This is a genomic window from Rhodanobacter fulvus Jip2 (assembly GCF_000264315.1).
Classification (GTDB): Bacteria; Pseudomonadota; Gammaproteobacteria; order Xanthomonadales; family Rhodanobacteraceae; genus Rhodanobacter; species Rhodanobacter fulvus.
Map to the genome: position 1 here is coordinate 1 of NZ_AJXU01000021.1, position 57,671 is coordinate 57,671.

The 57,671-nt window shown below is 65.6% G+C and carries 44 protein-coding genes and 1 tRNA gene (1 of these 45 running past the window's edge); 14 read left to right on the forward strand and 31 right to left on the reverse strand.

All coding sequences use genetic code 11. The features are described from left to right. Positions 1–99: 99 nt before the first annotated feature. The 10 genes from UU9_RS04060 to UU9_RS04105 all read right to left on the reverse strand — a co-directional run bounded on the left by UU9_RS04060 (position 100) and on the right by UU9_RS04105 (position 9,173). Positions 100–753: a DUF6348 family protein gene (locus tag UU9_RS04060; RefSeq protein ID WP_007080448.1), complete on the reverse strand. Its 654-nt coding sequence runs from the start codon at positions 751–753 to the stop codon at positions 100–102. Between the two features lie 140 nt (positions 754–893). Then, positions 894–1,400 (reverse strand): M48 metallopeptidase family protein, encoded by a 507-nt coding sequence (locus UU9_RS04065; protein WP_007080449.1) that lies wholly within the window; start codon positions 1,398–1,400, stop codon positions 894–896. Positions 1,401–1,427: 27 nt separating this feature from the next. Beyond that, on the reverse strand, positions 1,428–3,659 hold the full coding sequence (locus UU9_RS04070) for a DUF5916 domain-containing protein (RefSeq protein WP_007080450.1): 2,232 nt from the start codon (positions 3,657–3,659) through the stop codon (positions 1,428–1,430). A gap of 148 nt (positions 3,660–3,807) precedes the next feature. Then, positions 3,808–4,131, reverse strand: a complete 324-nt coding sequence (locus tag UU9_RS04075) for a hypothetical protein (protein ID WP_007080451.1) — start codon at positions 4,129–4,131, stop codon at positions 3,808–3,810. A gap of 32 nt (positions 4,132–4,163) precedes the next feature. Next, positions 4,164–5,525, reverse strand: coding sequence for a tryptophan--tRNA ligase (locus UU9_RS04080; RefSeq protein WP_007080452.1), 1,362 nt, complete (start codon positions 5,523–5,525; stop codon positions 4,164–4,166). A 41-nt stretch (positions 5,526–5,566) separates the two neighbouring features. Continuing rightward, on the reverse strand, positions 5,567–6,484 hold the full coding sequence (gene rocF, locus UU9_RS04085; protein WP_007080453.1) for an arginase: 918 nt from the start codon (positions 6,482–6,484) through the stop codon (positions 5,567–5,569). A gap of 111 nt (positions 6,485–6,595) precedes the next feature. Then, positions 6,596–6,671, reverse strand: a tRNA-Thr gene (locus UU9_RS04090). 59 nt (positions 6,672–6,730) lie between these two features. Further along, entirely contained in the window at positions 6,731–7,429 is a 699-nt protein-coding gene (locus tag UU9_RS04095) for an SPOR domain-containing protein (RefSeq protein WP_007080454.1), read from the reverse strand. A gap of 38 nt (positions 7,430–7,467) precedes the next feature. Then, entirely contained in the window at positions 7,468–8,205 is a 738-nt protein-coding gene (locus UU9_RS04100; protein ID WP_007080455.1) for a type III pantothenate kinase, read from the reverse strand. Beyond that, on the reverse strand, positions 8,202–9,173 hold the full coding sequence (locus UU9_RS04105) for a biotin--[acetyl-CoA-carboxylase] ligase (RefSeq protein ID WP_007080456.1): 972 nt from the start codon (positions 9,171–9,173) through the stop codon (positions 8,202–8,204). Before UU9_RS04105 ends, UU9_RS04100 begins: the two co-directional genes overlap by 4 nt. A gap of 205 nt (positions 9,174–9,378) precedes the next feature. Between UU9_RS04105 and UU9_RS04110 the strand changes: the two genes are divergently transcribed. After that, complete coding sequence (locus UU9_RS04110) at positions 9,379–9,696, forward strand: hypothetical protein (protein ID WP_007080457.1); 318 nt, start codon at positions 9,379–9,381, stop codon at positions 9,694–9,696. 16 nt (positions 9,697–9,712) lie between these two features. Here UU9_RS04110 and UU9_RS04115 read toward each other — a convergent pair whose 3' ends face one another. The 4 genes from UU9_RS04115 to dusA form a co-directional block, all read right to left on the reverse strand. Further along, positions 9,713–11,089 (reverse strand): ATP-binding protein, encoded by a 1,377-nt coding sequence (locus UU9_RS04115; RefSeq protein ID WP_007080458.1) that lies wholly within the window; start codon positions 11,087–11,089, stop codon positions 9,713–9,715. Between the two features lie 4 nt (positions 11,090–11,093). Continuing rightward, positions 11,094–11,786: a response regulator transcription factor gene (locus UU9_RS04120; RefSeq protein WP_007080459.1), complete on the reverse strand. Its 693-nt coding sequence runs from the start codon at positions 11,784–11,786 to the stop codon at positions 11,094–11,096. Continuing rightward, the gene (locus UU9_RS04125) at positions 11,786–12,100 is read right to left on the reverse strand and encodes a PepSY domain-containing protein (RefSeq protein WP_007080460.1); all 315 of its coding nucleotides are present in this window, start codon (positions 12,098–12,100) and stop codon (positions 11,786–11,788) included. The genes UU9_RS04120 and UU9_RS04125 overlap by 1 nt, the downstream gene beginning before the upstream one ends. 89 nt (positions 12,101–12,189) lie before the next feature. Next, positions 12,190–13,116, reverse strand: a complete 927-nt coding sequence (dusA, locus tag UU9_RS04130) for a tRNA dihydrouridine(20/20a) synthase DusA (protein ID WP_007080461.1) — start codon at positions 13,114–13,116, stop codon at positions 12,190–12,192. Between the two features lie 375 nt (positions 13,117–13,491). Here dusA and UU9_RS04135 point away from each other — a divergent pair, with 375 nt between their 5' ends. From UU9_RS04135 to UU9_RS04170, 8 genes are all read left to right on the forward strand, one after another. Further along, positions 13,492–14,028 carry an XrtA/PEP-CTERM system exopolysaccharide export protein gene (locus tag UU9_RS04135; protein ID WP_007080462.1) on the forward strand — a complete coding sequence of 179 codons (537 nt, stop codon included), beginning with the start codon at positions 13,492–13,494 and terminating at the stop codon, positions 14,026–14,028. Between the two features lie 27 nt (positions 14,029–14,055). Next, a complete protein-coding gene (locus tag UU9_RS04140; RefSeq protein ID WP_040670244.1) occupies positions 14,056–15,606 on the forward strand; it encodes an XrtA system polysaccharide chain length determinant in 1,551 nt (516 codons plus the stop codon). Beyond that, positions 15,603–16,397 carry a P-loop NTPase family protein gene (locus tag UU9_RS04145; RefSeq protein ID WP_007080464.1) on the forward strand — a complete coding sequence of 265 codons (795 nt, stop codon included), beginning with the start codon at positions 15,603–15,605 and terminating at the stop codon, positions 16,395–16,397. Before UU9_RS04140 ends, UU9_RS04145 begins: the two co-directional genes overlap by 4 nt. Before the next feature lie 158 nt (positions 16,398–16,555). Beyond that, entirely contained in the window at positions 16,556–17,857 is a 1,302-nt protein-coding gene (locus tag UU9_RS04150) for a porin family protein (protein WP_007080465.1), read from the forward strand. Further along, complete coding sequence (locus tag UU9_RS17245; protein WP_007080466.1) at positions 17,854–18,639, forward strand: alpha/beta fold hydrolase; 786 nt, start codon at positions 17,854–17,856, stop codon at positions 18,637–18,639. The genes UU9_RS04150 and UU9_RS17245 overlap by 4 nt, the downstream gene beginning before the upstream one ends. Further along, positions 18,636–19,460 carry an alpha/beta fold hydrolase gene (locus UU9_RS04160; RefSeq protein ID WP_007080467.1) on the forward strand — a complete coding sequence of 275 codons (825 nt, stop codon included), beginning with the start codon at positions 18,636–18,638 and terminating at the stop codon, positions 19,458–19,460. Before UU9_RS17245 ends, UU9_RS04160 begins: the two co-directional genes overlap by 4 nt. An 83-nt stretch (positions 19,461–19,543) precedes the next feature. Beyond that, positions 19,544–21,283, forward strand: a complete 1,740-nt coding sequence (locus UU9_RS04165; RefSeq protein WP_237710208.1) for a hypothetical protein — start codon at positions 19,544–19,546, stop codon at positions 21,281–21,283. Positions 21,284–21,337: 54 nt separating this feature from the next. Further along, a complete protein-coding gene (locus tag UU9_RS04170) occupies positions 21,338–22,438 on the forward strand; it encodes a hypothetical protein (protein WP_007080469.1) in 1,101 nt (366 codons plus the stop codon). A gap of 32 nt (positions 22,439–22,470) precedes the next feature. Here the strand turns inward: UU9_RS04170 and UU9_RS04175 are convergent, their stop codons facing one another. The 17 genes from UU9_RS04175 to UU9_RS04255 all read right to left on the reverse strand — a co-directional run bounded on the left by UU9_RS04175 (position 22,471) and on the right by UU9_RS04255 (position 52,731). Continuing rightward, complete coding sequence (locus UU9_RS04175; protein ID WP_007080470.1) at positions 22,471–23,271, reverse strand: polysaccharide deacetylase family protein; 801 nt, start codon at positions 23,269–23,271, stop codon at positions 22,471–22,473. Continuing rightward, positions 23,268–24,065 carry a formyltransferase family protein gene (locus tag UU9_RS04180; protein ID WP_156804178.1) on the reverse strand — a complete coding sequence of 266 codons (798 nt, stop codon included), beginning with the start codon at positions 24,063–24,065 and terminating at the stop codon, positions 23,268–23,270. Before UU9_RS04180 ends, UU9_RS04175 begins: the two co-directional genes overlap by 4 nt. After that, positions 24,062–25,216 carry a hypothetical protein gene (locus UU9_RS04185; protein WP_237710209.1) on the reverse strand — a complete coding sequence of 385 codons (1,155 nt, stop codon included), beginning with the start codon at positions 25,214–25,216 and terminating at the stop codon, positions 24,062–24,064. Before UU9_RS04185 ends, UU9_RS04180 begins: the two co-directional genes overlap by 4 nt. 11 nt (positions 25,217–25,227) lie before the next feature. Continuing rightward, entirely contained in the window at positions 25,228–26,400 is a 1,173-nt protein-coding gene (locus UU9_RS04190) for a glycosyltransferase family 4 protein (protein ID WP_007080473.1), read from the reverse strand. Beyond that, on the reverse strand, positions 26,397–27,032 hold the full coding sequence (locus UU9_RS04195; protein WP_007080474.1) for a polysaccharide deacetylase family protein: 636 nt from the start codon (positions 27,030–27,032) through the stop codon (positions 26,397–26,399). The genes UU9_RS04190 and UU9_RS04195 overlap by 4 nt, the downstream gene beginning before the upstream one ends. Further along, positions 27,029–28,201 (reverse strand): glycosyltransferase family 4 protein, encoded by a 1,173-nt coding sequence (locus tag UU9_RS04200; RefSeq protein WP_040670225.1) that lies wholly within the window; start codon positions 28,199–28,201, stop codon positions 27,029–27,031. The genes UU9_RS04195 and UU9_RS04200 overlap by 4 nt, the downstream gene beginning before the upstream one ends. 3 nt (positions 28,202–28,204) lie before the next feature. Beyond that, on the reverse strand, positions 28,205–29,314 hold the full coding sequence (locus UU9_RS04205) for a glycosyltransferase (protein WP_007080476.1): 1,110 nt from the start codon (positions 29,312–29,314) through the stop codon (positions 28,205–28,207). Then, the gene (locus UU9_RS04210) at positions 29,311–30,669 is read right to left on the reverse strand and encodes a phenylacetate--CoA ligase family protein (RefSeq protein ID WP_007080477.1); all 1,359 of its coding nucleotides are present in this window, start codon (positions 30,667–30,669) and stop codon (positions 29,311–29,313) included. The genes UU9_RS04205 and UU9_RS04210 overlap by 4 nt, the downstream gene beginning before the upstream one ends. After that, positions 30,669–32,219 carry an oligosaccharide flippase family protein gene (locus UU9_RS04215; RefSeq protein WP_007080478.1) on the reverse strand — a complete coding sequence of 517 codons (1,551 nt, stop codon included), beginning with the start codon at positions 32,217–32,219 and terminating at the stop codon, positions 30,669–30,671. Before UU9_RS04215 ends, UU9_RS04210 begins: the two co-directional genes overlap by 1 nt. Then, the gene (locus UU9_RS04220) at positions 32,216–33,478 is read right to left on the reverse strand and encodes an O-antigen ligase family protein (protein ID WP_007080479.1); all 1,263 of its coding nucleotides are present in this window, start codon (positions 33,476–33,478) and stop codon (positions 32,216–32,218) included. Before UU9_RS04220 ends, UU9_RS04215 begins: the two co-directional genes overlap by 4 nt. Positions 33,479–33,494: 16 nt before the next feature. Then, positions 33,495–34,580 (reverse strand): polysaccharide deacetylase family protein, encoded by a 1,086-nt coding sequence (locus tag UU9_RS04225; RefSeq protein ID WP_050982382.1) that lies wholly within the window; start codon positions 34,578–34,580, stop codon positions 33,495–33,497. Further along, entirely contained in the window at positions 34,577–35,707 is a 1,131-nt protein-coding gene (locus UU9_RS04230; protein WP_007080481.1) for a glycosyltransferase family 2 protein, read from the reverse strand. The genes UU9_RS04225 and UU9_RS04230 overlap by 4 nt, the downstream gene beginning before the upstream one ends. A 30-nt stretch (positions 35,708–35,737) precedes the next feature. Continuing rightward, positions 35,738–40,747 carry a non-ribosomal peptide synthetase gene (locus tag UU9_RS17250; protein ID WP_162098765.1) on the reverse strand — a complete coding sequence of 1,670 codons (5,010 nt, stop codon included), beginning with the start codon at positions 40,745–40,747 and terminating at the stop codon, positions 35,738–35,740. Positions 40,748–41,158: 411 nt separating this feature from the next. Further along, the gene (locus UU9_RS04240) at positions 41,159–48,919 is read right to left on the reverse strand and encodes a hybrid non-ribosomal peptide synthetase/type I polyketide synthase (protein WP_007080483.1); all 7,761 of its coding nucleotides are present in this window, start codon (positions 48,917–48,919) and stop codon (positions 41,159–41,161) included. Further along, entirely contained in the window at positions 48,916–50,796 is a 1,881-nt protein-coding gene (locus UU9_RS04245) for a non-ribosomal peptide synthetase (protein WP_007080484.1), read from the reverse strand. The genes UU9_RS04240 and UU9_RS04245 overlap by 4 nt, the downstream gene beginning before the upstream one ends. Further along, the gene (locus tag UU9_RS04250; protein WP_007080485.1) at positions 50,796–51,737 is read right to left on the reverse strand and encodes a cupin-like domain-containing protein; all 942 of its coding nucleotides are present in this window, start codon (positions 51,735–51,737) and stop codon (positions 50,796–50,798) included. Before UU9_RS04250 ends, UU9_RS04245 begins: the two co-directional genes overlap by 1 nt. Positions 51,738–51,783: 46 nt before the next feature. After that, a complete protein-coding gene (locus UU9_RS04255) occupies positions 51,784–52,731 on the reverse strand; it encodes a cupin-like domain-containing protein (RefSeq protein ID WP_007080486.1) in 948 nt (315 codons plus the stop codon). 260 nt (positions 52,732–52,991) lie between these two features. On the opposite strand from UU9_RS04255, the gene UU9_RS04260 reads away from it, so the two are divergent. From UU9_RS04260 to prmC, 5 genes are all read left to right on the forward strand, one after another. Next, positions 52,992–53,630, forward strand: a complete 639-nt coding sequence (locus UU9_RS04260) for a J domain-containing protein (protein ID WP_156804180.1) — start codon at positions 52,992–52,994, stop codon at positions 53,628–53,630. Between the two features lie 125 nt (positions 53,631–53,755). Then, a complete protein-coding gene (gene asnB, locus UU9_RS04265) occupies positions 53,756–55,738 on the forward strand; it encodes an asparagine synthase (glutamine-hydrolyzing) (RefSeq protein WP_050982381.1) in 1,983 nt (660 codons plus the stop codon). A 21-nt stretch (positions 55,739–55,759) separates the two neighbouring features. Then, positions 55,760–56,029, forward strand: coding sequence for an acyl carrier protein (locus UU9_RS04270; protein ID WP_007080489.1), 270 nt, complete (start codon positions 55,760–55,762; stop codon positions 56,027–56,029). Next, on the forward strand, positions 56,026–57,585 hold the full coding sequence (locus UU9_RS04275; RefSeq protein WP_007080490.1) for a class I adenylate-forming enzyme family protein: 1,560 nt from the start codon (positions 56,026–56,028) through the stop codon (positions 57,583–57,585). The genes UU9_RS04270 and UU9_RS04275 overlap by 4 nt, the downstream gene beginning before the upstream one ends. A gap of 10 nt (positions 57,586–57,595) precedes the next feature. Next, a protein-coding gene (prmC, locus tag UU9_RS04280; RefSeq protein ID WP_007080491.1) for a peptide chain release factor N(5)-glutamine methyltransferase crosses the window boundary here: on the forward strand, positions 57,596–57,671 show its beginning. The gene runs 815 nt beyond the window's last position; the window shows 76 of its 891 coding nt (coding positions 1–76); the start codon lies at positions 57,596–57,598; the stop codon falls past the right edge of the window.

A 57,671-nucleotide genomic window follows, 5' to 3' on the forward strand; every position in this document is an offset into this window, starting at 1 on the left:
CTGTTGTGGGAGCGGCTTCAGCCGCGATGCTCTTGCTGTGGAACTCCAGAGCAAAGGCATCGCGACTGAAGTCGCTCCTAAAGCGGCCAGGCGCTTGCCTCAATAATCGCGCACATCCAGCACGATAAAGCAGCGGGCGGTGTAGGCGCGTTCGCCGTCCGGCCACGCCAGTGCATCCAGCGCCTGCGTGCCGGCAGCCCATGGCTCGTTGTCGAGCAGCGCTTCGCTCTGCCCTGCGCCATCGGGCGCATGCCGGTGCGCCAGCCGCAGCCAGTGCAATTCGGGCGTCAGCGATTCGCGCTTCACCGCCGTTTCGATCGCGGCGGTCACCTCGTCCAGCATCTCGATGTCGGTGATATCGACGCCGCGCAGCGAGAACGGGCCCATGAAGACATCCCAGCTGCGCACACCGATGTCCCACGCGGCGATGCGCATGCGGCGGTCGTCGGTGACGTACCAGCAGGCGGCCAGCAGCGGATGGAAAGCGTCGTGCTCGAACGTGCGCAACGCATCCCGGCAGGCTTCGTCGCCCGTGCCCACGCCGGCAAAGCTTTCCTCGATGCGGCGGTCCTCGCCCAGCACCACGTCCACGTCCAGGCGGCCGGGCTCGCCGCCGGCGCCGTCGTGCCATTCGGCGCGGACGGCGGGGAAATCGTCATCGGTCACCAGCCAGCCGTCCTCGTCGGCGTCCAGTTCCACCCCATGCCGCTCGAACAACTGCCGCAAATATTTTTGTAGCGCCGCACTATCCATCGTCATTCCTGTTCGGTTGGCCCGGATTCCCCCGGCCGTTCTCCCTGAGCGTAGCGCAGCGCAGTCGAAGGGCCGGTCGGCGCGAATGCTGGCCTTCGGCTGCGACCCGCGCTCAGGGAGAACGGCTTCTTTCCGGCTCTTCAGCTTGCGCGCTGATTCGCCAAATCCCGCCATGTCAGATACATGCGCAGGTCGAACTCGCGCTGGTGGTATTCCGGCAGCATGTACTGGCACAACTGGTAGAACGCCTTGTTGTGGTCGTGCTCCTTCAGGTGCGCCAGTTCGTGCACCACAATCATCTGCAGGAATTCCGGCGCCGCGGCCTTGAACAACGCAGCCACGCGGATTTCCTTTTTCGCCTTCAGCTTGCCGCCCTGCACCCGCGAGATCGCCGTGTGCAACCCCAGCGCGCGCTGCACCACGTCCAGCTTGCTGTCGTACAACACCTTGTCGATCGCCGGTGCGTTGCGCAGGTGCTGCTGCTTCAGCGCGGTGGTGTACGCGTACAGCGCCTTGTCGCTCTGCACATCGTGGCGGGCCGGATAACGCCTGGCCAGGTGCTCGCCCAGGCGTTCCTGCGCGATCAGTTCGCGCACCTTGTCCTGCGTCGCGGCGGGGTAGCCCTGGAGATATTTCAGCACGGTCATGCGGGCATTCTCGCATTCGCCGCGGCGCTAGATGTCGAAGCGGTAGCTCAGCTTCACCAGCAGTTGCTCGTCGTCGCGCAGCGAGAACGTGTTGCGGAACACGCCGCCGGTGCTGTGCAGGTCGCCCTGGTCCAGCGCGTAGCCGCCGCGGCCGTAGACCACGTACAGGTACGACAGCGGGGCCAGCTCGTAGCGGTAGCGAAGCTGCAAGCCCAGGTTGCGCACGCTGAAATCCTCCACCGGCTCGTCGGTGGCCACCGCGCGGCCGTTGCCGTCCACGCGATAGGCGTCACGCAGGCGCGCGTCCAGCCCGATCGCCTGCAGCTTCAGGCGCAGCTCCTGGCGGTCGTCGATGCTCCAGTCGAAACCCGCGTTGAGCTGCAGCGTGTGCTGGTCGAAACTGCCGATCAGGTTGTCGTGCTGCCACACCAGCCAGTCGGGCGTGTGCTCGTAGTACGGGCCGGCAAAGACGCTGAACGCGTCGCTGACGAAGTAGGTGGGCGTGAACTCGATGTCGTAGCCCATCCGGCGGTTGCCGCTGAGCCCGCCGCTGACGAACTCTCCCTCCAGCTCGTAGGCCCAATCGCCGTGGCGCGGGCTTGTGCGCTCGAACGCCAGCGCCAGCGACGGCGGCAGGAAGATCGCGCCGTGCCCGCGCGTCAGCAAATCATCCCAGGCGGCCGTGTTGAGGTTGAGCTGCACATCCTCGTTGGCGCCGTTGCGCAGGGTGCTGGAGCGGCTGATGCGCAGCTGGCGGCGCAGGCGCAGGCCATGGTCGTTGTCCAGCGCGTCGATGCGGAAATGCCAGTCGTGCGAGCTGTACGCCGAATCGGGCGCCAGGCCGGTGATGCGCTTGCGCACTTCCCAATGGCCGTAGTTGAAATTGTTGCGCTCCAGGTAGCCGAAGTCGTTGATCTGCAATTGATCGCCGAAGTGCATGCCCAGCCATTGCTGGCGCCAGCCGTTGCCCATTTCGAGGTCGGCCAGCAGCGTGCCGCCGCTGCCGCGCGTGTGCGAACCGCGCTGAAGGATGTCGCTCATCACCGCATTGGTGGCCACGGTGAGCCGCGCCGTGGGCTGCCAGTGGTGATCGACGCCCAGTACGGTCGCCTCGCGATCGAGCCAGGGACGGTCGACCCGGGTCAGCATCGCGCCCAGGCTCTGCACGCCGAAATCATGGGTGACGCGCGCCGCGCCGAAGAAGCGGCCGGCCTCACCCCGCTCGTCCGCCGCCAGCACGCCGTAGCTGGTGCCGCCCACGCTGCCGTTGAGCTTGACCGCCGCGTCGATGTCGGCCGCACCGTGGCCATCGTCGGCCGATGCGCCCACCCGACGCGTGTAGATCAGCTGGCTGTTGTCATCCAGCAGGCTGAAATCGAAGATGCCCTGGTTCTCGGTGAAAAACGGCCGCTTGTCGCTGACATAGGTTTCGGTGGCGCCGAAATTCACCACCAGGTCGTCGCTTTCCACCTGGCCGAAATCCGGGTTCAGCGCGGCGGTGAGCTGGAACTGGCCGCTGGGCTTCCACAGGATGTCGGCGCCCTCCTGGAAGTGGCTGCGCCCGCGCACGTTGTCGTACAGGCCGGAGACGTACGGCGTCACCGCCAGCAGCGACTGGCTGTACGCCGGCACGTCCACACGCTGGAATTCCGACAGGAAGCGCGGCCGCTTGAAGCTGGCCGCCGGCCACGCGTCGCGCTCGCCGCTGGAGCCGGTGACGCGATCGAGATAGATGCCCAGCGTGCGTTTGCCGTCGCGGCTGGCATGCATCGGCGCGATGTACCACGGAATCAGCATCTCCACCGTCCAACCGGCGGCATCCTCGCTGACGGCGTGTTGCCAGGTGCTGTCCCAGTCCTTGCTGAAATTGCTCTCGTTGGTGATCACGGCGTCGTTGATGCCGCCGGTGGAGCTGACCACGAAGTTGTAGCCGGTGCGACCGGTGCCGTCGAAATCCACCATCAGGTTGACCCGGTCGACCTGGTCCTCGAAGTCGCGCTGCACGCGCTGCGGTGTGCGCGGCACGCCCGGCGGCTGGTCGCAGCGGAACGCCACCGCCAGCCCTTCGGGCGTGGCCAGCAGCCACGCTTCGGTGCGCAACGAGGCCGGTTCACCGGTCAGCGGCTGCACCTTGCGGAAATCGGTGACGTGCCGCGCGCCCTCCCACTCGGCCGCGTCGATGCGGCCATCGATATCCACGGCCAAGGCAGGCGCGGACACCGCGGAAAGGACGAGGGTGAACAGGCATGCAAGACGCATGTCGAGGGTTCCGGAAGCGGCGCGGGCTACGCGAGGAGGATGGCGCACCGGGGATGTGCTCACCGGCAGATGCACAGCATGCCCAAAGCGTTCGGCCGTCTCGACGGCCACAAGTCATGCGCGATGCACGATGACTGCCACGGCAGAATCAGCGGCGACGGCCCCAGCACACGTGGCGCCACACCATCGCCAACGCCAACACGCCCGCGAACGCGCCATAGCCATACAGCGCGGGCAGCACCTGTTGCCAGATGGCGCCGCTGGCGCGGCCGAACCCGTCCACCGCCGGCAACGCGGCGCGATCGAAACCGAGCAGGGCGCACTGCACCGCGGTGACCAGTGCCAGCAGCAATGCCGCCACGTCGAACACGCGACGGCCGGCCGACCGCGGCAGACTTTTGGGGTACGCCCAGTAACCCCAGCACAGGATCAGCAAGGGGGGCGCAAGCAGCATCAGGGCCAGATAACGCATCGATCAGATACTCCACCGCGCCATGCGGTACGTCATGCCTTGGCGGCCAGTTGGCCGAGCGCCTCGCGCAAGCGCCGCAGCGCTTCATCGCGGGCGGATGCATCGGCGTAGTCGGGGCTTTCCGCCACCGTCTCGCCATCCACGTCCAGCGTCATGCCGAGCTCATTCATCTGCAGCAAGGCATCGGTGGCGCCCAGGCTACCGATGCGCTTCTGCAAGGCACCGGCCGCCTTCGGATCGGCAAACGCCATCGACAGCAGCAACTGCTCGCCTTCGGCCGACAACAGGCGAAAGCGGAACTTGCCCTCGGCATCGCGGAAGCTGGCGAAGCGCGGCATCTTGCCCACCCCGGCCACTTTCTTCGTCGCGCTCGACGCGCCGGGCGCGGCGCTGGAACGCAAGCCCAACGCTTCGCGCAGCGCCGCCAGCTTGGGCGTGGCGATGGCGCGCGCCTTGGCGGCACCACGCAGCAGGATCGCCTCGATGCCGGCCGGGTCGGCCATCAGCGCCTCGTAGCGTTCGCGCATGGGCGCCACATCGGTTTCGATGCGCTCGTACAGCACCTGCTTGGCCTCACCCCAGCCCATGCCTTCTTCCAGCGCCTGGCGATAAGCGGCCGTTTCGGGCTCGGTGGCAAAGGCGCGAAACAGGGTGAACAACGCGCTGCCGTCCGCATCCTTCGGCTCGCCCGGTGCGCGCGAGTCGGTGACGATGCGCATGATGGTGTCGCGCAGCGCCTTCTTGCCGCCGGCGAACAACGGGATGGTGTTGTCGTAGCTCTTGGACATCTTGCGGCCGTCGAGCCCCGGCAAGGTGGCCACCTGTTCATCGATCTGCACCTGCGGCAGCACGAAGAACTCGCCGCCATGCAGATGGTTGAAACGCTGCGCGATGTCGCGCGCCATCTCGATGTGCTGGATCTGGTCGCGCCCCACCGGCACCTGGTTGGCGTCGAACGCCAGGATGTCGGCCGCCATCAGCACCGGGTACATGTACAGCCCGGCGGTGATGCCCGCATCGGCGTCCTCACCCGTTTCCGCATTGCGATCCACCGCCGCCTTGTACGCATGCGCGCGGTTGAGCATGCCCTTGCTGGTGATGCAGGTGAGAAACCAGGTCAGCTCGGGGATCTCGGGGATGTCCGACTGCCGGTAGAACGTGGCCTTTTCCGGGTCCAGCCCCGCCGCCAGCCAGGTGGCGGCGATCTCCAGCCGCGAGCGCTCGATCCGCGCCGCATCACCACTCTTGATCAGCGCGTGGTAGTCGGCCATGAAGAAAAACGCATCCACGCCCGGCTCGCGGCTGGCCACGATGGCCGGGCGGATCGCGCCCACGTAGTTGCCCAGGTGCGGGGTGCCGGTGGTGGTGATGCCGGTGAGGACTCGTGTGTTCATGCCGTGCCGCGCGAGGAAAACGCCAGTTTACGTTTATCGCCTCAACCGCGCAGCAAGGTGGATTTGCCGAACATCGATTCCACCAGATCCACCGCGACTTTCGCCGTCTGGTTGCGCTTGTCGTAGGCGGGATTCAACTCGACGATATCCAGCGACGCCAGCGCGCCGGTGTCGGCGATCATCTCCATGCACAACTGCGCCTCGCGGTAGTTGGGGCCGCCGCGTACGGTGGTGCCCACGCCGGGCGCGATGCTGGGGTCGAGAAAATCGACATCAAAGCTCACGTGCAGGTGGGTGTTTTCATCCATGCCCTCGAGCGCCCGCTCCATCACCCGGCGCATGCCGATCTCGTCGATCTGGCGCATGTCATGGATCGCCACGCTCGCCTCGCGCACCAGCTTTTTCTCGCCCTCGTCCACCGAGCGGATGCCGACCTGGCGAAACACGTCCGGCGTCACCGCGGGAGTGGTGCCGCCGATGCCGGTGAGCACATCCGGCCCGTAGCCGCACAGGCAGGCCACCGGCATGCCGTGGATATTGCCCGACGGCGTCGCCTGCGCGGTATTGAAATCGGTGTGCGCATCCAGCCACAGCACCCGCAACGCCTTGCCCTGCTCGCGGCAATGGCGCGCCACGGCACTGATCGATCCGATGCCCAGGCAATGATCGCCGCCCAGCATGATAGGCAGCCGGCCGTTCGCCAGCTCTCCATAAATGGCCGTATGGACGGCCGTATTCCACGCCACCACTTCGGCCAGGTGACGATACCCATCCACCGGCGGCAGCCACGGATTGAACGGCCCCTGCAGATTGCCGCGATCGACCACCTGCAACCCCAGCTTCGTCAACTTCTCCGCGATCTGCGCCACCCGCAACGCCTCCGGCCCCATCGACGCACCGCGATGCCCGGCGCCGATGTCGGTCGGCACACCAATCAGGGAGAGGTTTTTGCTGCTCATGCCAGCGGTCTCTTGATAACGGAATCAAGAACCAGTCTAGCGGCTCGACCTGCACGATTTGGTGACAGACCCGTTGCCGTGGCTGACAACACGTGAGCGATACGAGATGTGTGGTGCCGGCACCAGGAGTCGAACCCGGGACCTACTGATTACAAATCAGTTGCTCTACCAACTGAGCTATGCCGGCGCACTGGCGGCGGATTCTAGCAGGCGGGGCCATTCCCGGCCATGTGCGGGCGGCGTGCTTCAGAAGCAGGGGATGCGGCGGGAATCGATGCCGCGCGGCACATGGTTGTGCCAGCGTGTGCCCGCATCACCGGGCAGGACCAGGTCGAGCCAGTACTCGGCCACGGTCTCGCTGCGCTCGGTCACCTGGGCCGGGAAGCCAGCGGCGATCACCTCGGCGCGGCGCTTGCGCGCATTCCCCTGATCCTTGAACAGGCCCAGCGAGATGGTGTTGGGCTGTTCGCCGGAACTGACCACGAAATAGTCGTCGATGTGGTGATCGGCCAACTCGCGCGCCCGTGCCAGCGCCTGGGCGCGGGTGGCCATGGCAGGCAGATAGACCCACCAGCCATGCGATTGATTGACCTGCTCCTGGCGCGAGCGCATGCGCCGGGCCTGGCCCGAGAGCGCCTCCCGCGCGCGCCGCACATCCTCCGGCGTGGTGAACGGGCCCAGCGCCACACACGATGGCGCGGGCGCCGGGCCCTCGATCTTCGCCGCGACCACCGGTTGGGGCACGGAAGCGGGGGGCGTGGTGGGAACCGGACCGGACACGGTCGCGGACGCGACCGGTTCGGGCAATTCGGACAGCAGGCGCAGCTCGGTCACGCCCGGGTCGGTGGCCATGCCGGTGCGCGAATACGGCTGCCCCAGCAGCAGCCACGCGCCCACGGCAATGTTGAGGGCGATCAGCAAGACGAACATCAAACGCAGAAACATCGAACCCCCGTACCCGTGCCGAACGCCTTCACCGGATGCTACTCGTCTGCATCGGCCCACAACGCCAGGCCGCGCAACACCGCATTGTGGGTGACCTGCGCCGGCAGCGACAGCAGCGGCACCAGTTGCTCGGCGTCGCCGCCGCTGAGGCACAGCGTGGGCGGCGCACCCAGCTCATGGGTCGACTGCCCGACAAAGCGTTCGATCAGCGCCACCGCCGCCAGCCAGCAACCGGAGACCACTGCGTCGGTGGTGTTGTCCGCCCGCTCCTGAACCCGGCCCGCCGCGTCCATCCGCACCTGCGCGGTGGCGCTGAGCAGGGTCTGCTGCATCAGCATCGGCCCGGGTGCGATCAAGCCGCCCAGATGGCGACCGTCGGTCGCCAGCGCATCCAGCGTCAACGCCGTGCCCACGCCAACCAGCACGTGCGGCCCGCCACCATGCGCATGCGCCGCGACCATCGCCAGGAAGCGGTCCACGCCGAGCCGCTGCGGTTCGGCATACGCGTTGCGCACGCCGCAAGCGGCCGCGGGCGAACGGCGCCAGTCGATCGGCTGAGCACACAGCCGCATGACGATGGCGGCGACCAGGGCTTCACGACTGGCATCCGCGACGGAGGCGGCCAGCACGAGGTCAGTGCGCGGCCAGGGCGCCAGTGCTTCGGCCAGCGCCGCGTCGAGGTCCTCGTTCCAGCCCACGGCGCCCTGCGCCAGCCAGCGGTCCGACGTCAGCGCCCATTTCAGGCGGGTGTTGCCCAGATCCAGCAGCAGTTTCATGCGCGACGCACCGAGACGTCGGCGCTGTCGACCTTGCGCCTTTCGCCGTCCGGCAGGCGCACCAGCAAGGCGCCGCGGCTGTCCACGCCGTCACCGATGCCTTCGAATTCCCCCTGGCCGCCGCTGACGGTGAGCGGTTGTCCGCGCAGCAGGTCGTAACGCGCGTAATCGGCGGCGAAGGCCTCGAAGCCATCGCGCTCGAATGCTCGGAGACCGTCGATCAACGCCCCGACCAGCGCGGCGGCCACGCGGTTGCGATCCGGCGGTGTGCCGCCAGCCAGGGTGGCCAGGTCGCATACCGGCTGTCCCGCCTGCTCGCGCAATTGCGGGGTCAAACGCACGTTGAGGCCTACACCGATCACCGCCGCGCACGGCCCCTGGTATTCGCCGCTGAGTTCCACCAGCACGCCGGCAAGCTTGCCTTCGGTGGCGAGCACATCGTTGGGCCATTTCAGGCCGGCCCCGGCGATGCCGAGCTGCTCCAGCGCGCGCAGCACCATCACGCCGATGGCGAGGGAAAGACCGGACAAGGCGGCGAAACCGGCATCGAAACGCTTCAGGCAGGACAGGTAGATGTTGAGCCCGGGCGGCGACAGCCAGGTACGCCCGCGGCGCCCGCGCCCTGCGCTCTGGGTTTCCGCAAACACCATGCCGAGATCCGCGGCGGCGGCGATGCGCCGCTGCAATTCGCTGGAGGTGGAATCGAGCTGCCAGTGCACCTCGAGCCCACCCAGGGCGGCGACATGATCGGCGCTCAGGGCGGCACGAATCCGCCCCGCCTCCAGCAACTGCAGCGGCCACGGCACCTTGTAGCCGGCGCTGCCCGATGCCACAGGCAAGCCGAGCGCGCGCAGCGTTTCGATCTGTTTCCAGATCGCCGCACGGGTCAACCCGGCCCGCGCCGCCAGTTCCACACCAGACACCGTCTCGCCACTGGCCAGCAGCGGCAGCAACGCCTCGACCGCCATCAGAAACCGCCGCTCATGGCGGCGCGGGGAGGGTGGGATCGGGGAGAAACGGAGAGAGGAATACGCATGGGGCAGATAGTAACGGGACAGTTCAGGGAGCGGCAGACCCAATTGTTAAAACCAAGTTATTCAAGGCACTGGCACTGTCCGAACATTTCTGACACGATCCCGGACCTTCGCATGCGGATCAAGGATTTGAGTCGCCATGAATGTAAAACATTGGTTCATTGGCTGTGTGGTCGGGTTGGCGGGCGTCGGCGCCACGCTGACCGTGCACGCCAATCAGGCCGACCCCACCACCAGCGCGCGCATGTCGCCTGACCGTGGTGCGCGCATCGTGGCGGACCCGGATGGCGCCTGCCCTGCACGCGAATGCCCGACGACGGACGAAGCGGCCGGAAACGACACCCAGCGGCCGGATACGCACAGCAACCGTTCCGGCGGCGGATCGGCGACGCCATCCAGCTCCGGCCGTCGTTCACACCTGGGTTGGCAGTCGCTGCTGCCGGGCTCGATCCAGTAGGCGAAAGCCGCCGCGCTCAGGCGTGGGTCAATTTCACGCAGAAGCGGGCGCCGCCGAATTCCGGCGAACGGTCCACGCCCAGCTCGCCGCGATAAGCCCGCACGATGTCCTGCACGATGGACAGCCCGATGCCGTGGCCCTGCACTCTCTCGTCGCCACGCACGCCGCGCTGCAAGACCTTGTCGATCTTGTCCTCCTCGATGCCGGGGCCGTCGTCTTCCACGCTCAGCACCAGGTTCGGCCGCAGGCGGCCGGGCTGCGGCTCTGATTTCACCACCAGCAACACATGGTGGTTGGCCCATTTGAAGGCGTTCTCCAGCAGGTTGCCGAGCAATTCCAGCAAGTCGCCCTGCTCGCCGTAGAACACGGCGCCTTCGTCGATATCGAATTCGCACAAGACGTTCTTGGCGGCGTAGACCTTTTCCAGACTTTGCACCAGATCCTCGGCGTGTCCGGCGATCGGCACCGCGCTGGCGAATGTTTGCCGTCCGGAGGTGGCTGCGCGGGACAACTGGTAGGCCACCAGTTCGTCCATCCGGCGCACCTGGTCGAGCACGGCGCTGCGACGCTCCGCCTCTTCGCCGGTGGTTTCCAGTTGCGAACGGATGACCGCCAGCGGCGTCTTCAGGCTGTGCGCCAGGTCGGCCAACGTGTGCCGATAGCGCGTGCGCTGCTCGCGCTCGTTGTCGATGAAGGCATTGATGCGGTGCGTGAGGCCGGTCAACTCCAGCGGATACTGGCTGTCCAGATGTTCGCTGTCACCGCGCTCGACGCGGCTCATGTCGTTGGCCACCTTGCGCAACGGCGTCAGGCTCCAGCGCAGCAACAGCATCTGCAGCACGATCAGCATCACGCCCAGGATCGCCAGCCACATCACCAGGGTGCGCCGGTACACCGCGTTCTCGCCTTCGAACTGATCCTCCGTCTGCGCCACCATGAAGGTGAGCTTGACCGAGCGGTTGTCCGAGCTGTCGAAGGCCACGCCGTAGGCGTAGTAGTAAAGCCGACCCATGCGGGTATCGACGGGGCCCACGAACTGGCTTTCGCCCGGCTGCAGCGGCTTCAGGAAATGGAAATCACGGCCGATCGCCGACGAGGACTCCCAGTGGTAGCCACGCTCACCCAGCGCCATCGCGTACAGGCCGGAACCGGGCCGCATGAAGTTGGGGTCGGGCGGGGAATCGGGCAGCAACACCTTGCCGTACCGGGTCACCTCGGTGCCGGCCAGGTAGGCGATCACGAAATTCTGCAGCCGATCCTGCAGGCTGCTGCGCGCGGCCCGGTACTGGGCCTGCGACAAGGTCAACCCGACGATGCCCAGGAACGCCGCCAGCGCGAAGCCGGTGGCGATCGCCGCGCGCGCCGCCAGCGACAGCGGGCGGCGCGGCGGCACCGGGTTATTCGTCGTCGCCGTCGGTGCGCGGGATGGCAAAGCGATATCCGCGTCCACGTACCGTCTCGATGGGTTTGAGGGTGCCTTCCGGGTCCAGCTTGCGGCGCAGGCGGCCAATGAACACTTCCAGCACATTCGAGTCGCGGTCGAAATCCTGCTGGTAGATGTGCTCGGTGAGGTCGGCCTTGGACACCAGCTCGCCCGCGTGCAGCATCAGGTATTCAAGCACCTTGTATTCGTAGCTGGTCAGGTCGACCAGCTTGCCCTCGACCGACACCGTCTGCGCAGTCGTGTCGAGCTTGATCACGCCGCACGCCAGCACCGGCTTGGACCAGCCGCTGGCGCGACGCACCAGTGCATTGATGCGCGCCAGCAACTCCTCGACGTGGAAAGGCTTCACCAGGTAATCGTCGGCGCCGTGCTTCAGCCCCTCGACCTTGTCCTGCCAGCTGCCGCGCGCGGTGAGAATCAAGATGGGATAACGCTGGCCGTGCTCGCGCAGTGCCTTGACCAGCTCCATACCCGACATCTTGGGCAGGCCCAGGTCGATGATCGCCAGGTCGAATGGCACCTCCCGCCCCAGGTAGATGCCCTCCTCGCCGTCCTGCGCCGCGTCAACCGCAAAACCGTCCCGCTTCAGGCGGGCCGCCAGCGTCTCGCGCAATGGCGCCTCGTCCTCCACCAACAGGATGCGCATCAGTGTTTCTCCTTGCTGCCTCCGGCCCTGCCGGAGGAACTTCTGGTTGACCGGGTCGAGCCCGGTGTCTTTCCCGTTTCCGACGATACCGCGACCACCCGCACATGTCCTTCCGGCGTGAGCACCTTGATGCGGTACTCCAGGCGACGGCCGAGTCGATGCGGCTCGGCCGACAATACCTTGCCGCCGGTATCGCTCTGCACCTGCCTCACCGCCTGGTCCAGCGTCACCGCCGGCGCCGCCTGTGGCTCGGCCATGGCCGCGAAGGCCCACATCAGCAGCGCCGTCAGCGCCACACTCCTGCCCATGTTCATCCTCAACCGTCCGCACGTTACCTGCCCAATTGTGCAGCCTAGGTAACAAGGCCTGAATAGCGCCCGGCCGGGCGCGCGCACGCCACCCATCAGTTGACCTGCAACGCCGCCTGCTCCAGCACGTTCCAGCCCGCTCCCGGCAGGTGCGCGTTCTCGCTGATGACGCGACGAAACCCACGCGCACCCGGCTCGCCCTGATACAGCCCGAGCACATGCCGGCTGACGTGTTTCAGCGCGGTCCCGCGCGCCAGCTCCGCCTCGATGTAAGGCCGCATGTGCCCGAGGATGTCGTCACGCGAAGGAAGCGGCCGACCGTAGAGCGCCGCCTCGATCTGTGCCAGCAGGTAGGGGTCGTGGTACGCCGCCCGGCCCAGCATCACGCCATCCACCTGGCGCAGATGCGCCTGCACCTGCTCCACCGTGACGATGCCGCCGTTGATGACGACGATCAGCTGTGGAAACTCGCGCTTCAGCCGGTACACCCGCTCGTAGTCCAGCGGCGGGATGTCGCGGTTCTCCTTCGGCGACAACCCCTGCAGCCAGGCCTTGCGTGCATGCACCGCCAGCACGCCCACACCCGCCTCCAGCATGGTTTCGGTGAAATGCTGCAGGTCGGCGTAATCGTCCTGGTCGTCCACGCCGATGCGGCATTTCACAGTGACCGGAATGCCCACCTCCTGCTGCATCGCCCGCACGCAATCGCCCACCAGCGCAGGCTCGCGCATCAGGCAGGCGCCGAAACGCCCGGATTGCACCCGGTCAGACGGACAGCCGACATTGAGGTTGATCTCGTCATAACCCGCATCGGCCCCCAACCTCGCCGCCAACGCCAGCTCGCGCGGATCGCTACCACCCAGCTGCAACGCTAGCGGATGTTCCTGCTGACTGTGTTCCAGCAACCGCAACTGCCCGCCACGCACCAGCGCCGCGCTGGTCACCATCTCGGTATACAAGCGCGCTCGCGGCGACAGCAGGCGATGGAAATAGCGGCAGTGGCGATCGGTCCAGTCCATCATCGGGGCGATGCAGACGCGCCAGTCGGCAGCGTGGAGAGGCGACGGTTGGGGCAGGGAAACGGCAGACATCCCTACATGTTCGCCGAAAATGGCGCCGCTGTCGCCACATCGTGGCGCCCGCGCCAGAGCAGCAACCGTGCGGCCGAACCGCGTATGGTGGTTCGACGCAATGCGGCCGGAGCCCGAGGTAAACCTTCCCCAAACAGAAGGTATAGATCGTTCAAAGTGTGACGCAATTCACTTGCTTATGTTACCTTTCCCGTTCTCAAACCCACCAATATGGCCGTCATGAAGAGTCTCTGCAGTCTCCTCACGTTGTCTCTCGTCCTGCTGCTTGCCGGATGTGCCTCCACGCGGGGGTCGAACCAGGCTCCGGTGCTCAACCCCGAGGCCCACGCGGTGAGCTCGTACCACATTGGTGTAGACGACCAATTGCAGATTTCCGTGTGGCACAACCCGGATCTCAGCGTCAGCGTGCCGGTGCGTCCGGATGGCAGGATCACGGTGCCGCTGATCGGCGATGTCGAGGCCGGTGGCCATACGCCCGAGGAGGTCGCCGCGGTCATCAAGGACAAGCTGCAATCCTACGTGCGTGATCCGCAGGTGGCAGTCATCCTCACTCAGCTTCGCAGCCATGAATACCTCTCGCGCGTACGCGTGACAGGCGCCGTGCGTACGCCGGTATCGGTACCTTATCGCCAGGGCATGACCGTGCTGGATGCCGTGCTCGCTGCTGGCGGCACCACCGAGTTCGCCGCGCCGGACAGGACCGAGCTGTATCGCAAGAGCGACGATGCCACCACCAAGTCCTATGCCGTCCACCTTGGCGACATCCTGCAAAAGGGCGCGTTGGACACGAACTACCCAGTGCAACCGGGCGACGTCATCACCGTGCCACAGCGCTCGTTCTGAGCCAGGCCGGGGATGCAGGGGATCAACATGAATGAACAACCCACCTCGTTGCAGGCCCTGGTGCCTGTATTGCTGAGCGAGGCGCGGCGTCATCGCGTCGGCCTTGGCGCGCTGTTTGCCGTCATTGCGCTGGCCGCCCTGATCGTCGGGGTACTGTGGCCAAAGAAATACGACGCTTCCGTCACCATCCTGGCGCAGGAAAGCAGCATCATCACGCCGCTGATGGAGGGAGCCGCCACACCCACTGGCACGGCAAACCGTGCCGGCATTGCGCGCGCCGTGATCTTCAGCGCCAAGGTGATGGATGAAATCCTCGTCGCGGGCGGTTGGATGGCTACACATCCCAGTGCGATCGAGCAGGATCGCATCATCGACGGCATCAAGGGCCGCACGACCATCCGGTACGGTCGCGACAACCTGATCACCATCAGCTACCACGACGTCGATCCCAAGCGCGCGTACATCGTCACGCGTCAGTTCGGCCAGCTTTTCATCAGCGAGAGCCTGGCGTCCAAGCAGCGTGAAAGCCGCGATGCCTACGAGTTCATCAATGGCCAGGTCGAGACCTACCGGGAGAAGCTGACCACGGCCGAAAACAAGCTCAAGGAATACCGAGAAGCCAACGTCGACGCCCGGCCCGGCAGCGAAGCCGATACCGCCTCACGGATCAGCCAGTTGCGCACGCAGGTCGAAAATGCGCACATGGACCTGATGGAGAAAAGGTCGCAGGAGGCGTCCCTGGTCGCTCAGCTTTCAGGTGAATCGGAGATCAGCTCCGTACAGACCGTCGAAGGCGTCTATCACGCCCAATTGGCAGACCTGCAGACCCAGCTCGACAAACTGCTGATGACCTACACGAGCGAATATCCCGACGTGGTGCGCGTTCGCCATCAAATGCAGGATTTGCGTCAGCAGCTGACGCAGTCCGAACAGCGCAAACAGAGCGCGCGTCTCGCCGGCACGCCCACCACCATCGACAACAACGCAAAATTCAACCCGCTTTATCAGCAATTGAAAAGCCAGCTGTCGGCGTTGCGCGGCGACATCGCCGCCACCAACGCCCGCATGGCTGCAAGCCAGACCATGCTGAAAGCCGAGCTGGAGCGCAGCAAGCGCATCGCCGGCTCCGAGAACGCCACGTCCGAGCTCACCCGCGACTACGACGTCAACCGGGATGTCTACCAGGACCTGCTGAAGCGGCGTGAGAACGCACGGGTTTCGATGAACCTCGACGCCGGCCAGCGCGGCCTGACCTTCATCGTGCAGAATCCGGCCGTGATGCCGCTGACTCCTTCGGGTCTGCGCTTCATGCATTTCGGCCTGGCCGGCATGCTCCTGGCACTGGCTGCGCCGTGCGGCCTGCTTTTCACCATTGCCCGGTTCGATCCACGGATACGTTCGGCGGAACAGCTTGAGCGATTGACCGGCCTGACCACGCTGGCGACGGTTCCGTTCTATTCCACGCCGCAGGATCAACGAAAGGGACGGTTGCAGAATATGGCTGTCATATTGACCGTGGCCGGCGTCTTTGCTGCCTACGCGATTCTTTTCTGGCTCAAACTGCGGGGGATGGCATGAACGCGAAGAACCGCGGAAGCACGCCGCCGGGTAACGGAGCCAGCGTCGAAAACGACGCCGCCCTCGTCGTACCTGCTGGCGCGCTGCCCAACCAGGGTTCGCCCAGCAACTCGATCGCGCTGATGGCCGAACCGGGTCAGCTTGCACCACAGCAGTTGGGCCAGCGGCGACTCATCCATCGCGATCCATCGGTGCGCAAACAATCGGACGCGTTTCGCGAAATCCGCACGCGTTTGCTGGAACTGGCGGGTACACAGAATTTCGTGACACTGCTGGTGTCGGTAAGCCCGCGATCCGGCAGCAGCTTCGTGGCGCGCAACCTCGCCGCCGCTTTCGCCTTCGATGAAAGCAAGACCAGCTTGCTGATCGACTGCAACCTGCGCTACCCGGAACAGCACAAGGCGCTGGGCGTGGACGCCAACCAGGGTGGATTGATCGATTTTCTCGAACACCCGTCGCCGGGCATCAAGCCCATGATCTACCACACCGGCATTCCGCGGGTGCGGCTGATCCCCGCGGGACAAGCCCGCGAGAACAGCGGCGAATACTTTTCATCGTTCCGGATGCGCGCGGTCATCGATTCGCTGCGCTGCCGCTATCCCGACCGTTACATCTTTCTCGACGGTCCCACGATCAAGGGCTCGCCGGATGCGCGCATCCTGTCCGAACTGGCTGATTTCGTGGTTGTCGTTGCCGGCTATGGCCGCGACACGCCCAAGGCGATCAACCAGGCAGTCGCGCATTTCGACCCGGAAAAACTGGCCGGCGTCGTGTTCAATCACGCGCCCTGAGCGGGCGACGCAAGGGTCGAGGTTGGCGCGCGGTCATTCGTAATCGCGCGCCCGGCGCGAACCGTGAAGTCATCGGCAAATCAGTTTCAGCTTAGAAAAATACGCCGCAATACCGCCATCGACCGTCCTCGCACGCTCGTCCACAGGGAGGGATGAACATGTCGACACCCAGCAAGCTGGCCAGCGCCATTGCGCTGACTTTCGTCCTCGCTCCAAGTGCGACCATCGCCGGTCAGCTCGATTACAGCCTGTATGGTGGCGTCGCGCACAGCGACAACATCAACCTGACGGCGCATGACCCGATCAGCCAGACCATGCTGATCCCCGGCGTCAATTTCACCTATAACCAACAGGGTGAGGATCTGCAGGCCAACGTCATCGGCGACGTTGAATACCGCGATTATCTCGGCAACCGGTTCAAGGACCAGACCCAGGTCGAATTGGCCAGCCAGCTCAACTGGAGCGTATTACCTGACCGGCTGGATTTCGCGGTGCAGGACTACGCCGGCATCCAGCCACTGGACACGCTGGCCAGCGATGCACCGGGCAACCAGCAGCAAACCAACGTGTTTGCCGTGGGCCCCATCTACCATTTCCGGCTGGGCAGCACGGTACGCGGCCAGGCCGAGTTGCGCTATATCGACAGCTATGCGGAGAAAACCCGGGAGTTCAATTCCCACCGTAATCAGGGCGCGCTGCGCTTCGCCAAGATTCTGGGGCCGACCAGTCAGCTCTCGCTCAACGCCACCGTGCAACAGGTCGATTTCTACAACAACAGCGATTCGAACTACGACCGCAACGAGTTGTACGTCCGTTACGTCAGTCAACTGACTTTTTTCGACATCGACGCGGCGCTGGGTGAATCGCAGATCAATTACGATCGCGCCGGCGCGCGCACACAATCGAGTCCGTTGGCACGTGCCACGCTGAGCTGGCGCCCCACCGAAAGCAGCACCTTCTCGGCCAACGTAATCCGGCAATACTCCGATGCCGCGCAGGACATGATGTTGATGCCGGGTCAGTCGCCACTCGCCAACACCACGGGCATCAGTACCGGCGACGCCGTGGTCAGCTCCGAGGTTTACCTGGAGCGCAGCGTGCGGCTGACCTATGCGCTGCGCACCGAGCGCCTGACGTTCTCGATCAGTCCGAGCTACCGCAAGCTCGGTTACGGCAACGACCCCACCTACGACCAGACCGGGCGCGGCGGCAATGTCGCCATCGACTACCGGTTGCGCCCAACCATGACCCTTTCGGCTTTCGCCAGTGGGGAGCAACTGAAATACCACACCCTTTCCCGACGCGACAAAACCGTCACCTACGGACTGGAACTGGCAGACCAATGGACCGAGCACTGGAGCTGGCGTGCAGCACTTACGCAGCAACGCCGCACGAGCAACGTGCCTGATCAGGGTTTCCACGAAACCCTGGCCTACGTTGGAATCGTTTTCAAACGATGATTGCGCGGCACGATGCCGAGCGCCCCCTCTTTTTCGGGGCGGACCAGGGCTTGTTCGGCATCTATCATCCGCCCGCCGTGCCTGCCACGCAGGCCGTCCTGCTGTGTCCGCCACTGGGGCAGGATCACATCCGCAGCCACCGGCTCTATCGCCAGTTGGCCACGGCGCTGGCCGCCGCGGGCGTGCCGGCGCTGCGTTTTGATTTCCATGGCAGCGGGGATTCGGCCGGCGACAGCACGGACATCCGCTGGAATCGCTGCCTCGCGGACACCACCGCTGCCGCCGCCGAACTGCGACAACTCAGTGGCTGCGAGCACATCGCGCTTTTTGGCGCGCGCCTCGGCGGAAGCATCGCCCTCGCCGCCGCCGCGAACGTGAAGCCCGATCGGATAGTCGCCTGGGACCCGGTGCTGAACGGGCCCGACTACGTGGCCCGGCTCGATGCGTTGCAAGACAGCTTGCGCATCGATACCCGACGTTTCAACCAGGCCAGGACGGCAGAGGTGGCCGCCGGGCAGTGGCAGGGTTTCACAGTCGATGCCCGCCTTCGCCAGCAACTTGCGGAACTTCGTTTGGAACCGCCTGCCGTACAAGTGCGCCTGATCGAATCCGCGCTTCCGGTAACGACGTCGGCGGATCGGCAAAGGTTCATCGCCACCGGCGCGACCGTCACGACCCTGTCCTCATCCACACCCTGGGAGGAGCTGGAGCGGCTGGAGATGGCGATCATCTCGCATGAACTCGTTCAGTCCGCCAGCGGGCTTTTGCGGGAGCCGACATGACCGAGCAGGCTTTCCGTTTCGGACGCGCGGGACATCTGGTCGGCATTGCCGGATTGCCGTCGGTGGTATCGGCGCAAACCGGCATCATCCTGCTCAATGCCGGCCTGGTGCACCGTATCGGTCCCTTCCGGTTGCATGTCGCCATTGCGCGTCGACTGAGCGCTCGTGGCTACCCCACGCTGCGCTTCGACCTTTCCACGCTCGGCGACAGTGCCGCCAGCGACGAATCCCTGCCCCGCGCACAACAGGTCCGCGCCGATGTGGCCGATGCCATGGACCTCCTGGGCAAACAGGCAGGTTGCACCCGGTTCGTGCTGATCGGGTTGTGCTCCGGTGCGGAGAACGCCCATCTGGTGGCATGCAGCGACCCTCGCGTTGCCGGCGCCATCTTCCTCGATGGCTTTGCCTACCGGACGCCGGGTTTTCTGTTGCGGCACTACCTGCCCAAGCTGGCGAATCCCGTCCGCATCTGGCGCTTCGTACACCGCCGGCTGCGGCCCTCCAGGCAGGTTGCCGCACCGGATTTCGGCGTGGTCGCACCACCGCTGGGACAGGTCCGGGGGGAGCTTGCCGAGATGCTGCAGCGCGGGCTCAAGCTGTGCTTTGTCTACAGCGGCGGCACCAGCGAGTATTTCAACCATCGCCGCCAGTTCCGGGAATGCTACGGTGCCGTGGCGAACCATCCGGGAACCACCCTCGAATATTTCAAGGCGGCCGATCACACCTACATTCTTGAAGGTGACCGGCAACAGTTGGTCGATACCATCGAACGCTGGCTGCTCCTCAACCTCCCGCAGGTCACCGCGGGCGGCAGTGCGTAACCGGCGATCACCACGCATGTTCTGACTGCGGCAGGGATGCCGCAGTAGCGAAAAGCCCCATTCCCCAGACCGGTTGGATCCTCATGTTCCGCACTCTGTCATACGGTTCGACCCGCTGGGTACCAGCCCTGCTCACTCTTGTCGCGTGGATGTTCGCCAGTTGCCTCCACGCCACCCAGGTCGCGACCCCAGGCAGCAGCGCGCCGGCCATCGCATCCAGCGCGGCCGATCGCAGCGTGGTGCAACTGGGGCAAGTGGCCGTAAGCGCCATCGCCGAAGCGGATTCACGCTGGCAGACGATCACGTTGCATCGCCATGGTGCCGAGGGCAACGCCGTCGCGGTCACCCTGGGCATCCCGTTTCCGCCGCACATGCTGCGCGACGCCAGGCGCGTGCTTATCCTCGATGAAGAAGGCCAGACGATTCCCGCGCACGTCGAACCTACGCTGCACTGGTACATCAACGGCGGCGGCATCCGCTCCGTGAAGGTGCAGTTCCGGACCACACTGGACGGCAACACCCGCACGCTCCACTTCGCCGTGGGCGATCCCGACGGAAAAACGGCCGACGGCTGGGCGTACACCGACGGCTTGATCAAGGACGCGGACGGTGTGCTGGTGCCTGCCGTGCTTGCCACGCTGAGCCCCGAGTGGATGTCGACCTCGCTGATCGCCGGACCACAGCGTCCCGCCGTGCCCAAATCCGCCTACGATCGCTACTTTGCCACCCAGTTCCGCTGGGCCGAGGCGCTGCCCCGCGAGAACGGTGCCGCATGGCTGTTCGATCGCCCCACCACGTTGTTCCAGCAATACGTCCGCACCGGCCGCGTGGATTATCTGGCCGCGGCCACACAAAGCTATCGTTTCTACATGGAGCACATCCGGCGTCACGGCGCGCCCGGCTGGCCGCTGTGCGGCGGTGGCTGGAGCCTGGGCGAGGTCAATGTCTGCGACCCCAAGTACGTCTATATCGAACCGATCCTGCTTGCGCTCGGGCTCACGGGCGACGACAGCGAACACGACGCGGACCTGATCCAGCGCATGATGGGTGCATGGGATACCGGCGGCTGGAGCATACCCGTCGGCCCCTACCTCAAGCCGGACCAGTTGTTCACCGAACGCCAGGCCGGGCTCGGCCTGATCGCCGCGGTCAGCGCGTACGAAATCACTGGCGAGAAACGCTATCTCGACGGCATCAAGAACCGCCTGGGCTGGCTCTACCAGCACCAGCAACACAACCTCGATGGCCTCGGCGTTGACGGCTCCTGGCGCAACAGCTGGCAGGTGCATGAAGGTAACGACCACGACCCCGCCACCGACATCCGCGGCTCATCACCCTGGATGACCGAGAACATCATCGACGGCCTGTGGCACGCCTGGCTCGCCACCGGCGACAAGCGCATTCCGGTGATGATCACCGCCTTTGGCCGCTACATGGAGCGCTACGGCTGGATTGACCCGAAAGTGATGAAGGAAGCCGGCGTCGACTGGCGCAACCCCTGCAGCGGGCCGAACGGACAGATCAGCTGGTACTGGTCGTCTGCCCACGCCACAACGCAACAGTTGATCGCCGTGCAGAGTTCCGAAGGCTGGTACAGCGACTCGCACAACGTGGAAATGACCTTGCCGGTAGCTGCCGCCCGCTATTTCGAGACCGATCCCGAGCAGCAGAAGGCGCTCGATCGGCGACTGAAACTGCTGTCCAGTTCATACAACCTCGACTGCGCCGACGGGCGCGCCACGCCGCGGCGCTTCAATTGGAACAACCGCGGCGTGGGCGTGGTGCAATGGTTCATGGAGCAGTTCGGATCAGGCGCGGACTGAGTTTTTCACAAACCGACAACCGGCGAGAAAGCCGCAACCTTTGCAGAGGCTCGCATGAGTCAGCCGAACATCGATGACGGTCGCCGATTCGCCGGTGCAGCCCCTTCGGCCTATACGCAAATCGATGCCAACATCGAGCAGGACCGTGCGACAGCGGCAGGCGTCTGGGATGGCATTCTGGGCTGGACGGGGCGCTTTCCCGAGATGTACGACGCCTTTTACCGCGACTGTCCTGGCGGTCGGCCCGTGCTGAAGTTCTTGCGCCACGAACCGAGTCAGACGATTGTCGGTACCGGGGGGGTGGGACCGCGCCGCGTATTGTGGCGCGATCTGGAGATCCGCGCGGGCGTGCTGGCTCATTTTTGCGTTACGCCGACACACCGCTCGGTGAAGCCTGCCATCTTCATGCTTCGGTCGATGGTGGAGGCCGCGAGGGGCCGGTTCGATGTGTTGTATGGATTTCCAAGACCCAAGGCCGCGGCGATCTGCAAGCTCGCCGGTTACAAAGTAGGCGGGGAACTGATCCGGCGCGTGAAAATACTGCGCCATGAAAATTACGCTGCACGCTTCCTGCCACGCCCACTCGCCATCCTCGTCGGGCGGCTGATCGACTTGGTCTTTCGCATCAGCGACATCGCCCGCCACCCCACTGGGCGCGCCACGCCATTCGCCGAATGGACAGACGCCGTCGACCCGCGCATGGGTGAACTTTGGGAGAAAACGGACCACGGAGACGGCTGGACCGCGGTCCGCGACACCGAAACGCTGCGCTGGCGTTTCGACCGCCTGCTTTCTACCAGGCGTTGCTATCTCTTGCTCGGCGATGCTCCCGGGGGCCCGCTTTCAGCCTGGTTTGCGTGCGACACCCATCCACGCGATGCGAGCATTCTCACCATCAACGACTTCTGGTCCAAGGATGGCCTGAATGCCATCGATCCCAGCGCGGTAAGGACCCTGTGCCGCGCCGCGCGTGACGAAGGTTTCCATGCACTGGAGCTGCGGTTCACCGGTTCGGAACAGGCCCACGCAAGCTGGGCCAACGAGGGATTCACCGAACGCGGAAGACAGCCGCTGTACGTACTTTGGCTCAACCCCGACTTGGCCGGCGAGCTCGCGGGCAAGATGCACATCACCGACATCGACAACGACGGGTAGCCCCTCGGGCGGAGCCGCTCCATGGGTGCTCTTCAAATTCCAGCAGATGGCCGCGGCCTCTCCAGCCGGCTACGCCGCACCCAGCGATACAGCGGCCGCGCCCAGCGCTTGAGAGGTTTCTTCAGGTTCCACGCCAGCCACTGACGCTGGCGCGCCATGCCGCTGCCCAGCGCCAGCTCCAGCGCACGCTGCGCGGGCATGCCGCGCCAAAGCGTGTAGCGGCCAAGGACTAGACATCCATCGACGATATGAGTGCCCACCGTGGGCTCCGACGTGAACAGGTAGCGGATGCCGGCCGCCGCTGCCGCCTGTGCCACCTGCCGCGAGTAGAACCCGCCCGGCACCGATGCCACGGTTACCGGCGCGCCCAGCAATCCGGACAGGATGTCGACGCTCTGCTGCCACTCGTGCTCGAGTTCGGCCATCGAGAGGCGGGAAATTTCCGCCGGGTGCGTGTGCGAATGACTTCCCACCACATGACCGGCGGCGTGCAGCGCCACCACATCCTCGGCGCTGACAAACCCTTGCTGGCCAATCTGCGCCGTGGTGACGAGGAAGTGTCCGACCATGCCCCGCCTGGTCAATGCCGCCGCCACGGCGACGGCACTCGCACCGCCATCATCGAAGGTGAGCAGGCCGTTGCCCGTTGCCGCAGCAGACGATGCCCCGGTGACCGCCGCAAAGCGCGGACCACGTGCAGCCAGCACCCCCAGATGCGCGTCGAACTCGGCCACGTCGAGCTTGTAGTGGCCCGCCGCGCCACCCGGAAAACCGCTGGCGTCAGCCTGCCCCGGCTCGACCACGTCGTGGTACATCAGCGAAGGAATCTTCATCGTGCAGTCGCCTTGGCCACGGCACGGCGCCAACCCAGGTAACGAGTCAACCACGGCTGCCCCCAGTTGGCGCTGGCCCTGCCATGCGTATCGATCGGTTGCGCCGTACCGGCGGCGATCTGGCCGAAGCGGTCGGCCAGTGCGTCGAGGTTTTCCGACACCACGCGATACTGGATCACGTTGTACGACTCGCGCTTTTCATCGAAGGGATAGCTGTAGTGGCCGTAGACCGGACCGGTGTCGACACCCGCATCGACCTTCAGCAAGGTCATCCCAACCCGGGTCAGGTCGCGCTCCGCCAGTGCCCAGAAGCAGCCGTGGGCATTGCGGTATTCCGGACAGATGCCGGGATGCAACACGAAACAGCCCAGCCGAGGCAGGTTGATCAGTTTCTTCTTCAGCAACTGCTTGCAGCGGGCCAGCATCAGATCCGGCGCGATGCCGCGCAAAAACTCCAGTACCTCGGCATCGTTGACGCTGGCAGCCACGATCTGCGGCACCACCGGCGGAGCCCCGTAACGACGGCGCATGTCCGCCAGCGCCTGGCGTGTCCAGGCATGATCGCGCGCTGCGATCGCCAGGCGCTGATAGATGCGCATCGCCACCACATCCAGAAAGCGCAGCACGCCGACACGGCGCAACTCGCGCCGGAACCGCGCACGCTTCTGCGCCGCCGTCTCATCGAGCAGCACGATGCCCGCCAGCTCGGTGAAGGACCCCAGCCAGGCGGCCAGGCCCTCACGGTCGAAGTCGTCGCCGGCATGACAGATCAGCACGCTGCGCATGGGCTTCATCGCGCAGCGTGCGGCGGAGGCGGCAGTTCGAAATCGCGCCAGTCGTTCGGATTGCCGCTCTTGCCCGCCTCCGCCGCCTTGATGATGTTGTACATCTCGCGCGCGGTCACGTAGTGCAGCACGTGGCGGCTGCCGTCGTTGTACGCCGTTTCCAGATGGCGATGCATGGTGTGTGCAGCCTCGCCCAGCAAGGTATCCATGTCGCGCTCTTGCGTGCCATGCGTGTGCACCTTGATGAAGATCCACTCCGGCCGGCCTTCGACGTGGATGCCGGTGCGCACCCAGTCGTCCACGCGCGCCGGCGTGGGCGGACAGGCACGGCGCACGTCCGAGGCCTCGATGCGGGGAATCAGGCCGAACCGCCGCTCACGCCAGTTCAGGCCCAGCGGCCCCTGCACGATCATCAAGTCACCGCTGGGCTTGCCACCCACCCGCACCAACTCGCCGGTGTTGTGCGATTTCGGGCGCAGCGGATCGTCGGTGGCGTAGTAGATCGCGTTGATCATCCGCGTCTGCGTATCGCTCGGTGCCGACGGCAGGGTGAAATCGGCATAGCAGCCCAGCTCACGCAGCAGGGTCAATTCGTTGTTGATGCCGCACCAGCGGCCGTCGGCGCGCGAGTTGTCCAGGCTCCAGTTGCCGTGGATAAAACCGAAGCGCAACTGTCCGGTGCGCGGATCGCGCGGCAACGCGCCATGGCGCTCGTGCAGCAGCTTGTTGAAGCGGTCGATGGTCGCGTTGAAGTTTTCGGCGGTATCGTTGTCGTGATGCAGGTGGATCTCGATCTCGCCAAAGCCGTCGGCGCACAGGCTGGCGAGCTTGTCGAGATGTTCCTCGACGTACTCTTCCTCGGGATAGAAGAAGCTGTGTTGCGGCGGGCGGCCATCCGCATCGCGATGCGCGCCGGCCAGCGCGCGATAGTCGCGGCACCAGCGATCCACCCGCGCGCGCTGGGTGGCCATGTCGACCCGGCCCCAGTTCGGCTCGAAGTGGTCGACGAAACAGAACATCACGTGGACCGGCCCATCGACCGGCGGTGGTCGCTTCCGGCGCAGGTAACTGCCCAGCCATATCTGCATGTTGCGGGCGCGGATCGCCCAGCTCAGCAACGCCGCCGCCCCGATCAGCAGCAGTACGAAAAGCGTCAACACGACAGTCCACATCAGCGTGTTACCTCCGCCGGCACCAGCGTCAGCAACTGCTCGGCATTGTTGCGCCACTGGCGCTCGCGGGCGATATAGTCGCGCGCCGCCGCACCGACGCGGCGACGCTCCTCCGTCTGGGTTGCAAGATCCAGCACGCGCTGTACGCAGGCATCGGTCTGTCGGCGCGGAAACAACCAGCCGGTGCGGCCATCGTCGATCACTTCGGCAACCGGCGCATAGTCGGGTGCCACCACGGCCACGCCCATTGCCATCTGTTCGAACAGTTTCATCGGCGAACCGTACTGGTTGGAATCGGGCAACACGGCGTAGTCCATGCAGGCAATCCAGCTGGCGATTTCGTCATGCGCGACGCGACCGGGCAACAGCACGCGATCGCTCAGCCCGCGGCTGGCCACCAGCTCGCGCACGGCCGGCAGGGTGCGTCCATCGCCGACCAGCACCAGCGCCAGCTGCGGCGCTTCGGCCAGGCGTTGCGAGATGGCCTCGACAAAGCCATCGACGCCGTGCCAGCGCGCGAACACGCCGATATGGCCGCACACCACCCGCCCGGCCAGGCCGCGTTGCTCGCGCAGTTGCTCGCGGTCGAAACGGCTCGGGTCGAAACGCGCCAGATCCGCCGCATTGGGCGAGACTACCGACGGTGCGACCTGCGGGTAGGTCGCCTCGGCCTGGTCGCGGAAATAGCTGGAAATGAAAACCAGACCGGTGCAATGGCGCAGACACCAGCCTTCGATGCGACGCGCAAGGCGTTTCAGCCGCAAGGGACGCACGCGTTCCACCAGCGCTGAATCGTTTATTTCGAGCACCACGGGAATGCCGTGGCGCCGTGCCAGCCAGATGGTGGCGCACAGGAACAGCGAATAGCGCTCGTAGATCAACTGTGGTTGCAGGCGGCGAATGGCAGCGGCCATGCGGAACAGAGTGACCACGTTGTAGGCCAGTTCCATGAACTCGAACAACACGCCGGGCAACTTCGCCACGGCGCCAGCCAATCGCCCCTTGCCGGCCGACGCCTGCGCCGTCGGAGCGGGTTCGTGCTCGGGATCGGCGCCGGGAAACGACATCACCGTGACCTGGTGGCCCAGCTCACGCAACGCGTTGACGATGCCGCGGATATGCACGCCCTCGACATGCCTGCCGCGGGTGCGATGGTGGTAGAGAATTCTCATGAGGCTTCCGGAAGCAGGGCCTGGAACGCGTGGCCTTCGGCACACCATTGCGGCAGCAGCATGGCCAGCGCTTCGCCGGCCAACGCACTGTCATCGTGCATCAATACGATATCGCCGGCCTGCGGCGGCCGGCGCCGCAACCGGGCGGCAAGCTCTGTCGACGACTGACCGCGATAATCCATGCTGTCATACGACCAGTAGGCGATGCTGCGGCCACGACGGGCGAGGTGCAGGAACAGCGGCAGGGGCAGGACGCCTTGCGGTGGCCGCACGCGGTGTCGGGGCTGATGGTCGAAGCCGGCCAGCAATACGTCCGTTCGCTCCAGCTCCGCCACCTGCTCGCGCAGGGACAACCGTCCGAACCGGTTGTGACTCCAGGAATGGTTGCCCAGCAGGTGCCCCTCGGCCACGATCCGCTCGATCACGGCGGGGTGCCGCTCCGCCCGATCGCCCACCACGAAAAAACTTGCCCGGATATCGTGCGCGGCCAGCAGATCCAGCAGGCGCGGGGTGTGTTCCGGATGCGGGCCATCGTCGAAGCTGAGAAACCGGGCATGGCGCGGGCCATGGGTTTGCACCAGCGTATCCGGCAGCAAGCTCAACAGGTGTTGCTTTTTCAGTTTGAAATTCATGCGGCCGAACCGACGCGAGGTGGATGGACGGCTGTCTGCAGAATGCCGCTCAGCCGAGCCACATTATCGTCCCAACGAAAGCCGCTCGCGTGCGCGGCGATCCGGCTGCTGTCCCATTCGCGGGCAACGGCTTCCACCAGCGCCGCAGACAAGGCAGCCGGGTCCTGCGGCGGCACCAGCGACCCGGCGTAGTCGGGAACCACCTCGGGAATGCCGCCCACGCGGGTGGCGACCACCGGAATGCCACAGGCCATCGCTTCCAGGATCACGTTCGGCACGCCTTCGTTATGGCTGGGCAGACACAGCAGGTCGGCCGCGCGAAACCAGTCGCCCAGCGCTGCGTGCGGCACGGCACCGGCCAGCGATATGCGATCAGAACAAGCCAGCGCCGCCGCGCGTTCCAGCAATGCATCGCGGCACGGACCAGCACCGACGTAGATCAGTCGCGCCTGGGATTGTGTCGCCAGCAATGCCGGAAACGCTTCCAGCAGATCCAGACAGCCCTTGCTCGACTTCAAATTGCCCACGTAGAGCAGCAGCGGCTCTTCCGACGAAAGACCCAATCGCGTGCGTGCCTCGCTGCGCGAACCGGGGGCGAAGCGATCGCTGTCGACGCCGTTGTAGATGACGTGCACGCGATCGGGCGCCGCGCCGATCGCCACCGCCTTTTCGGCCAGCGCGCGGCTCACCGCCACCACCGCGCCCGCGCCGCGCAAGGCGGAGCGTATCTGCCGGCGGCGCAGCGGATAGCTGGCCTGCACGTTGAGGTCGCTGCCGTGCACCTTCACCACGTAGGGAATGCGCAATCGCCGCGCCAGCCAGCCTGTCGCGGCAGCATCGGGATAAGCCCAGCTGACCAGGATGCAATCGTAGCCAGCCGCGCGCAGCCGGCGCCCACGCTGCAGCCACAGCGACAACAACCACGTCATGGCATGCAACGAGCGGCCGAAGCGCGGCGGATAGAAGAACGTGAAGTAATCCGTGCGCAAACTGTCCACGCTGACCTCGCCGCGCACCCCGCGCAGGCGTTCGCGGAAATCCACCGCGGTAAGCACGTCGATATCGTGGTGCTGCCCCAGCCGCTCGAATTGCTGGCGATTGAACGCGCCGCGCAACGGATCCCATGGCGTCGGAAACAGGTTGGTGAGGATCAGTATCTTCAATCGCACGGCTCAGCCCACCGATGCCCGATACAGATCGGCATAACGCGCCGCCATGCTTTCCAGCGAACCATGCGCCTCCACCCACGTTCGCGCCGCTTGTGCCACGGCGTCAGCCCGTGCCGGTTGTGCCAGCAGCTCCCGCATTCCCGCCGCCAATGCCGCCGCGTCATTGGCAGGTACCAGCCTGCCTGTTTTTCCATCACGAATGATTTCACCGTTGCCACCGACATCGGTGGCCACGATCGGCAACGCCACGGCGCAGGCTTCCAGCAAGGCCATCGAATAGCCTTCGCTCACCGACGACAGCACGAACAGATCAAGCCCCTGCAGCAGCTCGCGCACATCATTGCGATCGCCGAGAAAATGCACGCTGTCCATTACCCCCTCGTCGCGCGCGGTTTGCTGCAGGGCGTCGCGCAACTCGCCGTCCCCGATCAGCACCAGCACCGTGTCGGGCTGCGGTTCGCGCAGCAGGCGGAACGCGCGAATCAGGCTGGCCTGATCCTTCGCCCAGTTCAGCCGGCCCACCGTGCCGATCACGCGGGTGGTGGCAGCGACACCGAGCAGTTGGCGCAACGACTGGCGCATGGCTTCCGATGCCTGGCGGAAGGACGCCAGTGGAATACCGTTCGGCACCACCCTGGCCTTTTCCCGCGGAACGATGCCGCGCTGGATGGCGTCCTTGCGCGCCGCCTCGCACACGGTGACGACAGCGTCCGTGCGCACCAGCGCGCGCCGGTAGAACCACTCGCGTCGCGCCGCCCGCCGGTTGCCACCCATGCCGTGGCGGGTATTGATGATCCGCCGCAAACCGAGCCCGCAGGTCGCCAGCACCGCCTGGTAATGGGCGACTGCATTGTGAGTGTGCAACACGTCGGTGGCATGCTCGCTGATCCGGCGCCGCGCACGCGCCAGCGCGCGCAGATCCAGGCCCTGCCGCTTGCCGCAGGCATGCACCGGAATCTGCAGTGCCGCCAACTCGTGCGCCAGCGTGCCCTCCTCGTAAAGGCACACCACCTGGCAGCGGTGCCCCTGCCGATGCTGGATCTTGACCAGTTCCAGAACCATGCGTTCCAGCCCACCGCGATTCAGGTTTTCCACGAAGTGCGTGATGTTCAAGACGGTAACTCGGACACGGTGACACGCAGCTTGCCGCTGGGCGTCAGTGGAATGTCGTCGACGAAACGGCAATCCAGTTCGACGCTGTCACCCAGTACCTTGACGACTTCGCGGCGGATGTAGGTCAGCGAGGCCTCATCGAAATCCGCGCCGCGCACGATGGCAAGATCGAGCCGATCCAGTTGACGCTGCACCAGCTGGAAGCGCTGAACGCCCGGCACGTCCTTCAACATATGCGGGAAAAACTCGCCGGGCAGCACGTGACCCGACGGCGTGCGAATGGCGTCCAGCACACGCCCGTCGACCCGAGTCAGCAGCGGCAGGCCACGACCGCAGCTGCAAGATTCGGTGGCCGCCGTAGCCATGTCGCCATTGGCATAGCGCAGGAACGGCATGCCGTAGTTGAACAGATCGGTGATCACTACCTCACCCGTGTGCGTATCCGGCGGCGCGTGCTGCGGCTTGTGCAGCTCGACCACCAGGTGATCGGCGTTCACGTGCAGGCCGTGGCGCTTCTCGCACTCCGCGGCGATCAGCATGAATTCGCGGCAGCCATAAGTATTGAAGGCCGGCGCGCCGAAAGCCTGTTCAATGATTTCACGCTGGAACTCGTGCAGGGCCTCGGCCGCGCCGATAATGCCCTGCGGCCGCCAGATGCGGCGCTTGTTGGCAATCAGCCACTGCGCCAGCCGCACCAGCGGGCCGACATACGCGACGATGATTTCCGGGCGGTAGCGATCGATGGCGTCGGCGTACTCGGCCATGTTGGCCTCGGTCATGTGGAAGCTGTTCAGCACATGCCGGGCGAAAAGCCGGTTGTAGATGGCGTCCTTCCATTGGTGCGTGCGGGTCGGCTCGCCCACCGCGCCGCCCCACAGAAACAGCGTGCGCCGCCCCATGCGCGAACCGGCCCACTCGTAGCCACGCCACATCACCGCCGTGCGCCGGTCGTTGCTTTCGCGCGTGTAGCCGAAACGCATCGGCTCGCCGGTGGAACCACCGGTAGCCTTGGTCAGCAGGCGGCCGCGCCAGGAGTCGGCCTGCAATTCATCGAAGTTGGCGCGGATATCCGCCTTGGTCAGCAACGGCAGCTTCGCGTAATCATCGAGGTTGCGTATATCCGCCGGCACCACACCCAGTTCGCGCCAGCGACGCTGGTAATAAGGCACTTCGCGATGGCAATGCTCAAGCAATCGCTTCAGGCGCTGCCACTGCAGCGCGGCGACCTGCTCCGGCGCCAGCCACTGGTCGCGCTGGTAGTCGGCCAGCCAGGCCAGCGTGTGGCGTCGTCGCAAGCCGCTTTCGTAGGCAGGAAACAATACGCGCCGAAATGCCGTTTCATACCAACCGCTCATCATGGATGCCTCGCTGCACGCGCACCGGCCCAGCCCAGAAACTGCCCCAGCATGCGCGGATGGCCACCTGCAAAACGCAGATGCAGCCCCTGCAACTGGCCGATGTCATCCTCGCTCCAGCATCCCAGTACCAGGGTCAGGCACAGATACGTGACCGATACCAGCACGCCGCCCAGCAGCAAGGTCCACAACGGCAGCAGATGCAAACCGAGCACGGGAAGGGCGACCATTGCCGCGCCAAGCCCCGAGAGAATGATGCGCAGCAAGCGGCCCCACTGCAGTCCCGTTCCACCCACCCGCACGCCGATGGCGACATACGCGGTCGAGCCGATCAGGGTTCCGGAAAGGATGGCGGCCACTGCGCCGTACAACCCGAAGTGCCGGATCAACACGACATCCAGGATGACTTTCATCAATCCGAAAATGATCGTGAGTATCAGGATGGTCTGTTGCCGGTCCGCACTGATCAGAAGGCTGCTTGCCCCTTGCGTCGCCGTGCCCACGCCGCCGGAAAAAATGAGCAGCGCGAATACCGGAGCCGCGGCGGCGTAGGAACTGCCATACAGCAAGGCGATCACCGGGCCGGCAAAACACACACCGAAGGTCACCACCGGAACCGCCAGCAACACGAGGTAGGACGTCACCATCGCGAAACGCCGCCCGGCCACGGCCTGTCCCTGACTCAACGCCTTGGCCATCATCGGCAACAACAAGGCACCAAACACGCCAGGCACCAGCAGGATGATGCCCGAAGCGAGCTGATAGGCCACCTTGAAATAGCCAGCCGACCTGGCGCTGTCGTACATGTTCAGAAACAGGATTTCCACGTCGCTGGCGATCAGGAAGCTGATAACCACCGTGGCGGACACGATGCGCAAATGTCGGCGCATGCGTTGCACCAGTGCCGCCGGTAGCGCGCCAAGCTTTGGAAGCATGGCCATCACGCGCTGGGCCTGGACATGCGAAACCGCCAGGAAAACCACGCTGGAGACGGCATACACCACCACAAACAGGAAGATGTCCCCCTTCATCAACATCGCAATGACGACCATGGCCAGGTTCAACGGCGCGGCCACCAGAGCCACCTTGGCCGTCGCGTCGAAAGCTTCGAAGCCCTTGGCCACCGCAATGTTGAACATGTAGGACGCGCGCATCACCATCGCGCCCAGCAGCAGCACGAACTCGAGCCGCTTGATGGGGATGGGAAAGCGGCTGCCCATGGAGAAATACAGCACCACCCCGATGCCCACCGCGGCGAGCATGTGCATGCGTTGAACGCGGCGCAAACGCCTGACCACGGGCACGATCAACTCGTCCTGGCCACTACCGCGCAATTCGGCCACAAACTTGATCACGCCGGTGGTGATGCCCGAGTTGGTGATGACCATGCCCACCGAGACAAACCACATGAACAAGCCATAGACACCGTAGAACTCGGGTCCGAGATGGCGGGCGATCATGATCGCCGCGAGCATGCCCAGGGCATACTCCGTATAGATTCCGACCGAGGAAAACACGGTATTGCGTAATGTCAGCGCGCGATTGCTCATGAGGTGTGCATCAATACTTCGACGATGACGAACAACGCGAAGATGCTGCCCAGGGCTATCGGTATCCAGCGCCACCAGCCTTCGGCCAGGCTGAAGGAAGGCAGCGACGGGTAGCGTTTGCGCACGCCGACGTAATAGCCCACCAGCACCGCGATCAGCAGGTACATCACCACCGTATAGCTGCGGCTGAGAAAGAAGGCGGCGGCAAACAGGCCCAACTGCGACAGCAACAAGGTCAGGGCCAGCGTGCGTTCGTCCGCCCATGCGCCAACCACACCCTCAGCCGCGGGCTGCGGCGGGCTCCGCAATACCTTCAACATCATCCAGAAGCCGTAGCCCACGAAGGCAAGCCAGGTAATGAAACCGAAGAAGCCGGTTTCGGCCAGCACCAGCACAAACGAGTTGTGGGCGGTGAGGTAGTTGTATTCGGTGAAGTTGCCCGCTCCCACGCCAAACAGCGGATGCGAAAGGAACATGTGCAAGCCTTCGTACCACGCATCAACGCGACCGGCAGCCGACGACTCGTCGGCGTCCAGCTCCTGCATGCGCGATGACAGAAGCTGCATGGCGACCAGGCCGACGCTGCCAAGTATTCCGGCTGTCACGATGCCGCGCTTGTACCAGACATAGGCGCCACCGATCGCCAGCACCGCAAGGAAGGCGCCGCGCGAATTGGTGAGGTAAACACCGTAAAGCAACAATCCCGCGGCCGCCAACCAGAAGATCCGGCGCAAAAAGCCACCCCGTCCGCTGAGGAAACAGGCCATCGGCAACACCGCGGCGAACAGCAGTCCCAGGTCGTTCGGGTCGTTGAAGATGCCCACGTACTGGATGCGGCCGTCCTCGGCCATGCCCACGCCGGTCCAGCCGATACCGTTCAGCGACTGGTCCACGCCGTGCAAGGCCAGCACGCACGCGCACAGGACGAATACCGCAAACGTCGTCGCAATGCGGCGTGGACTGTTGGCCGTCACCGTGGCCAGCACGAAGAACGCGATCATGGTGGGGCCAAATGCGGACAACACTTCCAATGCCCCGCCAGCCCAGCCCGCAGCTACCTGCGACATCATCATTGCCAGCAGGAAAACCGGCAGGATCATGAACTGAGGCGCAGCAAACGTCTTGGCCGACGACAGCAGCCAGCTGAAAAACGCCAGCAGCAGCACCACCGAAAGTATCGGCAGGCCGGTAAGCCCCGGCATGTAGTCCTGCGGACGAACGATGGTCAACGCGAGATAAAGAAGAATGAAAATGAGCATGCAACATCGAGCCTGATCAGGTAATGCGGCTGACGGTGGGGTAACTCATCAGTTCCGGTAACGTCAGCATGGATGCGAACCAGCCCGCGCTCATCTCGCGCTCGACCGGCAAGCGGTACAAGGCGTAGCGGTTCGCCGATGGCATGGGGTTGGTGCCGCTGATATAGCTGCAGCCGGCGCGGTAACCCGCTGCAATGGTGGCCTGCACGACGCGTTCGTCGAACGCCGCATCGCCGCCTACCGGATAGGAAATAAGCGTCGCCGCCCCGCCGAGCTCGCGCTCCAGCGTCGCCTTCGAGTCGCGCAGTTCGCTCTCAAGTTCGCTCTGCGGCAACTTCGCCAGCATCCGGTGATTGACGCCGTGCGAGCCGATCTCGAAACCGGCCGCGTGCATTTCGCGCAACTGGTCCCAGCTCATCGGTTGGCAGGCAGGGTGCGCTCCCGTCATGGGCACATCCAGGTCGGCGGCGAGCCGGGCCAGCAAGGCCGACTGGATCACGGCCTGGAGTGCCTTCAATCGATTCAGTATCTCGCCGGCGAGCTGGCGCCGGCCGATGCGTTCTTCCGGCAACGGCAAGTCCAGACCAAGCTCGGGGATGTGCAGGCGGCTTGCCGTCGTGCGCAAGACCATGTGCACCAGCCAGTCGTAGTCGTAGGGGCGGCCGCTATCGACGTGCCCGGTCGACACGAAGAAGGTGGCCGGCAGATCCAGTTCGCGCAATATCGGGTACGCGACATGGTAGTTGTCGTCGTAACCGTCATCGAAAGTCACCACCACGGCGCCAGCCGGCAGACCCTGCCCTGCTTCCATTGCCGTCACCACGTCCCCGAGGCGCATGGGGACGAATCGCTGCTTCAGCAGCAGCATCTGTTCACGGAACTGTTCGGCCGAGGCACTGACAAGATCGAGGTCGAAGTCGAACGTGCGTGCATCGGTCACCGTCACCACCCGGTGGTAGGCCAGAATGCGCAAGTCGCGGTACTTCCAGGCGCGCATCCGTTGCAACACATGCAGCAGGCCACTGTTGTGACAGAACTCCCCCAGCCGGCCCCGAATACCCGGCGAGTGAACCCTTTCATCGTTTTCTTCCGTGCGGTTCACCACAGGTGCAACCTCCGATTCCGGACGAAAGCGACGAGTGCCTGCGCGGCGAACAGATTGAGATAAAAGAAAGCCCCAAGCAGGCGAATCGGTGCCAGTTTCCCCAACGTCGGCCTCAGCTTTCCTGCCACGACCAGGGCCACGCCCACGGCCAGCAGCAGTACGGCTGCAGCGTAGATTACATGGCGCGATGCCAACGCGGCGGAACTTGACGCAAACAACAGCAGCAACCACGGCGCCAGCAATCGCAGCAGCTTGTGGCTGACGAAGCGGAACCACAGCGGATTGCCTGTCGGCGACAGCAACCAGGGCGCCAGCTGGATCAACTGGTAGTTGCCGGCCAGGGTGCGGATCTTGCGTTTCTGCTCCTGCGCCGCGTGTTGCGAGGGCCGGTCCCAGGCCAGGGCCAGCGGCTCAAACACCACGCGCTTGCCAGCCGCAACCACCTGCATCGGCACCAGCACGTCGTCGAGTACGGTGCCCGCAGGCAATGGCTGGAACAGATCGCGACGCATCGCATACAGCGCCCCGCTGACGCCGACGGTCGAGCCGGCGCGGCTTTCGGCATGACGGATCAGCTTTTCATAGCGCCAGTAGGCATCGACACCTCGCGCAAAGCCGGTTTGCGCATCCTCCAACTGGAGTTCCCCACTGACGGCACCCACCGACTCGTCACCAAGGTTGGCGGCCAGCTCGCGCAGTGCCACCGGCGCCAGCCGCTGGCGAATGTCCGTCAGCAGAAGCACCTCGCCCGTGGCGGCGGCGATGCCATCGTTGAGACAGGCAGCCTTGCCGCGACGTTCGGCAAACTCCAGCACGCGCAGGCGCGGGTCGCCAAACCGCCGGCAGCGTTCCGCCGTGTCGTCGCCGCAACCATCGCAAACGATCACGATATCCAGCAGCTGCGACGGATAGTCCAGCGCGTTGAGGTTGGCCAGCTTGGCCTCGACCTCGCCAGCGCCATCGTGAACGGCGATGACGATCGTCACGGTTGGCGTGATGTCACGCTTGCGCACGGGCTGCGGCGCCAGACTCGCCATCAGCCACATGCATACCGGGTAGCCCGCAAAGACATGCACGAGCAGCAAGGCGCTGCCCCAGAACGCAAGCTCCAATGCGCTGGTCATGGCATAGGTCTCCCGCGAGGCTGGTCCATGTCACTTGATCCCGAACAGCCGGCGCAGGCGCATGCCCAGCGACGCGTCGCCTGAACCCGCAACAGCCTTCATCTCGGGCAGCTCGGCGGCCAACGCCGCCAGCGTGCTGGTGGCCACATCGAGCAACGCAATGCGCACGCCGGTTTCGCGCTGCACGCGATTGGCAAACTCGACGGCCAGCAGCGAATGTCCCCCGATATCGAAGAAATTATCGTTGCGCCTTATGTCGCTTACGCCAATCAGATCGCCCCATACCTCGGCCAGATAGGCTTCCCGCGGGTTATCGAGCGTGGGGGCGGTCGCCGTCGTGGTGCTGTGGCCGATGGCACCGGCGGCCGAGGGTTCGGGCAAGGCCTTGCGATCGATCTTGCCGTTGGGTGTCTTGGGCAGAGCGTCGAGCAGCTCGACATGTTGCGGCAGCATGTAGGTTGGCAGGCGCGCGCGCAGGTGCTCGCGCAGCGCTCGGGCCACGTCCGTGCGATCACCATCGACGACGGCGTACAGCACCAGCCGCAAGTCGTTGTCGCCGAAGCGGTGCGCCACCGCGACGCATTCGCGCATGCCCGCATAGGCATCCGCCGCAGCCTCGATGTCGCCTGGCTCGATACGGTATCCACGAATCTTGATCTGGTTGTCGACGCGCCCGTTGAAATACAGCACGCCATCGCGCCAGCTGCCAAGATCGCCGGTGCGATACATGCGCGCGTCACCACCGACAAACGGGTCGGCGAGGAAACGTTCGGCGGTCAGCTCAGGCTGATGGAGATAGCCGTCCGCCACGCCATCGCCGCCGATCCAGATTTCGCCGATGAGGCCAGGCAGCGTCGGCTCACCATTGGCGTCGAGCACGTAAATGCGGGTATTGGCGATCGGCTTGCCCAGCGGCACCTCGGTCAGCCCCGGGCGAACCCGGGCCACGGTCGACCAGATCGTGGTCTCGGTGGGGCCGTACAGATTCCAGAACTCGCGGCAACGCCCGGCCAGGCTGTTGGCCACTTCCAGCGGCAGGGCTTCGCCACCCACGAACAGGCGCAGGTTGCGCACCTCGTTGTCACGCCCGGAATCCATCAGCAACCGCAGCAGCGAAGGCGTCGTCTGCAACACGTTGCAGCCGCTGCGCTCCACCAGATCCCACAGCGGTTGCGGCTCGTGGTGTTCTTCCTCCGTGGCGATCACCAGGCGGGCGCCCACGATCAGCGGCAGGTACAACTCCAGCCCGGCGATATCGAACGACAGCGTGGTCACCGCGCACAACACGTCATCCGCCCCGAAACCGGGCTCGTGGCTCATGCTGAGCAGGAAGTTGACCAGGTTGCGATGGGTGATACCCACGCCCTTGGGCTTGCCGGTGGAGCCGGAGGTGTACAGCACATAGGCCAGGTTTTCGCCGCTGACCGTCGGCAGCGCCGTCTGTTCTTCGGGCTCCTTCAGCAACTCCGTGACGTCAAGCAGGAGGCGATTCGACGCCACTTCCTGTGGCAACAGTTCGGCGTCAGTCACCAGCACATGCTGCAGGCCGGAATGCTCGGCCATGTAGCGCAGGCGTTCCGCCGGGAACGTGGGATCCAGCGGTACGTAGGCCGCGCCGCTGCGCAGCACGCCGACCACCGCGATCAACATTTCCAGGCTGCGCGGCACGCAGATACCCACCAGCTTGCCGCGCCCGATACCGCGGCGCGCCAGCGCGAGGGCCAGCGCGCGTGACGACCGATCCAGTTCGGCATAGGTGATCGTTTTTCCGCCGCATTCGGCAGCCACGTTCTGCCGCACCCGGTGCATCTGCGCCTCGATCAGCGCCGTCAGTCCCAGTTCGCACGAATACGGCGTCACCGTATCGTTCCAGTGTTCCAACACTTCGCGCCGGCCCGTGGTTCCGAGCACGTCAATGTCGGCAAGGCGGGTGCCGGCGCGGGCCGCCGCATCTCCCAATCCGCTCACGCTGGAAAGCAATGCCTCATAGAAGCCGATCCAGCGGCGCACCGTGCTCGCGTCGTAGCGGACCGTCGCGTAATGGAGGTTGAGTGCCAGCGTCTTGCCGCTGTCGCTGAGGTTCAGGCTCAGGTCCCAATCCATGGCTGCACGTGCGCATTCGCGCAATTGATGGTCCAAGCCCTCGAAGGCCACCGAGGGCATCCGCGGCAGCAGGTTGAACTCGACACCGGTCAAGGCCGCTTCGCCGTGACTGGCGCGCACCCCCAACATGCGCTGGATCGCGGTCAGCGTCAGACCCTGGTGGTCCGCTGCCTCAAGCAAGGCCGCATGGGTGTGGGACACAAATTCATCAAACGGCAAGGCCGCATCGGTTCGCATCCGCACCGGCAGCGAACTCACGCCGTCACCCATCGACGCCCCGCCATCCGCGAGCGCCAGGCCGGCGAAGGGTACGGCCACCGCAAAGTCGCTCTGGCCGGAAAGCCGCGCCATCAACACGCCGAAACCACTCAGCAACAAGCTGAAGAGGCTCACGCCCCGCCGGCCGGCCTCACTCCTCAGTCGCTCGGTCAAGGCGGACGAAAATTCATGCCGTTCGGTGGCCGCCGCATAATCCGGCTGTTTCGGCATCGGCCGGTCGGCGGGCAACCTCAGGGGCGAAGGCGGCACGGCATGAACCTGTCGCCAATAGTCCAGATCCGCCGCCTCGCGTGAAAGGCGATGTTCGCGACGGTCGATCAGGTAGCGCCGGAATGAACCTGGCGCAGCCATCGCCGGTTCGCGCCCGGCACGGAAAGCGTTGTAGCCCTCGGCCAGCTCCGAGATGAGCACCGCCAGCGACCAGCCGTCGAAGACCAGGTGATGCGCGATGACATGCAGCGCATGGCGCTGCTCGCCGAGCCGGATCAGCGTGAAACGCACAAGCGGCGCCACCGTCATGTCGAACGGCTGGCGTACCTGCTGATCGCAGAAGGCAGCCAAGCGCTCATCCCCCGTGTTGGGCGGCGACGCGTAGTCGAGCTCGCCCAAGGGCAACGGTGCGTCCTGCTGGAAGTGTTGGCGGCTGCCGTCCGCAGCGAAACTGAAGCGAAGCGCTTCATGCCGGCCCCATATCATGGCCAGCGACCGCTTCAGCGCGTCGGCATCCAGGACGCCATCCAGATGCAGCACCGACGATTCGTTGAACGTGAGCGCCGCCATGCCACCGAACTGGCTGACGAACCATTTCTCCATCTGACCGTCGCTCAGCGGCACGTCCGTCGGCAGATCGATATCCCTTTCCGCCGGAACTGGGTCGGCGTCCACTGCCGGCGCCAGAGTCATGGCCGACAGCGCCTGCACTTGCCGCCTCGGTGTGCGCAAGGCGTAGATGGCCGCCGCACTCGGCGTTCCGCCTGCCATGGCGCGCAGACGGGTGACGAACGCCATCACCAGCAGCGAATCGGCACCAGCATCGAACACATCGTCGTCGGCAGCCAGCGTGGGCGCAACCAGCAACTCGCGCCATAGCGCCAGAACGCGCTCCTCCAGCGTCGCGTCGACGGCCAGATGCGTTTCCTCGAGGCGTACTTCGGACACCGCTTCGAGCTGAAGCCGGTCGATCTTGCCGTTCGGTGTCAATGCCAGTGCATCGTGGAACAACAACTGTTGCGGGCGCGCAAACGGCGGTAGCCGGGCAGCGAGATGCGCCGCCAGTTCGGCACGCAATGCCCCCTCGGCTTGAGCCTTGTTCATGGGCACGACATGACCTACCAGGCGACGTCCCTGCCCCACCACTGGCGCCACGACAGCCGCTGCACGCACCGCCGGATGGGCAATCAGCACCGATTCGACCTCGCCAAGCTCGATGCGGTACCCGGCCACCTTGACCTGATCGTCCATGCGCCCGAGAAACTCCATGCGCCCATCCGGCTCGCGGCGAACGCGATCGCCACTGCGATAGACGCGCTCTTGCGTGCCATCCTGATGACGGAACCGCACAAAACGTTCGGCATCGAGCTCGGGCCGATGGATATAGCCATCGGCAAGGCTGTCGCCACCGATCAACAATTCGCCCTCGCTACCATCGGGCAGGGCTTGCAAGTATTCGTCGACGACATGCAGGCGCACGTGCGGCAGCGGTGCGCCGATGTCGGGACGCTCGGGCCAGAACACAGGCGCGCCGGACAACGGCTTGCTGGTAACGAACACGCAGGACTCCGTCGGCCCGTATTCGTTGTGGAGCTCGGCGTCGGGCAACGCCGCGAACAATTGTCGAATCGCCGGCGTGATCGACAGCGCCTCGCCACCGGTCATGAGATCGCGCAGATTTCCCGGCAAGGTGCCGCCCTCGGCATGGGCCTGCGCCAACGCGCGAAGCGCCACATAGGGCAAGAATGCGCGTTCGATGCGCTGCTCTCGCATCAGCTCGAGCATGCGGAACGGATCAAGCCGCTGCGGCCCCGACGCCATGATTAGGGAACCGCCGGTGGCGAACGTTGCAAACACATCCCGCACCGACGAATCGAACCCCAGCGTGGCAAATTGCAACACCCGCGCTGCCTTGCCCAAGCGCGGATGATTCCGGTGCCACGCCACCATTCGACCCAGCGCACGGCGCGACAGCACAGCGCCTTTGGGACGTCCGGTAGAGCCGGAGGTAAACAGCACATAGGCAGGCCAGCTAGCGTCCACGGCTACCGGCTCGTCCAAGGCGTTGGCAGGCTCCCCCATGGCGGATTCGACAAACGGCAATTCAAGCGAGTGCAGCAGCTCACCCGGCGCGCCGGGCACAAGCACGCCAAGCCGCGGACGGGCATCCTCGAGCATCTGGACAAGACGGGCCCGTGGATAGGACAAATCCAACGGCAGGTACGCCGCACCGACTGCGTACACCGCAAGAATGCCAATCACACTCTCGACGGAACGGTCACAAGTTACCGCAACCACGTCGCCGGGAATCACGCCGGCGACACGCAACTGCCCCGCCAAGGCCAGCACGCGCGTGCGCAGCTGGGCGTAATCCAGCGTGCACTGATCGTCCGACAGCGCCGCGCACTCGGAAACCGGCTGAGCCCGATACAAAAAGCCCAGTGTCAAGCCATCAGCAACCATCACTTTCCCCTGTCCGCCGACCTGTTCATTGATCGACCAGCAGCCCACAAAAAGATCGACCCGTCGCTTGGGCGCACAAACGCGGCCTCAGCGACACAGCCTTTCATCAATTCCAAACAATCGGCAAACCTTGGTGAATTTCACCGCCGGAACCACGAAATCGTGACGTCTATCGCAGACTATTACACGGTAGCTATGGTCTCACATCGAAAGTCCCGATCAAATCGGGGCTCGCCTCGGCTTCCAAGGCCAGGCGCTAGAAAAAATCCGAGAGTAGCGCCGTGCGAGCCTGCTCCGTTACGTGGGCGGGCACTGGCAGACATCGAGCATAGCGCGATGCGCCAGAAGGCTCATCGACCCGGTTGTGCCGGGCCTATTCTGCTTACTGGCGCTGCTTTAGCCGATTCCCAACAGCCGACGCAGCCGTGCACCGAACGAGGGCGTACCGGGCGCAGTCGCCGCCGCGGTTTCGGGCAATTCCCTGGCCAGCGACGCCAGCGTGCCGGTGGCGATATCGAGCAAATGGATGCGCACACCGGTCTCACGCTGGACCCGGGTGGCAAACTCGACCGCCAGCAGCGAGTGGCCGCCGACGTCGAAGAAATTGTCGCTTTCGCGAGCATCCTCGACACCGATCAACTCGCGCCAGATGCCGGCGATGTAGACCTCGCGCGGGCCCATCAGCGCCGATTGTTTCGACGGCGCCGGCGAGGCCGCTGACGGCGCAGCGAACTCCGCCGCTCGCGCGGGCAGCGGCAGCGCCTTGCGGTCGATCTTGCCGTTGGGCGTCTTGGGCAGGCTGTCGAGCCGCTCGATGTGCTGCGGCAGCATGTAGGCAGGCAACTGGTCGCGCAGTCGATCGCGCAGCTGGGCGAGCCAGGCCGGGTCGTCCACCGCTGCCGCCACGTACAGCACCAGCCGCACGTCGTTGTCGCCGAAGGATTGCGCCACCGCGACGCATTCGCGCACGGCCGGGTCGGTGCCCGCCGCCGCTTCGATATCGCCCGGTTCGATGCGATATCCGCGAACCTTCAGCTGATGATCCACGCGGCCGTGGAAGAACAGCACGCCATCGCGTTCACTGCCCAGGTCGCCGGTGCGGTACATGCGCGATCCGTCCGTCGCGAAGGGATCAGGGCGAAACCGTTCCGCGGTGAGGTCGTCGCGGAACAGATAACCGTCGGCCACGCCATCACCGCCAATCCAGATTTCACCCACCTCGCCTTGCGGCACCGCTTGCTGCTGCTCATCGAGAATGTGGATGCGCGTGCGGGCGATCGGGCGGCCCAACGGCACCGGGCCCGGACCCGGCTGCACCTGGACAAGGGTGGACCAGATCGTGGTTTCGGTGGGGCCGTACATGTTCCACAACTCGCGGCATTTCCCGGTCAGCAGGGCGGCGGTGGCCCGCGGCAGTTCCTCGCCGCCCACCAGCAATTTGAGCTTGCGCATGACGCCAGCGGCATCATGGTCGGCCAACATCCGCAGCAGCGCGGGAGTCGTTTGCAGCACGCTGGCCTGGCACTCGCGCAGCAACTGCAGCAGCGCGTCGGGGTCACGCTGCCGCGCATCGCTGGCCACCACCACACGGGCACCGGCGATCAGGGGCAGGTAAAGCTCGAGGCCAGCGATGTCGAACGAAAGGGTGGTGACCGCGCACAGCACATCCGCTTCGTCGATACCCGGTTGTGTACGCATGCTGGTGAGGAAGTTGGCCAGGTTCCGGTGCGAAACACATACGCCCTTCGGCTGACCGGTCGACCCGGACGTGTAAAGCACGTAGGCCAGGTCGCTGCCTTCGACCACAGGCAAGGTCGCCGCTGCTGGCGGACCGGCTTCGATATCGGCGATGGCCAACAGTTCACGACCACGGGCCAAGCTCGCCGGCAACGCATCGACCTCCGCCGTCAGCACATGCCGAAGCTGCGCGTGCTCGGCCATGTAGCGCAGACGCTCCTCCGGAAACGCAGGGTCGAGCGGAACGTAGGCCGCACCACTTTTCATCACGCCCAGTACCGCAATCAGCATGTGCTCGCTGCGCGGCATGGAAACGCCAACCAGCTGGCCCCTGCCGACGCCGCGCGCTAGCAGTGCCTGCGCAACGGCGGTGGCCCGCCGGTCCAGTTCGGCATAGGAAAGCGTGCGCCCTTCGCACGCCACGGCAATGCGCTGCGGCGTCCTTTTCACCTGCGCGTCGATCAGCGTGGTCAAGGTATCCCGGGCGTCCGTCCGCCCGCTCCCGTTGGCCACTTGGCTGCCGTTGCCAACCATGCCCGCAAGCACGGCTTCGTACGTCTGGATCCAGCGACGGATGGTGGCGTTGTCGAACCTGGCGGTGGCGTAGTGAAGATCCAGCGTGAGTGTTTTCGCGGTGTCGTTGAGGTTGAAGAACAGATCCCACGCCAGCGCGGCGCGGCGGCAATCGTGGAGCTCGTATTCCAAACCGCTGAAGGCGACATCCGGCACACGCGGGTTGAGGTTGAAGATCACTCCGGTCAACGGCGTGCCGCCGGCGCGGCGGTGCAGGCCCAGCGCGCGCAGGATGTTCATGAAGGTGACGTCCTGGTGCTCGGACGCATCAAGCAGTGCCGCATGCGTGCGGCTTACCAGCGCCGCCGTGGTCGCGGCGGGATCGACCTTCAGCCGCACCGGCAGCGTGTTGACACCATCGCCGATCAACGCATGACTGCCTGCCAGCGCCTGGCCGGCGAACGGGATGCCGACGGCGAAGTCGTGCTGCCCGGTCAAGCGCGAAATCCAGGCGCCGAAGCCGGCCAGCAGCAGGCTGTACAGACTCACGCCCAGCCGGCGCGCTTCCTGTTTGAGCGCGATGGTCAGCGCGGGCGAGAACGCATGACGCTCGGTCGCTGCGGCAAAGTCCGGCGCCGCCTGCGGGTGGTCGCCGGGCAATTGCAGCGCAGCCGGTGGCGTCGCATAGATGGCCTTCCAGTAATCGAGTTCGCTGGCCTGCGTGCGGGTTTGCCGCGACCGCTCGTCCAACACGTAGGCACGGAACGACTCCGCCACCGGCAGAGCCGGCGCGCGGCCGGCGACGGCGGCGCTGTAGCAACTGGCCAGTTCATCCATGAACACGGCCACCGACCAGCCATCCATCACCAGATGGTGAGAAATCACGTGCAGGCCGTGGCTTCGTTCGCCCAACCGCACCAGGCTGAAGCGCACCAGCGGCGCCCGGGTGGTGTCGAAAGGCAGGCCCATCTGCGCTTCGCAATACGCCGTGAAGCGTGTCTGCGCCTCGTCTCCATAGCCCGCGTAATCCATCTCGGCCAGCGGCAAGGGCGTGTCATCGTTGATCCGCTGGCTTTTGCCATCCGCCGCGAAGCTCAGGCGGAACGCTTCATGGCGCGACCATACCGTTTGCAGCGCCTGCCGCAGCGCAGCCACGTCCAGCGTGCCCTCCAACCGCAGCGCCATCGATTCGTTGAATGCCAGCTCGGCGGCGCCGCCGTACTGGCCGCCCAGCCATTTCTCCAATTGCCCTTCGCTGAGTGGCACTTCCATCGGTAGCTCGGGGGCGGGCGCCTGGGCCGGTTCGGTCGATGCGTCGCGGGGCGTCAGCACGTGGCCGTCCATCAATGCATCTACCGCCGCCGTAACCGCTTCCACGATCCGCGCCACCTCGGCGTCGCCATGCGCCACCGACAGGAAGCAGTTGAACTGTTCGTAGACGTGCAGGCCTTCATGGCGCAGGCGGTACCAGAACAGGCTGGCGCAGGGCTGATCGTCATCGACCAGGATGCGCCACAGCGAGCTGTAACCCAGCGCGGTGAGCGGCGCACGGCGTGACTTGAACACCGCATTGAGCTGATCGATCAGCCCGGTCGTGCGCGCATTGAGGCCGGTCTGCAGCGCCGGCCCCTGCTGCTTGACCCAGCTCAGCGCGGCGTGGGCCGCGGCCAGCGCCAGCGGATGACGCACGAAGGTGCCGGCGAAATAGGTGACGCCCGCCTCGGGATAGCTGTCATCACCGAACTGCCAATGGCCGCCATCCAGCGCATCCATCCAGCGCGTGCCGCCGGCGATGGCCGCGAACGGCAGGCCGCCGCCGATGATCTTGCCGTAGGTGGCAATGTCCGCGCGTACGCCGTAGTACTCCTGCGCACCGCCGGGCGCCATGCGGAAACCGGTGATCACCTCGTCGAAGATCAGCGCGCAGCCGCCGTCGTCGCACAGCCGGCGCAACGCGCGCACGAACGCATGCGGCTGCAAGGTGGGGTGCTTGCTCTGCACCGGTTCGATCATCACCGCGGCCAGCTCGTGGGCGCGCTCGCGGATGATGCGCAAAGCCTCGTCGCTGCCGTAATCGAGCACCAGCACGTTTTCCACCGCGTTGGCGAGAATGCCCGGCGCGGCCGCGATCGAACGCAGCGTACGCGTGCCACGCACGATCACTTCGTCGAAGATGCCGTGATAGGAATCGCGGAAGATCACGATGGTCTTGCGCCCGGTCACGGTGCGGGCGATGCGCATCGCACCCATCACCGCTTCGGAGCCGGTGTTGCAGAACGCCACGCGCGGCATGCCGGTCATGTCGTTGATCAGCTGTGCCACATCGGCGGTCAGCGGGTGCTGCGGCCCGATCTCCATGCCGGCGTCGAGCTGCGCATGCAGCGCGGCGGTAATGAACTCGGGCTGGTAACCGAGGAAGTTGACGCCGAAACCGTTGAGCAGGTCGATGTATTCGTTGCCATCCAGATCCCACAACCGTGCGCCCTGCGAGCGCTCGACCACGATCGGGTAGGTCAGCTCCTTCCACAGCGGGTTGAAGCCGGTGACCACGCGCGGGTCGGCCATCAGGGCGCGGTGCTGCTGGCTGAAAGCCTTGGACCGCGCGGTGCGCTGGCCATAGGCGCGACTGAACGCATCCACCCACGCACGCTGCGCCGGGTTCAATTCGCCATGACGCGCGGTGACGATGCGGGCGGACGCGCCGAACGGCCGCTCCACCAGATTGGCTTCCGGCACGATTTCGCCGGCGACCGGAGTCGAGGTTTCAACAGGTGCAGCGGGCACCGCCGTTCCGCCGGCCAGCGCGCGCAGCAATTCGGCTTGCTGGTTCATCAGCGCCATCTGGCTCTGGATCAGCTGGGCCAGCGCCGACGGATCGGAGCTGGCACCGGTGGGCGCGGGCGGCGCGATCAGCGGGGCAGCGACCGCGACAGGCTCGGCGGGGAGCGTTTCATCGAGCAGCGTCACCAGCCGCGAAACGCTGTCCAGATCCTCCATCAGCCGGCGGAATTTCAGCTTCACGCCGTAGCGCCGCTCGATCTCCAGCGTGGCCTGGGTGAGCGCCAGCGAATCCAGCCCCAGGCTGAGAAAGCTGTCGCCCTCATGCGCGGGAGCGATGGCTTCGCCGCTGAGGTTCTCGAACAGTTCGCGCAGCTCCTGCGCCAGACGCGACGCGCGCGCCGGCACTGCTGGCGTGGCGACGGGGGCGATGGTCGATGCCAATCCTTCGTGCATGGTGATCTTCCCTTCCGTGATGTGTTGCGTTGCCGGGGCCGCGGCGGGCGGCTCGATCCAGTAGCGCTCGCCGCGAAACGGATAACCGGGCAGCGGCACGCGCTGGCGTTGCTGACCCGTGAAATAGTCTGCCCATGCCGGTGTGATGCCGGCGCACCAGCATTCGCCCAGCGCTCGCTGCATGTGCTCGGAGGCATCGCCGGGACGCGCTGCCGGGCCCAGCGACGCCACCGCGCGGCCACGCCCATCGAGCATGCTGCGCGCCAGGCCGGTCAGCGCCTGCGCCGGGCCGACTTCCAGCAGCACCGCTTTTTCCTGCCGCGCCAGCACGTCCTGCACCGCCTCGACAAAATGCACCGGCTGGCGCAACTGGGCGCACCAGTAATCCACCGAGGTGGCCTCGGCGGCGGTGATCGGCGCGCCGCGGACGCAGGAATAGAACGGACGCTGCGGCGCGTGCAACGACACACCTTCGAACGCGCGACGAAAAAACGGCAGCGCGCCGTCCATCGCGGCGGAGTGGAACGCATGGCTCACCCGCAAGCGGGTCGAGGCGATGCTGTTGTCTGAAAGCGCCTGCGCAAAGCCCTCGATGGCCGCTTCGCTGCCACTCACCACGGTCAACGCGAGTGCATTGTGACCGGCGATTTCCACACCGGGCGGCAACCGCGAAGCCACGCCTTCCGCATCCAGCCGCACCGCCAGCATGGCGCCGCGGGGTTGCGCAGCCATCGCCGCGCCGCGAGCGACCACCAGCGCCAGCGCGTCGTCCAGACTGAACACGCCGGCACGGCAGGCGGCCACGTATTCACCGATGCTGTGACCGATCATGGCGGCCGGCTGCACGCCCCACGACTCCCACAGGTCGGCCAGTGCGTATTCCACCGCGAACAACGCCGGCTGGGTGAAACGTGTATCCGCCAGCGCGGCGTTTGCCGCTTCCTCCTCGCCGGCCGCGGGCAGGATCAGCGAACGCAGGTCGCGATCCAGACAGGTGGATGCGATGGCGCAGCAGCGCTCGAACGCATCGCGGAAAACCGGCTCGCTGTCGATCAGTTCGCGGACCATGTGGGCATGCTGCGAACCCTGCCCCGGAAACAGGAACACCGCGGAAACCGACGCCGCCACCGGCGCCTGCGCGGACAGTTCGGCCAGCCTGGCGCGCGCGTCGGCCACGTCGCGGGCCACCACGCAACCACGCACCGGCAGCGCGCGCCGTCCCACTGCCAGCGTGTAACCGATATCGGGCAGCGAGGCGTCGGGGCGATCCGCCAGTGCGTCGGCCAGCTCGGCGGCACGGCGCAGCAGCGCAGGTTCATCGCGTGCGGACAGCGGCAACAGCGTGAACGGCCGGCCCGGCGCGGCGGTTTCGGGCAACGGCGCCTCCTCAAGGATGACGTGCGCATTGGTGCCGCCCACACCGAACGAGCTGACACCCGCACGCCGCGGCCGTGCGCCGCGTGGCCAGTCGATCAACTGGTCGACGACCTTGAACCGGCCGGAGGCGAAATCGATCTCCGGGTTGGGCACGCGGTAGTGCAAGGTAGGCGGAATCTTGCCGTGGTGCAGCGCCAGTGCAGCCTTGATCAAACCGGTCACGCCGCTGGCGGCATTGAGGTGGCCGAGGTTGCCCTTGACCGATCCCAGCCAGCAGCTGTTGCCGGTAGCCGGAGACGCGCCGAATGCGCGGGTCAGCGCGGCAACTTCGATGGGATCGCCCAACGGCGTCGCCGTGCCATGCGCTTCCACGTAACCGATCGACTCGGCGTCCACATCGGCGCTGGCCAGCGCCTGGGCGATCACCGCCGCCTGCCCGCGCACGCTGGGCGCGGTGAAGCTGGCCTTGTCGCCGCCATCGTTGTTGACGCCCACGCCGCGGATCACCGCGTAGATGGTGTCGCCATCGGCGATGGCCTCGGCGACGCGCTTCAGCGCCACCACCGCGCCGCCGGACGAAAACAGCGTGCCGCTGGCCGCCGCATCGAAGGGGCGGCAATGGCCGTCCTCCGACTCCATGCCGCCCTCGACCGGCAGGTAGCCGGACGCCTGCGGCACCACGATGTTGATGCCGCCCGCCAAGGCCAGGTCGCACTGCCAGCTCATCAGTGCGTACCAGGCTTGCGCAATCGCCACCAACGAGGTGGAGCAGGCCGTGTGCAGGCTCAGCGCCGGGCCGGTCAGGTCGAGTCGATGGGCCACGCGGGTGGCCACGTAGTCCTTCTCGTTGGCCAGCATGGTGGCGAATTCGCCGGCGGCCTGGACCAGGTCCGCGCGTGAATCCACCAGCTTGCGGTAACCGTTGTTGGAGGTGCCGGCATACACGCCGATGCTGCCGGGAAACCGTTGCGAATCGACGCCGGCGTTCTCCAGCGCGTTCCAGCACAGCTCGAGAAACACGCGCTGCTGCGGATCCATCAGCAACGCTTCGCGCGCAGGGATGCCGAAGAACGCCGCGTCGAAGCGATCGGCATCGGCAATCACGCCGCGTGCGGGCACATAGCGTGGATGCGCGCGCAGGTCGGCCGCGATGGACGGCGACAGTTGATCGGGGGTGAACCGGGTGATGCTCTCGCGTCCGGCCAGCAGGTTGCGCCACAAGGCATCGACCGAATCGGCGTCGGGAAAACGCCCGGCCATGCCGACGATGGCAACGCCTTCGATATCCTGGTTCATTGCATGCCTCCACGCCTGGGCGCAAACCGCGCCAGCGCCGCGCGCTGACGATTGCCACGTGCCAATTCATCGGCTGACGACGGCGCCGCAGCAGGCGCGTCCGACAACAGCGAGGCCAACCGGGCGACGCTGGGATGCTCATAAATCTGCGCGGCGCTGAGCGTGTGAAAACCGCGGCGGCGCAACTCCGTCAACGCCCGCACCACGGTCAGCGAACGCGCGCCCAGGTCGAACAGGTTCTGCTGCACGTCGATCTCGGCCAGGCCCAGCAGTTGCTGCCACAGGCCGCGCAACTGCTGCTGCAGCGGTGCGTCCTCCTGCCAGGTCAGTGGCGGGGCGGTGTTCGCGGTCGCCAGCGCGCGTCGATCGATCTTGCCGCTCGCGGTGAGCGGCAGCAGCGGCACCACCACGAACGCGTGTGGCTGCAGATACGCGGGCAACCATTGTTCGCCATGCGCGCGCAGCTCCCGCAGCAGCACGGTCTCGTCCGTCTGCGCATCGCGCGGCACCACATGCGCCACCAGTCGCCGGCCTTGCGCATCATCCACCGCCACCACGACCGCCTCGGCGACGCCGGGATGGCGGCCCAAAACCGACTCGATCTCGGCCGGCTCGATGCGGAAGCCGTCCAGCTTGATCTGCTGATCCAGCCGGCCTCGGTAGGTCAGCACGCCGTTGCCGGTATCGCACACGCCATCGCCGCTGCGATACCAGCGCTCGCCATCGAGCTCGATGAAACGTTCGGCGGTGAGATCCGCTCGATGGATGTAGCCGGCGGCAAGGCAATCGCCGCCCAGCAGCAACTCGCCTTCGGCCGGGGCGTCGACATCGCGCAGTGAATCATCGACCAGGCGTACCCGCACATGCGGCAGCGGTTGCCCGATCGGCGGCAGCTCGGGCCAGTTCGTCGCGTCGCCCGCCAGCTCGTGCGCCGTGACCACATGCGTTTCGGTGGGGCCGTAATGGTTGTGCAGCACGCCACCGTCGAGCGCGGCAAACAGCGTGCGGATCGCGGGTGTCACGCGCAACTGTTCGCCCGCCGTCACCACGTCACGCAAGGTGGCTGGCATCTGGCCGCCGGTCGCCACCGCTTCAGCCAGCGCCTGCAACGCCACATAGGGCAGGAATATCCGCTCGACGCGTTGCCGCGCGATCAACGCCAGCAGCGCGTACGGATCGCGGCGCTCCGCTTCCGTGGGCAACACCAGGGTGCCGCCGACGGCGAAGGTCACCAGCATTTCCTGGAACGACACATCGAAGCTCAGCGGCGCAAATTGCAACGTGCGCGCGGGGTGCCCAAGCCGCGGATGCGACACATGCCACGCCACCAGATGCCCGAGCACGGCGCTGCGCATGGCCACACCCTTGGGGCGCCCGCTGGAGCCGGAGGTAAACAGTACGTAGATCCACTCACCCGCCGCCTGCGCCGCAAGCGGCGCCATCGCCGCCGCCACCGTTTCGAGCTGATTGCGATCAATGCGCGTCGTACCGTCGGGAAGGTCGTAGCCTGCCTGCGCGTCCGCGATGAGCAATCGCGGCCGCGCATCTTCCAGCATGGCCGCCAGCCGGACCGGCGGATACGCCGCATCCAGTGGCAGGCAGGCGCCGCCGGCCAGCGCAATCGCCAGCATCAGGATCAGCGTGGCGGGGTCGCGCTCGGCCACCAGCGCGATCACATCACTGCGCTGCATGCCTTGTGCCTGCAATGCAGCAGCCAGCCGCCCTGCCCGCTCCAGCAGCTCGGCGTAGTCGATTGACGCATCCAGCGCACACAAGGCGATCGCCTGCGGGCGCAGGTGTGCCTGCGCGCGGATCAGGTCCAGCATGTGCGCGGCGGCATGCTCGCTGGGCGGCATTGCGGCGATGGCGACGGACATCAGCGGTTTCCCCAATCTCGCGATCGGTTCGCGCCGAAGGCCTCGCCCACGCTCAGCACCGGACCCAGCAAGCGCAGGTACGCGCCCAGCAAAAACCCCTTCAGCGGATGCCTCAGCCGCCGCCGCTGTTCAACCACGTCGCCGATGAACGCCGACCAGTTGTCCGGCCCCAATTGATCGAACGCGATCGAGATCGTCATGTTGAGGCTGCGCGCGGTGTGCCACCAGCCGCACGGCAGGAACAGCGTTTCACCCGCCCGCACCACCACCTTTTGCGATTTCGCCTGGCGCAACAGCGGGTAGCGTTCGTAATCCGGGTGATGGTGGTCCTGGATGCTGGATTGCCAGGGGATGTCCGGATTGACGTAGAGCAGGTGCTCCTGCCCCGGCGCGTACACGGTGAATTCCTTGTCGCCGTGCAACTGGGTGATCCACGCGTGCAGGCGCATCACGTCGTAATGCAGGTAGGGGAATTCGCCACCCGGGCCACCGAAGAAGATCTCCAGGTTGTTGACCGACCGGAACAGCTGCTGCGGCAGCAGCGGATTGGCCTGGCGATCGGGCAGGCTGTAGCGGAACCGCGGCGTGACCTCGGACACCAGTTCGCGGAAATCCCTGGCGATCTCGAACTTGCACGGATACGGCGCCGGCTGGTCCACCGTGGAGGCTTCCAGCAGGTCGATCAACTCGCCCAACGCGTAGTCGCGGCCGCGTACCCGCACCGTGCGACTGCCGTAGGCGCGGCGAAAATGGTCGGGCGTGGCGCGCCCATAAATGGGCCACTCGCGGGCGGCATCCACCAGAATGACCGGCCGCCGGGGCTTGCGATGTTCGGCGATGAACTCGTCCACGCCCATGCCGGCGATACGCTGCACCGGTACGACATCATCCGACGGCATCAGGGCCTCGGACGCAACCGCTGCGGAAATCTGCTCGTTCATTGCACTCGTCCCCTGTGTGCCGCACTCGTGTCGGCAATATCCATGATCAATGCATACCCCAGTCGCCGCGGCGACCGGTCCCCGACCGCCTGGCGCCCCACCGCTCGGCAAAATCCAGCCATGGGCCCAGCATGCGCAGATAGACAGCCAACATGACAGCCCGGCCATTACGCTGCGCCCGGCGCTCGGCAGCACACACCTCGCCCACGAACTCGGCCCAGTTGTCGGCCCCCAATTGATCGAAAGCAACGGTGATGCCCACGTTCAGGCAGCGCGCCGTGTGCCACGTACCGCAAGGTAGAAACAGCGCCTCACCCGCATGCACCACCACCTTGTGGCAGCGCGCCTGGCGAAACAGCGGAAAGCGATCGTCATCGGGGTTTTCCGAATGCTCCACGCGGGACAGCCACGGTTTCAGCGGGTCCACATAAAGCAGCGGCTCCTGTCCGCGCTCGTACAGGGTGAACTCCTTGTCACCGTACATCTGCGCGATCCACGCATGCATACGCAGATAGTCATAGTGCAAATAGGGGAACTGGCCGCCCGGCCCGCCGAAAAAGATCTCCAGGTGGTTGACCCACTCGAACAGCGCCGTGGGAATCAGCGGATTGGCGTGGCGGCTTGGCAGGCTCTGGGCGAAGCGCGGGCTGATGTCCGGCAGCAGGCTGGCGCAATCGGAAAAGGTGCACGGGTAAGGCCCCGGATGCTGCTCGTCGGACGCCTCCTGCTGCTCGATGACCTCGCTCAGCCGGTAATCGCGACCACGTATCCGGATCAGCCGGTCGCCGTGCTCGCGCTTGAAGAAATCGGGCGTGTAGCGACCAAGGGCCGGCCATTGGCGCAGCGCATCGGTGAGGATCACGGGGTGCCGTGGCTCGCGGTAGCGACGGACGAACTCCTCCTGGCTCAGGCCGCTGACACGCTCGATCGCTTCAGCCGCGTCGACATCGACGCGAGGCGGGGCCACGACGGCGCCGGAATAATCGAATGTCATGCTGCCCCCTTGTCCGCCCGGGACGTCTCATGCGGCGCGGCCCGCCCGCCGCTGCCAGCGACTGTGTCGCCCTGAACCGGCGGCGTCTGCCACCCGTATTTGTGTGATCCATATCACATATCGGGAAAGCTATCTTATACTTGTCGTTGGTCAAGGGCGATGCCCGGACGCTGTTCCGGCCAGCCTTTGGTGGCGCCGCGCCACAACATCGAAGTTGCGCGACAGGGGCGCGCACGCGGCGCCGGACAGGGGGATGCACCGTGGCTCGCGACACCGATTTTCTTGAGCTGTACCGGAACCTCGGGTTGAACCCCGACTGCGGACTGATCGAGTTCAAGCAGGCCTATCGCCGTCGCCTGGCCGTCCTGCACCCGGATCGGCAAACCGCGGCCACGCGTACGTCGCCGGCCGAACTGCAGCGGCTGACTGCGATGTACGGCGCCGCCATGGAATTCCAGCGCCGCCACGGTCGCCTCCCGGGCGCGCCGCAAGCGCGTCCGGCCCGCAGCGTGATGGCCGGCCGGTCGTCACGCCCTGCCATCACCGCGGCGCCCAACGGCCGTTCGCGGCGCATGTTGGTGTTGCTGGGGGTCTCGGTCGCGGTGTGGCTGCTGTGGAACAACGAGCCCGCGCAACAACCGCACATGACCTGGTCCCTCGCCGCACCGTCGCACCCGGCGCCACCGGCGAAAACCGCTGCCAGGGTTTCTCCGCTGGCGCCGGGGCTGGGCGAGGACGCCGTGCGCGCGGCGGAAGGCGAGCCGCTGATCATGAGCGACGGCCGCTGGGAATACGGCCCCTCATGGGTTCGCCTCGAGGATCACAAGGTGGTGGACTGGTACAGCTCGCCGCTGCGTCCGCTGAAATCCGCGCCGTCATCGTCGACCTCGCAGCCATGACCTTCGCCGACACGACATCACGCCTTCACCTCCACGCCGACAACGGCGGCGATGAAGCCGTCCCCGCACCCTCCCGCCACGCCTTCATTCGGGCCTGATCACCAAGACACCGGAGTCCGCGTCACATGTGTGGAATCGCAGGCTTTTCAGGCGTTCCCGCAGCGCCCGAAACAGCTCGGGCCACGCTGGAGCGGATGATCCATACGCTGCATCACCGCGGCCCGGACGGCTATGGCTTCCATGTGGGCGATGGCGTGGGGCTGGCCCATGCGCGGCTTTCGATCATCGACCTGGCCACCGGCCAGCAGCCTATCCACAACGAGCGGCGCACCGTGTGGACGGTGTTCAACGGCGGGATCTTCAACTACGTCGAACTGCGGGAGCAGCTGGAGCGCCAGGGCCATCGCTTCTACACGCAATCCGACACCGAAGTGATCGTGCACCTGTACGAGCAGCACGGCGATGACTTCGTCAGCCATCTCAACGGCCAGTTCGCGATAGCGCTGTGGGACGCCGAGCGGCGCCGGCTGCTGCTGGCGCGCGACCGCACCGGCATCCGCCCGCTGTTCCATACCCGCGCCCATGGCCGGCTCTGGTTCGGCTCGGAGATCAAGGCCTTGCTGGCCGTGTTGCCGCAACGGGCCACGCTCGATCCGACAGGCCTGGCGCAGACGCTGAACTACTGGGGCCCGGTCGACCCCGCCACGGTCTTCGAGGGCATCCACAGCCTGCCGCCCGGCCATGTACTGACCGTGGACGAGGGCAATCGGGAAACACTGCGCCGTTACTGGGACTGGAGCTTCCCGGTCGCGGCGGAACAGACCATGGCTAGCGCCCGGCGCATGTTCGGCTCGGAGGAGCAGGCCGCCGCCGAGCTGCGCGAGCTGCTGATCGACGCCGTACGCCTGCGCCTGCGCGCCGACGTGCCGGTCGGCGCCTACCTCAGCGGCGGACTGGACTCGTCCGGCATCGTGGCGCTGATCCGTCGTTTCACCGACACGCCGGTGCGCACGTTCTCGGTCGCGTTTGCCGACAGCGAGTTCGACGAAAGTGCGGAACAGGCCGCCATGGTCCGTCACCTTGGCACCGAACACACCACCATGCACTGCTCGCGCCGCGATATCGGCATGGCCTTTCCGCAGCTGATCCGCCACACCGAGACACCTATTCTGCGCACGGCGGCGGCACCGCTGATGCTGCTCTCCGGGCGCGTTCGCTCCGAAGGCTACAAGGTGGTGCTGACCGGCGAAGGCGCGGACGAGGTATTCGGCGGTTACGACATTTTCAAGGAAGCCAAGGTACGCCGTTTCTGGGCGCGGCAACCGCAGTCACGCTTCCGCCCACGATTGCTTGAACGTCTTTACGGCTATCTTGAGAATTCGCCGGTCGGCAACGCGGCGTTCGCGCAGGCCTTCTTCGGCAAGGGCATGGAACACATCGACCGGCCCATCTTCGCGCATGCGCCACGTTGGGCTACCTCGCAACATGCGCTGCGGTTCCTTTCAGCGGACATGCGCGCCAGCATTGGCGACTGGCAGCCGCTCGACGGCTACGAGCAACGGCTGCCCGCGTCCATCATGTCCTGGCACCCGTTGGCGCGCGACCAGTACGTGGAGGCCAAGTCGCTGCTGGCGGCGTACCTGCTGCCGGCGCAGGGCGACCGGGTAGCGATGGCCAACTCGATCGAGGGGCGTTTTCCCTACCTCGATCACCGGTTGATCGAGTTCGCCAACCGCCTGCCACCGAGCTGGAAGATCCGCGGCCTCACCGAAAAATACCTACTGCGCCGCGCGCTCGATGGACTGCTGCCAGCGGACATTCTCCACCGCACCAAGCAACCCTATCGCGCACCCGACCAGACGAGTTTCTTCTTCGATGGCAAACCGCTGGATTACGTGGCCGACCTGATGAGCAGCGAACGCATCCGCGCCGCCGGCTACTTCGACGCCGACGCCACCGGCCGCCTGTTCGACAAGTGCCGCCACGGACGCGCGATCGGTTTCGCCGACAACCAGGCGTTCGTCGGCATCCTCTCGACCATGCTGCTCGATGAAACCTTCCTGCGTCGTTCCTCCAGCGATCCGCACGGCGCCCTTTGCAGCGACTGAATCTCCAACCCAAGGAAAACCATGTCGAACGAACCCAAAGAAATCGAAGCCAAGATCCGCAGCTACATCCTGGAAAACCTGCTTTTCAGCAACGACCCGACCGAACTGCCCAACGACGCCTCGCTGCTGGACCGCGGCATCATCGACTCCACCGGCGTGCTCGAGATCGTGCTGTTCCTCGAAGGCGAGTTCGATATCCAGATCAAGGCCAGCGAGATGTTGCCGGAGAATTTCGATACGGTGAACAACATGGTCGCCTTCGTGCAACGGCTGCGGGTTGCCGTGCAATGACGATACCGTCCCAACGCCTGCTGCAGGACGCCCTGCTGGCCCGCGCCACCGACCCCGCGTTCGCGGACAAGCCGGTGGTGGTGATCGAAGGGCAGCCTTACCGCTATGCCGAGCTGCTGGACAGCACGCAACGCCTGGCCGGCGCACTGGTGACGCGCGGGGTGGCGCGCGGCGATCGCGTGGCGATCTACATGGACAACAGCTGGCCGTGCGTGGTGTCCATCTTCGCCGTGCTGCTGGCCGGCGGCGTGTTCCTGCTGATCAACCCGCAAACCAAATCCGAAAAACTCGGTTTCATTCTCGATGACAGCGGCGCCCGCCTGCTGCTGACCGACGGACACCTGGCGCAGGAGTTCGTGCCGCTGTTCGGCCATGGCTTGTCTCCCGCCCAGCTGGTCAGCTCGGGCAAGCTGCCCGATGGCCACGACATCGCCGCGTTCGACGTGGTGATCCACGCCGCTGCACCGCTAGCCGTGCCGCCGGCCACGATTCCGCTGGACCTGGCCGCCTTGATCTACACCTCGGGCAGCACCGGCACGCCCAAGGGCGTCATGCAGACGCACCAGTCGATGGTGTTCGCCCGCGACAGCCTGATCGAATACCTGCGCCTGGCCGCGCACGACAACATCCTGTGTGCCCTGCCGCTGGCGTTCGACTACGGCCTGTACCAGTTGCTGATGACGGTGCAACTGGGCGCCACACTGGTGCTGGAACGCTCGTTCACCTACCCCGCGCAGGTGTTTGCGCGAATGGCTGAATTCGGCGTCACCGTATTCCCCGGCGTCCCCACCATCTTCGCGATGCTGCTGTCGGCGCACCGACGCGAACCTCTGCATTTCCCCGGCGTCACCCGGGTCACCAATACCGCCGCTGCCCTGGCCGACGACGCCGCCACCCGTCTGCGCGAGATCTTCCCCCACGCGCTGATCTACAAGATGTACGGGCTCACCGAATGCAAGCGGGTGAGCTATCTCGCGCCCGAGCTGGCGCAGAGCAAGCCTGGCTCGGTAGGCAAGGCCATTCCCGGCACCGAGGTATACCTGCTTTCCGTCGACGGCCAGCCCACCGCCCCGGGCGAAACCGGCACGCTGTACGTGCGCGGCCCGCACGTGATGCGCGGCTACTGGAACCGCCCGGAATTGTCGGCGCGCATGCTCAAGCCCGGCCCGCTGCCCGGCGAAATGGTGCTGTGCACGCAGGATCAATTCCGCATGGACGCCGAGGGCTTCCTGTATTTCGTGGGCCGCAGCGACGACATCATCAAGACCCGCGGCGAAAAGGTGAGCCCTGTCGAAGTGGAAAACGCCATGCATACGATCGATGGCATTCGCGAGGTGGCCGTCGTCGGTATCGATGACGAACTGCTGGGTCAGGCCATCCGCGCGTACGTGGTGCTGGAGTCCGGCGTCGCCCTCAGCGGCGGCCAGATCCGCGCGCAGTGCATCAAGCGACTGGAAAATTTCATGGTTCCGCAGCAGATCGTGCTGTGCGCGGACCTGCCCCGCACCGCCACCGGCAAGGTCAGCAAGAAAGCCCTGCTGGAGCAGACCGCCTGAGGGAACGCCTTTGAACGCTACCTATCTTGCGCTGCGCGACCGCCTCGCCAGCGGCCTCGACGTGCTGCCGGACAAACCCGAGGAAA

Excerpts from the sequence above, each read along its gene's own strand:
- UU9_RS04160 (WP_007080467.1), top strand. The coding sequence starts at position 18,636 with ATGACCGAGCAGGCTTTCCGTTTCGGACGCGCGGGACATCTGGTCGGC.
- rocF (WP_007080453.1), bottom strand. The coding sequence starts at position 6,484 with ATGAGCAGCAAAAACCTCTCCCTGATTGGTGTGCCGACCGACATCGGC.
- UU9_RS04100 (WP_007080455.1), bottom strand. The coding sequence starts at position 8,205 with ATGAAACTGCTGCTGGATCTGGGCAACACCCGCCTGAAATGGGCGCTG.
- UU9_RS04165 (WP_237710208.1), top strand. The coding sequence starts at position 19,544 with ATGTTCCGCACTCTGTCATACGGTTCGACCCGCTGGGTACCAGCCCTG.
- UU9_RS04060 (WP_007080448.1), bottom strand. The coding sequence starts at position 753 with ATGGATAGTGCGGCGCTACAAAAATATTTGCGGCAGTTGTTCGAGCGG.
- UU9_RS04170 (WP_007080469.1), top strand. The coding sequence starts at position 21,338 with ATGAGTCAGCCGAACATCGATGACGGTCGCCGATTCGCCGGTGCAGCC.
- UU9_RS04190 (WP_007080473.1), bottom strand. The coding sequence starts at position 26,400 with ATGAGAATTCTCTACCACCATCGCACCCGCGGCAGGCATGTCGAGGGC.
- UU9_RS04230 (WP_007080481.1), bottom strand. The coding sequence starts at position 35,707 with ATGACCAGCGCATTGGAGCTTGCGTTCTGGGGCAGCGCCTTGCTGCTC.
- UU9_RS04275 (WP_007080490.1), top strand. The coding sequence starts at position 56,026 with ATGACGATACCGTCCCAACGCCTGCTGCAGGACGCCCTGCTGGCCCGC.
- UU9_RS04210 (WP_007080477.1), bottom strand. The coding sequence starts at position 30,669 with ATGAGCGGTTGGTATGAAACGGCATTTCGGCGCGTATTGTTTCCTGCC.
- UU9_RS04240 (WP_007080483.1), bottom strand. The coding sequence starts at position 48,919 with ATGAACCAGGATATCGAAGGCGTTGCCATCGTCGGCATGGCCGGGCGT.
- UU9_RS04245 (WP_007080484.1), bottom strand. The coding sequence starts at position 50,796 with ATGTCCGTCGCCATCGCCGCAATGCCGCCCAGCGAGCATGCCGCCGCG.
- UU9_RS17245 (WP_007080466.1), top strand. The coding sequence starts at position 17,854 with ATGATTGCGCGGCACGATGCCGAGCGCCCCCTCTTTTTCGGGGCGGAC.
- UU9_RS04125 (WP_007080460.1), bottom strand. The coding sequence starts at position 12,100 with ATGAACATGGGCAGGAGTGTGGCGCTGACGGCGCTGCTGATGTGGGCC.
- UU9_RS04175 (WP_007080470.1), bottom strand. The coding sequence starts at position 23,271 with ATGAAGATTCCTTCGCTGATGTACCACGACGTGGTCGAGCCGGGGCAG.
- UU9_RS04120 (WP_007080459.1), bottom strand. The coding sequence starts at position 11,786 with ATGCGCATCCTGTTGGTGGAGGACGAGGCGCCATTGCGCGAGACGCTG.
- UU9_RS04105 (WP_007080456.1), bottom strand. The coding sequence starts at position 9,173 with ATGGCGGTCGAGGCGTTGCTGCCGCTGCTGGCCAGTGGCGAGACGGTG.
- UU9_RS04070 (WP_007080450.1), bottom strand. The coding sequence starts at position 3,659 with ATGCGTCTTGCATGCCTGTTCACCCTCGTCCTTTCCGCGGTGTCCGCG.
- UU9_RS04110 (WP_007080457.1), top strand. The coding sequence starts at position 9,379 with ATGAATGTAAAACATTGGTTCATTGGCTGTGTGGTCGGGTTGGCGGGC.
- UU9_RS04250 (WP_007080485.1), bottom strand. The coding sequence starts at position 51,737 with ATGAACGAGCAGATTTCCGCAGCGGTTGCGTCCGAGGCCCTGATGCCG.
- UU9_RS04195 (WP_007080474.1), bottom strand. The coding sequence starts at position 27,032 with ATGAATTTCAAACTGAAAAAGCAACACCTGTTGAGCTTGCTGCCGGAT.
- UU9_RS04065 (WP_007080449.1), bottom strand. The coding sequence starts at position 1,400 with ATGACCGTGCTGAAATATCTCCAGGGCTACCCCGCCGCGACGCAGGAC.
- UU9_RS04215 (WP_007080478.1), bottom strand. The coding sequence starts at position 32,219 with ATGAGCAATCGCGCGCTGACATTACGCAATACCGTGTTTTCCTCGGTC.
- dusA (WP_007080461.1), bottom strand. The coding sequence starts at position 13,116 with ATGATGGACTGGACCGATCGCCACTGCCGCTATTTCCATCGCCTGCTG.
- asnB (WP_050982381.1), top strand. The coding sequence starts at position 53,756 with ATGTGTGGAATCGCAGGCTTTTCAGGCGTTCCCGCAGCGCCCGAAACA.
- UU9_RS04255 (WP_007080486.1), bottom strand. The coding sequence starts at position 52,731 with ATGACATTCGATTATTCCGGCGCCGTCGTGGCCCCGCCTCGCGTCGAT.
- UU9_RS04140 (WP_040670244.1), top strand. The coding sequence starts at position 14,056 with ATGAATGAACAACCCACCTCGTTGCAGGCCCTGGTGCCTGTATTGCTG.
- UU9_RS04220 (WP_007080479.1), bottom strand. The coding sequence starts at position 33,478 with ATGCTCATTTTCATTCTTCTTTATCTCGCGTTGACCATCGTTCGTCCG.
- UU9_RS04075 (WP_007080451.1), bottom strand. The coding sequence starts at position 4,131 with ATGCGTTATCTGGCCCTGATGCTGCTTGCGCCCCCCTTGCTGATCCTG.
- UU9_RS04080 (WP_007080452.1), bottom strand. The coding sequence starts at position 5,525 with ATGAACACACGAGTCCTCACCGGCATCACCACCACCGGCACCCCGCAC.
- UU9_RS04095 (WP_007080454.1), bottom strand. The coding sequence starts at position 7,429 with ATGTTTCTGCGTTTGATGTTCGTCTTGCTGATCGCCCTCAACATTGCC.
- UU9_RS04145 (WP_007080464.1), top strand. The coding sequence starts at position 15,603 with ATGAACGCGAAGAACCGCGGAAGCACGCCGCCGGGTAACGGAGCCAGC.
- UU9_RS04270 (WP_007080489.1), top strand. The coding sequence starts at position 55,760 with ATGTCGAACGAACCCAAAGAAATCGAAGCCAAGATCCGCAGCTACATC.
- UU9_RS04150 (WP_007080465.1), top strand. The coding sequence starts at position 16,556 with ATGTCGACACCCAGCAAGCTGGCCAGCGCCATTGCGCTGACTTTCGTC.
- UU9_RS04180 (WP_156804178.1), bottom strand. The coding sequence starts at position 24,065 with ATGAAGCCCATGCGCAGCGTGCTGATCTGTCATGCCGGCGACGACTTC.